This is a genomic window from Amycolatopsis sp. NPDC049688 (genome assembly GCF_040674975.1).
In the GTDB taxonomy this organism is placed as follows: domain Bacteria; phylum Actinomycetota; class Actinomycetes; order Mycobacteriales; family Pseudonocardiaceae; genus Amycolatopsis.
Window position 1 is genome coordinate 1 of record NZ_JBFANY010000028.1, and the last position, 45,929, is coordinate 45,929.

The window sequence follows — 45,929 nt, forward strand, 5'->3', positions numbered from 1 at the left end:
GGTCCCATTCCGAACCCGGAAGCTAAGCCTGACAGCGCCGATGGTACTGCAACCGAAGGGTTGTGGGAGAGTAGGACACCGCCGAACTTACGTTGAGAAAGGCCCCGGTCGAGAACCCCACGGTTCTCCCGGGGCCTTTCCCTATTCCCCGGCCGGCCGGCGCAGCAGGCACGTGTCCATGATCCAGCCGTGCCGTTCCCGCGCCTCCGCCCGGACGCGCCGGATCTCCTCGGCCAGCGAAGACGTCAGCGGGCCCGAACGCAGGATTTCGTGCGGCGTGCCGATGTAGGCGCCCCAGAAGATCTGCAGCCCCTCGTCGACGTAGCGGTCGAACGTCGTGTGGGCGTCCAGCAACACGAACACGTCGTCGGCCCCGTCCGGCCAGCCCGAAGCGAGACGGCGGCCCGTCGTCAGCTGGACCGCCCGGCCGATCTGGTTCATCGTCGTCCGGTGGCGGGCCACCAGGGCCGAGATGCTGCTGATCCCCGGCACCACCTCGTACTCGAACGAGACGTTCCCCCGCGCCAGCACCGCCTCGATCAACGCGATCGTGCTGTCGTACAGCGCCGGGTCGCCCCACACCAGGAACGCCCCCGCCTCGTCCGGGCCCAGCGACGAGACGATCAGCGACTCGTACACCGAGGCCCGCGCGGCGTGCCAGTCCGCCACCGCCGCGCGGTAGTCCGCCGGCGTGCGGTCACGTGGGGGATCCGAGGCCACCACCACGCGGTACTCCCGCGTCACGAACCGGTCCAGGATCTCCTGGCGCAGCCGCACCAGGTCGGCCTTCTCCGACCCCTTGTCGAGGACGAAGAACACGTCGGCGCGGTTGAGGCGGTCGATGGCCTGGACCGTCAGGTGCTCGGGGTCGCCGGCGCCGATGCCGATCGCGTAGATCTTCCGCATCCCGCGAGTCTGGCGGGCCCCGATGGAGAACCCCTACCCCCGATGGGTATAAAGGATGGAGACGAAAGGAGCGGGAAATGGCCGAAACGACCTACACCGTCGAGGGCATGACCTGCGGGCACTGCGCCACGTCGGTCCGCGAGGAGGTCTCCGAGCTCGACGGCGTCCGGAGCGTGGACGTCGACGTCCAGAGCGGACGCGTGACCGTGACCAGCGACACCCCGCTCACCACCGACGCGGTCGCCGCCGCCGTGACCGAGGCCGGCTACCGCCTGGTCGCGTGAGCCCGGCCGACGTGACCACCGCGGCCCGCGTCGAGCTCGCCATCGGCGGGATGACCTGCGCGTCCTGCGCCGCCCGCGTCGAGCGGAAGCTCAACAAGGTCGACGGCGTCACCGCGACGGTCAACTACGCCACGGAGAAGGCGCAGGTCAGCTACCCGGACCGGCTGTCGGTCGACGACCTCAAGGCCGTCGTCGAGGCCGCGGGCTACACCGCGCGGCTCCCCGAGCCGGAAGTGCGGGAGGAGACGCCCCGCAATCGTTTGCTGGTCTCCGCCGCGCTCACCGTTCCGCTGATCGCGCTGGCGATGGTCCCCGCCTGGCAGTTCCCGGGCTGGGCGTGGGTCGCGCTCGCCCTCGCCGCCCCGGTCGTGACCTGGGGAGCCTGGCCCTTCCACCGCGCCGCCGCGGTCAACCTGCGGCACGCGACCGCCACGATGGACACGCTGATCTCACTCGGCGTCGTCGCTTCCGTGGCCTGGTCGCTGTACGCCCTCGTCTTCGGCGGGGGCCACCACGACCTGTACTTCGAGGTCGCCGCCGCCGTCACCACGTTCATCCTGGCCGGCCGGTACTTCGAGACGCGCGCGAAGCGCCGCGCCGGCGCCGCCCTGCGCGCCCTCATGGACCTCGGCGCGAAGGACGTCACCGTGCTCCGCGGCGGCGAAGAGCACCTGGTCCCGGTCGCAGACCTCCACGAAGGAGACCTCTTCCTCGTCCGGCCCGGCGAGAAGATCGCCACGGACGGCGTGATCACCGAAGGGGGCTCCGCGGTCGACACGAGCATGCTCACCGGTGAGCCGGTGCCGGTCGAGGCCGGGCCGGGGGACGCGGTCACCGGCGCCACCGTCAACGTCGGCGGCCGGCTGCTCGTCCGCGCCACCCGCGTCGGCGACGACACCCGGCTCGCGCAGATGGCGCGGCTCGTCGAGGCCGCGCAGAACGGCAAGGCCGAGGTCCAGCGGCTCGCCGACCGCGTCTCGGCGGTGTTCGTCCCGCTGGTCGTCCTCGCGGCGCTGGCCACGCTGATCGGCTGGCTCGCGACGGGTGGCCGCCCGGACCAGGCGTTCGCCGCCGCGGTCGCGGTGCTGATCATCGCCTGCCCCTGCGCGCTCGGCCTCGCGACCCCGACGGCGCTGCTCGTCGGCACCGGCCGCGGCGCCCAGCTCGGCATCCTCATCAAGGGTCCCGAGGTGCTCGAGTCCACCCGCCGCGTCGACACCGTCGTCCTGGACAAGACCGGCACCGTCACCACCGGCCGGATGACCCTGGTCGAGGGTGATGGCGAGGCGCTGCGGCTGGCCGGCGCCGTCGAGGCCGCCTCCGAACACCCCATCGGCCGCGCCATCGCGGAGGCGGCGAAGCAGCGGTTCGGCCCGCTGCCCGCGGTCACGGAGTTCCGCAGCACGCCGGGCGTCGGCGTGACCGGCGTGGTCGGCGGGCGCGCCGTCAGTGTCGGGCGCGCCGAGGGCAGCGCCGGGACGACGGTCGGGGTGACCTGGGACGGCGAGCTCCGCGGGCGGCTGGTCGTCGCCGACACGATCAAGCCGACGTCCGCGCAGGCCGTTGCGGAGCTGCGCGCGCTCGGCCTGACGCCGGTGCTGCTGACCGGCGACAACGCCGGCGCGGCGCGGGCCGTCGCGGCCGAGGCGGGGATCGGCGAGGTCGTCGCCGAGGTGCTGCCGGAGGAGAAGGTCGCCGTCGTCAAGCGGCTGCAGGCCGAGGGCCGCGTGGTGGCGATGGTGGGCGACGGCGTCAACGACGCCGCCGCGCTCGCCCAGGCCGACCTGGGCCTGGCGATGGGCACCGGCACCGACGCGGCGATCGAGGCGAGCGACCTGACCCTGGTCCGCGGCGACCTGCGGGTGGCGGCCGACGCGATCCGGCTCGCCCGGCGGACCCTGTCGACGATCAAGGGCAACCTGTTCTGGGCGTTCGCCTACAACGTGGCGGCGCTGCCGCTCGCCGCGCTGGGCCTGCTCGACCCGATGATCGCGGGCGCGGCGATGGCCTGTTCGTCGGCGTTCGTGGTCAGCAACAGCCTCCGGCTGCGCCGCTTCCGCTGACACCCCGGGAGGGTATAGTCGCGGGCAGGGAGTGCCGACGACGGGGACAGGTGGGCGATGACGGGTTACGGCAACGAGCGGGACGCCTATCTCAAGCGGCTGCGCCGGATCGAGGGGCAGATCCGCGGGCTGCAGCGCATGGTCGAGCAGGACAAGTACTGCATCGACATCCTGACCCAGGTCTCGGCGGCGACGAAGGCATTGCAGTCGTTCTCCCTGGAGCTGCTGGACGAGCACCTGGCGACGTGCGTGGTCCAGGCGGCGGCCGCGGGGGGCGAGGAGGCGGATCTGAAGGTGCGGGAAGCCTCGGACGCGATTGCGCGGCTGGTGCGCTCGTAGCTCGGGGCCGGACGGGGCATCTCGCGTGCTGGGCGGGGCATCACCGGTGATCCGGCGGGCAGCATGCGTGATTGGCGGGGCATCAGGGGTTCGCGGCCTGGTCAGCGCACCAGGACCGCCAGCGTCAGGCCGCCCGCGTTGGTCGTGAAGTGCACGATCACCGACGCCAGCACGCCCCGGCCCACGTGCCGCCACCAGTGCAGGAAAACCCCGGCCGCGGCCGCCGCGGTCATGGCCAGGATCTGCAGCACCGCCGTCGGCGTCGAACCGAACACCTCGTGCACCGCCGCGTTGCGGCCGATCGCCAGTGCCGGGAGCGCGTGCCACAACCCGAACAACGCCGCCGCGGCCAGAATCGGGCGCCAGTGCCACCTCTCGTCCGCCGCCCCGAGGAGGGCCGGGAGGACGCCGCGGAACGCCACCTCTTCGATCAGGACCGTGCCGAACAGGATGCGGCCGCACGTCAGCCACAGCAGCTGGCCGAAGTCGGGGTCGCCCACCCGGCCGTCCTGGTACACCGTGCGCAGGGCCGGGACCGCCAGCGCGACGCCGAACACCACCGCCACCAGCCCCGCTCCGGCCAGGCCCACCAGCGCCGGGCGGCGGACCGTGCGCAAGCCCAGGTCGCGCCACGAACATCCGGCCGCACGGGCCAGCGCCACCAGCACCACCGCCGCCACCAGGCCGCACAGCGGGTACGCCCAGCCCGGCAGCACCCGGTTCGCCAACGTCGTCGACGCCGCCAGCGTCACCACCGCCGCGGCCACGGCCGGCCCGCGCCGGACCGCAGCGGCCTGGGTCAACCGACCGCCAGGTCGTCCGCCGGCGAGCGGCGCTGGACCGGCACTCTCTTCGACATCGGCAGCGTCGCCTCCGGGTCGAACGGGACCGGGCGGTCGTCGAGCGCGATCGCCGCGTCCGCCAGCAGGGCTCGGCAGCCCGTCAGGCTCGCCTGGAGCCTGTCGCGGACCTCGGACAACGCCGTGACCTCGCGCTCGGCCGCCTCGATCAGCGATTCGCCGTGGCGGGTCGCGTCGGTGACCAGCTGCGCCGCCTTCTCCCGCGCCGCGGCCAGCTCGCCTTCGGCCGTCGCGACCAGCTGATCCGCCTTCGCCCGGGCGGCCGCTTCCTGCTCGGCGAGCTCACGCATCGCGTCGGCGCGCCGGACCGTCATCGCGCGCGTGTGGTCCTCTTCCAGCTCGGCCCGGCGGTGCGCCGCGGCTTCGTCCAGCTCACGGCGTCGCTGCTCGGCCGCACGCATGAACTCCTCGTGCTCGGCGCGCTGCCGCGCCTGCTCGGCCTCGGCTTCCGCGACCAGCCGGCGCTCCTTCTCGGTGAGCCGGACGGCCTCCGCCTCGGCCTCGCGGCGGATCCGCTCCGCCGTTTCCGTTGCCTGCGCGGTGATTTCCGCCGCTTCCTCGCGGGTCAGCTCGATCATCCGGCGGGACCGCTCCTGCAGCGCGTCGGCCGGGATCGGCGTCATGCTGATCCGGTCGATCTTCACGCGGAGCTCACGGTTCTCCTCGGCGAGGGCCTGCCCGCGCCGGCTCGCCGCGTCGCGTTCGGCGGTGAGCCGGCGGATCTCGGCCTCGGCCCACTCGACGTATTCGGTGACCTGTGCGCGCTGGAAACCGCGCCACGCCAGGTCGAATCCGGGCTGCGTGCGCGCCACGTCCTCGCCACCGCCGGGGGCCATGCCTCACCTCCGAATTGGATGGTTTCTCCCCGGCCGCGTGATTCCGTTGCGGTACCGGGGAATTTCACGTGTACCCCAGTGTGCCGCAAACCCGCCGCCGCGCGCCCCCCGGGCGGGCGATCATTCGTCGAACGGTTCCCCGCGGCCGGTGGACGTGCTCCGCACGCCGGGCAGTTCGGCCAGTTCCCCGGCCAGGTCGTAAAGATCACCGCGCCCGTCGAGGCGCAGCGTCACGATCGCGATCCGTTGTCCCTCTTCGGAAAGCGGCTCGTGGTCGACGTCGACGTGGTGCACCGACCAGCCGCGCCCGGTGCAGACGGCGAGGGCGGCGCGCAGGACGCCGTGGCCGTCGAGGTAGCTCAGCCGGACCACCGGCGGCTCACGGCGGTGGCGCGCGACGAACCGCTGCAGCGGTGGGAGCCCGCGGGTCACCACGAAGTGCCCGACGGTCGTGCCGGCGGCCAGCACCGGCAGCCCGGCCCCGCACGCCGTGCCGACGGCGGCGGTGAGCCAGATGGTCGCCGCCGTGGTCAGGCCGCGCACCGCGTCGCGGCGGACGAAGATCAGGCCGCCGCCGACGAAGCCGATCCCGGACACGATCTGCGCGGCGATCCGCGACGGGTCGAGCGAAACGTGGTCGAGGCCGAGCAGGTCGGCGAAACCGTACTTCGACACGAGCATGAACACGGCCGAGCCGACGCCGACCAGGGCGTGCGTGCGCAGCCCGGCGGCCTTCATGCCGGCCTCGCGTTCGAGGCCGATGGCGACGCTCAGCACGAGCGCCAGCAGGACCGGCGGCAGCAGTTCCCACTGCGCCGACGTGGACCACAGGGTGGGCAAGGAACCTCCGACTGGCTTCGGGTGGTGGCACGCGAGGAGAACCGGCGACGCCGTCACCAGGGCATACTGAGCCCCTGGCGGTGATCGTGCCAGGGTGAGGTGGAGCTGTGACAGCGACCCGGCCGGTCCCGGCACCGGACTTCGTGGGCTACCCGGAGGTCCGGCGCGGCATCCGCGCGCTGCTCGAGGCGCGGCCCGGCAGCGGCCACCGCCCGGTGCCGGCGTGTCCTGAGTGGACGGTCACCGACCTGCTCGAACACCTCACCGGCATCGCCGAGCGGGTGCTGGCCCGCCACGGCGGCACCCCGCCACCAGCGCCCGACGAGCCGCTCGGCGTCCCCGCCCTGCTCGACCGCTGGGACGACGTCGGCGCGGAGGTCGACCGGCGGCTCGCGGCCGCGGGCGGGGCCAGCGGTGAGATCATGGTCATGGACGCCTACACCCACGAGCTGGACCTGCGCGCGGCCCTCGGGGTGCCGCCGCCGGCGGAGCACGCGGCCTGGGCGCCGAGCTTCGCGCTGCTGGTCCGCGGCTTTTCCGGCTCCCTCGCCGGCCACGGCTTGCGGCCGCTGCTCCTGCGCACGACGGGCGGCTCGACGTGGACGGCGGGCACGGGACGGCCCACGGCATCGGTGACGGCTTCGGCCTATGACCTGTATCGCGCGCTGGCCGGCCGGCGTTCGGTCGGGCAGCTGGCCGGGATGGCGTGGAGCGAGGCGCCGGGGCCGTGGTTGCCGGCGTTCACGTGGGGGCCGTTCGCGCCGCCGGTGCGGCCGGGCGGGTGAGCGCCTGTCCGAGGGCTCGGCGGGGCCGGTTTTGGCTGCTGGGTGGGGTTGCTGAGTAGCGCCGCCGGGGCGGGCTGGGTGGATGAGCGCGGCGGTGGCCTTGGTGGGCCTTGGCCGCTGCGCGGGTCGCTGAGTAGCGCCGCCGGGCGGGCCGGGTGAGTGAGCGCCGTGGTGGCCTTGGCCAGGCTCGGTCGCTGCGCGAGCCGCTGAGTAACCCGCCGAGGCGGGCTGGGTGAGTGAGCGCTGCGGGTGACTTTGGCGGCCTTGGCCGTTGCGCGGGATGCTGAGTAGCGCCGCGGTGCGGGCCGGGTGGATGAGCGCCGCGCCGGCTGCCTTCGAATCAGGCTCAGCCGCCCGGTGGGGTCACCGTCAGCACGGCCGCCAGTGCCAGCACCACCACGCTGAGCACCACCTCCACCGCCACCGCCCCCCTCAGGCGCTGCAGGCTTGCCGTCTTCGTCGCTCCTTCGCCCGCTGTCCCCGTCAACCCCTCGTGCACCGCCCGGCGCGACCGGCTCGCCACCGCCAGCAGCGCCGCGAAGCCCGCGATCTTCAGCAGCACCAGCAGCCCGAACCCGGTGGTCCACAGCGTCGGCAACGACGGCATGATGCGCAGGGCCAGCACCGCCCCGCTGAGCGCGATCGCCCCCACCGAGCCCGCCGCGAGGCGCGAGAAGCGCGCCGCCACCGGGGGCAGGTCCTCGCCGGCCGCCGGGCGGAACAGGGCCAGGGACAGCTGGGTCAAGCCGCCCGCCCAGATCGCGATCGCGCCGAAGTGGACGAGGTCCGCCGTCACCGACACGAACATGATCGGGTCCGTGACCGGGTGGCCCGTGGCCGAGAACGTCAGCAGCACGACGAAGCCGCTCACGATGGCCAGGTTCTCGTAGCGGGACCGCAGCCGGTCCGGAAGGCGCGGCCGCAGCAGACCCGGCAGCAGCACCGTCAGCGCGCCCACCCCCGCCAACCTCAGGAGCAGCAGCTTCCCGTAGGCGACGCGCCAGGTGTCCGCCAGCAGCCCCGTGTCGAACACCGCTTCCAGGTCCCGGCCGGCCGCGTACGGGCCCTGCAGCACGAAAGTGGCCACCGTGGTCACCGCGACCAGCCCCGCACCCCAGTTCAGGAGCCGCCGGGCGCGGGGGTCGGTGCGGGCCGACGGGCGGCACAGCACCACGAACGCCAGGCCGCCGAGCAGCACCACCCCCAGGTAGGCGAGCCAGCGCACCGCCGTCGACAGCGTGCTGACCGCCGCGTCCGTGCCGGTGGCCGCCGACACCGCGCCCGCCGACGTCACCAGCGGCCCGGTGCCGACCACGAACGCGAAGGTGCCGCGCACCGGGTGGGAGTCGGCCGAGACGAACGCGTACTCGACCAGGTAGCTGCCGTCCGGCAGGCCGGGCTTCAGCCGCACCGCGACCTGCTCGGCGGCCTCGCCCGGCTGGAACACCGGCCCGGTGTCCACCTGCCGGCCTTCGAGGTCGACGACCTTGATCGACCCGGGCTGGATCCCGACGTTCTCCGACAGGGTGACCGACACGAGGGACGGCGCCGCACTCAGGCGGGCACCGTCCCCGGGGGCCGACGACACGATCTCGACGTGGGCCGACGCCGGCGTGGCGCTGAACAGCAGCCAGCCGGCGAGGAGCGCCAGCAGCGCCAGCGCCCGCTTCACGACGCGGCGAGCACAGGCTGCCTGGGTACGCCGCAGGAGCAGCCGGTCAGCTTGCGCTCGGCGGCCGAGGCCCGCCGGTGCAGGACGACCGCGACGATCATCGGGATGGTGACGATCGTGTTGTAGAACAGGTGCAGCTCCACGCGGGGCACCAGCAGCTGGATGATGCTCGTCGGCACCTTCTGCCCGGCCAGCCGCCAGCCCGACTGCGCCTGGATGAACAGCAGCAGGTGCTCGATGTGGTGCCAGAACTGGATGCCCAGCGCGAGGTTCCACCACTGCCGCGACCGGCCCGCGAAGCCGTGCCGCAGCACCCACAGGAAGACCAGCATCACCAGGGCGTACCCGTAGTGCAGCCACTCCTGCGAGATCAGCCACGGGAACGGCATGCCGAGCACGCCGCGCGCCTTCGAGGTGGGCCAGCCGAGGCCGTAGATCTGGACGGCCTGGACGATGTGCTCGGCCCAGTGCGCGACCACGATCACCATGAACACGGCCAGCGCGCGGTGGTGGTGGCGGCGGTTGAGCTCGCCGAGGAACCCGCCCGGCCGGGCGACTTCGGACGTCGACATGTACACCCCAGTGTCTCGCGAATCCGGCATTTCGGTGGTGCATCGACGATATCGGCCCGGAGGCGGCCGCCGATTACTCCAGAGTGCTGATTCCGGAACGGGAATTGCGGCACCCGGCGGATTGCGCCGGGGCCGCGGGCCGGAAGGTCCGGAACGGACGGGGTCAGTGCAGCGCGAGGCCGGTCGAGCGCTCCGGCGCCGGCGGGATGTGGAACAGCCGGGTGAACACGTCGAGGTGGGCGGGGTCGCCCTCCAGCCGGACCTTGCCGCCGTCGATGGCGTCCTGCGCGGACAGGCTGCCGGTGAGCAGGTCGAACAGGGCCGGGCCCTGGGGCTCGATCACCAGGTCGGCGTCGGGCAGCGCGCCGGCGGACGCCTTGAGCGCGCCGTCGTCCACCATCGCGTGCACGATCATCTCGCCGCCCAGGTGGTGCAGCTCGTAGTTCAGCCGCACGCCCGCGGCGGCCTCCTCCTGGAAGGTCGCGTACAGCGAGATGATCGCCGTGTCCAGGGTGAACGCGTCGTCCGGCTTCGGGTAGCTCAGCGAGCGCGCGCCCCACAGGCCGAGGTCGAGCACGATCTGGTCGAGCTCGGCACCGTACTCGGTGAGCTCGTAGACGACGCCGGCGTCCAGCTGCGACAGGACGCGGCGGCGGAGGACGCCCGCCTCCTCGAGCTCGTTGAGGCGCGAGGTCAGGATGCTCACCGGGATCCGCGGCAGCGTGCGCTGCAGGTCGTTGAACCGCTTCGGGCCGAGCATGAGGTCACGCACGACGAGCAGCGACCACCGTTCGCCGACGATCTCGAGCGCCCGGGCGAGGCCGCAGAACTGTCCGTAGGTGCGAGCAGAGGTAGGCATACTCGGGTCCTCACTTGTCTCGAAGGCCGGCCCGGGAGCGGTCCGATTCGCGCAGGGCCGCGACTTCGGTTACGGTGCGCCGTGCCGCCACGGGCGTCGCTGTCTACGGTGACGGGTGCCTGCCGCGCGCGGCCAGTGAGCCGCGCACTGCCACGCCATGCGTTTTCCATGTTCAAACGTGGGAAACGCATGTCTTTCCGCGTGCTCGCGGCACTGGCCCCCCGGTCACCAGGAGGAGCAGGATTCTGATTCCTCGTCTCGCTCACCCGACGACCGGCAGGAGAGCGCATGCGCAACGCAGCGGTGGACGCCCGGGTTCCGGCAGGCGAGGGCGAGCCCGCGCCCGCGCCGGCCGCCACCCCGGCTCCCGCCTTCCGGCGGCACCTGCGGGCCGAAGTGCGGGCCGGCAAGGGGGCCTACCTGTTCTCCGAACAGGGTGTCATCGCGATGCGCGGCGCCAAGATCGAGTCGCTGGCCGCGCTGCTGGACGGCACGCACGACCTCGAACGGCTGCTGCGCGGCCGTCCCGGCGGGATGGCGCCGGAGGAGGTCGCCGCCCTGCTCACGCAGCTGGTCGACGCCGGCCTGGTGACGTTGCGCAGCCCGGCCGCGCAACCGCGGCCGGGCGACGAGGGCGTGCTGGCCTACTGGGACGCCTGTGGCGTCGACGCCGACCTCGCGGCCGCGCAGCAGGGCACCGTGCGGCTGACCGCGGTGGGCGACGACGCCGACGGCGTCGACCCGGGCGTGGTCGAGCGGGCGCTGGCCGGCGCCGGGCTCGGCGTGCGCACCGACGGCGGCCCCGCGGACCTGTCGGTCGTGCTGTGCGCCGACTACCTCGACCCGCGGCTGGCCCGGATCGACGCCGAGCACCGGCGGGCCGGGCGGCCGTGGCTGCTGGCGCGCCCGTGGGGCGCCCACGTGTGGATCGGCCCGGTGCTGCAGCCGGGCGGCGCGTGCTGGCACTGCCTGACCCACCGGCTGTGGGGCCACCGGCACGCCGAGGCGTGCGTGCAGGAGGAACTCGGCCACGACGGCCCGGCGCGCCGTCCGGTGGCCGCCCTGCCGCCGCTGACCGCGGCCGCCGCGCACCTCGTCGCGCTGGAGGCGGCCAAGTGGGTGGCCGGCTACCGGTACCAGGGCCAGCAGTGCGTGTGGACGCTCGACACGCTCGACCTGCAGGGCCGGCTGCACGAGCTGCGCCGCCGCCCGCAGTGCCCGCGCTGCGGCGACCCGTGGCAGGTGGCGTGGCGCTCGACCCGCCCGGTCGTGCTGCAGCCGGCGAAGAAGGCGACCACCGGGGGCGGCGGGCACCGCACGGCGACCCCGGCGCAGATGCTCGACCGGCACCGGCACCTGGTCAGCCCGATCACCGGGATCGTCAAGGAGATCCAGCCCGACCCGGCCGCGCCGTGGTTCGCCAACGCCTACCGCTCGGGGCCCAACATCGCCCGGGGCGTCACCGGCATGGCGGCCCTGCGCGCCGGGCTGCGCTGCGAGAACGGCGGCAAGGGCGTCAGCCCGCTCGACGCCGAGGTCAGCGCGCTCTGCGAGGCCGCGGAACGGTTCTCCGGCAACTTCCAGGGCGACGAGCTGCGGATCCACGGCTCCTACGACGAGCTGGGCGAGCAGGCCATGCACCCCAACGAGAGCATGCTCTTCGCCGACCGGCAGTACGCCGAGCGGGTGACCTGGAACTCCGAGCACGCGGACTTCCAGCACGTCGGCGAGCCGTTCGACACCGGCGCCCGGATCGACTGGACGCCGGTGTGGTCGACGGCCGGGCGCCGCCGCCTGCTGCCGACGTCGTACCTGTACTACGGCACGCCGCGGGAGAGCGCGGCCCGCGGGGTGCGCGCCGACTCGAACGGCGCCGCGGCGGGCAGCAGCCTGGAGGACGCGATCCTGCAGGGCGCGCTGGAGCTCGTCGAGCGGGACGCCGTCGCGCTGTGGTGGTACAACCGCACGCCGGTGCCGGGCGTCGACCTCGCGTCCTTCGCCGACCCGTGGCTGGCGGAGATGTCGGCGAACTACGCGGCGATCGGCCGTGAGCTGTGGGTCCTCGACGTGACCTCGGACCTGGGGATCCCGGTGACCGCCGCGCTGTCCCGGCGGACCGACAGCCCGCACGAGGACATCATGCTCGGCTTCGGCGCCCACCTCGACCCGCGGATCGCGGTGCGCCGCGCGGTGACCGAGCTCAACCAGATGCTGCCGATCGTGCAGGCCGCCGGCGCGGGCCTCGACGACCCCGACGCACGCCGCTGGCTCGCCCACGCCACCGTCGCGAACCAGCCGTACCTGCGGCCCGCGGCGGGGCAGCGGATGCGGACCGCCGCGGACTTCCCGTTCGTCAACCGGACCGACGTCCGCGACGACGTCGAGGCGCTGGGCCGGGTGTTCGGCCGCGCCGGGCTGGAACTGCTGGTGCTCGACCAGACCCGGCCCGACGTCGGGATCCCGGTGGTCAAGGTGCTGGTGCCGGGGCTCCGCCCGTTCTGGGCCCGGTTCGCGCCCGGCCGGCTCTTCGACGTCCCGGTCCGGCTGGGCCGGCTCGACGCGCCGACCCCCTACGAGCGGTTGAACCCGTTCCCGATGTTCCTGTGAGGGCGCCCCGCGGGGGCCCGTGTTCGTTGTTTCGCTTGAGGAGTTGGCCTTGCCTGCTGACCGCCCGGAAGGGATCCCGGAGACCGTCCGGCTCTGGTCCCTCACCGAAGACACCTTGCTGGAGGCGGGGGACGACGACGACACGGTCGTCGCGATCACCTGGTGGGGCGAGTACGAACTGGCGGGCGTACCCGGGCCGGTCCGCGAGTCGCTGAGCCGGATGGTGCTCGGCCCGGTGTCGATGGGCAACCTGACGTCCTCCGCCGGCGGCGGCGCGAACGCCTGGGCGGGCGCGCTGCGGAAGGTCCTCAACCGGCTGTCCGGCTCGGTGGTGCACTCGCTGGCGCTCAACGACGGCCGCGGGCCGGTCCTCTCGGCGATCCCGGTGACCCCGTCCCCGGTCTTCCCGACCGATCCGGTGCCGCCCGGGCGGCTGATCAAGCTGTCGCGGTTCTCGGCGATGCGCCCGGAGGACGGCGGCCTGCTGCTCGAGTCGCCCCGCGCCCGGTACCGGGTCGCGCTGCTGCGCCCGCTCGCGGTGACCGTGGCGTCGTCGCTGGCCGGCCCGGTCACCGTCGCGCAGGTCGCCGAGGCCACCGGGCTGGCCGAGCCGCTGGTGGCCGACGTCGCGGCGTTCCTGGTGGCCGCGGGCGTGGTGCTGGTGGCCGACGACTGGGCGGCGTTCGCCGAGGACACCGACGCCGAACTGGCCCTCTGGTCGCCCGACGACCTGATGTTCCACGCCCGCAGCCGGACCTGGCAGAAGGGCGGCCCGCCGGACCCGGAGGCGCACCGGGCGGGCGCCGAACCGCCGGTGGTCAAGCAGCTCACCGCGGGCCCGACCTTCCCGCTGCACCGGCCGGACCCGGCGGCGATCGAGGCGAGCGACCCGACGCTGACCGCGCTGCTCGAACACGACCACACGTGCCCCGAGGTCACCGAGCGCGCGTTGTCGGCCGAGCAGGTCGGCGAGCTGCTCTACCGCGCGGCCCGGGTGCGGTCGATCGGGCCGGCCCACCTGCCCGGCGGCCCCGGCCACGAGGCGTCGCAGCGGCCGTACTTCAGCATCGCCTGCCTGTACGAGCTGGAGATCTACGTCGGGATCAACCGCTGCGCGGGCCTGGCGCGGGGCATCTACCACTACGACCCGCTGTGGCACACGCTGACGCTGATCAACGACGACATGGGGGTCCTGGACGGCATGCTCGACGTGGCGATGATCGGCGCCGGCAGCCACCGCCGCCCCTCGGTGCTGCTGACGATGACCGCGCGGATGTCACGGATCGCCTGGGTGCTCGGCAGCGCCGCGTACGCGACGACGCTGGTGCACGTGGGCGCCCTGCAGCAGGTCCTCTACCTCGCGGCGAAGGCGATGGGGCTGACCGCGCACGCCGTCCCGGTCGACGCCGGCGAGCGCGTCGACCGCTCGCTCAAGCTGGAATGGCCGACGGAGGTGAGCGTCGGCGAGTGCGTCCTGGACTACCCGTTCGCCCGGTAGCCGATGATCGATCCGCACCGTCCTGCCCTGTTACCTTGGTAGCACTGGGGCGCGGGGGGTAAGCGGGAGGGGCCGTGGTTCGGCCGGTGCGCAGGCGGGGTACGGGAGTCCGGCGACGGGCCGGCGGGCCGTCGTCTCCTCCGTTGCGGGAGGAGCGGGCCGGGGTCCGGGCGCTCGTGTTCGGCGCGCAGCCGGTCGCGGTCGCCGCGATCGCGCTGCTCGCGTTCCTGCCCGTGCTGACCGGCCGGACGTCCTGGCCGGACCGGCTGGCCGCGCTGGCCTGCGCCGCCGCCCTCGCGGCCGGCCATCTGATCTGGTTCGCGCCCGGCCGGGCCGGCCGCCGGATCGTGGTGCTGGCCGCGCAGGCCGCGCTGGGTTTCGTGCCGCTGCTGCAGTTCGGCGTGCAGTGGAGCCCGGCGAGCGGGTTCTTCGCCGGCGGGCTGCTGCTGGCGTTCCCGCCGGCCAAGGCGGTACCCGGCGCGCTGCTGGCGTGCGTCGTGGCCGGGCTCGGCTCGGCGTGGCCCGGTCCCTCGGTGCACGTGGGCGTGGCCGGTGCGGTGGTCGCCGGCGTCGCCGCCCTCACCCTGTTCGGGCTCGGCACGTCCGCGGGGCTGGTGGCCGAGCGGGACGTCGAGGTGCGCGAGCTGAAGCGCCAGGCCATCGCCGAAGAGCGCAAGCGGTTCTCCCGGGACCTCCACGACCTGCTCGGGCTGAGCCTCTCGGCGATCACCCTCAAGGGTGAACTTGTCGACCGCCTGGTGCCCACCCGGCCCGAGCAGGCGAAGGAGGAGCTGGCCGAGCTGCTGGTGATGTCGCGGCGGGCGCTGGCCGACGTCCGCACGATCGCCGCGGGCTACCGCGAACTGTCGCTCGAGGAGGAGTGCCGCGCGGCGGCCGACGTGCTGAGCGCGGCCGGGACCCGGGTGACGGTGGCCCGGTCCGGCCTCGAGAACCTGCCGCTGCGGGTGGCCACGGCGCTCGGGACGGTGCTGCGCGAAGGTGTCACGAACGTGGTGCGCCACAGCACGGCCAGCTGGTGCGCGCTTTCGGTGAGCATCGGGGACGGGACGGCGTGGCTGGAGATCGTCAACGACGGCGCGGCCGGCGCGGCCGACGGCGGTCCGGACGCCGGGGCGGGCCTGCGGAACCTCCGCGACCGCATCGACGTCCTGAACGGCACGCTGACGGCCGAAGCGGGGCCGGACGGCACCCACCGGCTGCTGGTCGCGATCCCCTTGGAGCGTGCCGCGTCATAGCCGTCAGCGGTCTCGGTAAGCGTTTTCCCGGGTGGTTTTCCCGGTCGTGCGGCCGGATCGGGGTCCGGTGGGTCAGAGCCACTCGGCTTCGGTGGCGATCCGGATGGCGTGGACCCGGTTGCGGGCGTTCAGCTTCGTCACCACGGAAGCCAGGTAGTTGCGGACCGTGCCGGCCGAGAGGAACAGCTCGGACGCGATGTCGGACACCGTGCGCCCCTTGGCGGCCAGGCCCAGGATTTCGACCTCGCGCGGAGTCAGCGGGCAGTCGTCGGTCTCCCAGGCGGCCAGGGCCAGCTCGCTGTCGATGACGCGGCGGCCGATGGCGACCGAGCGCACGGCGTTCGCCAGCTTGTCCGACGGCGCGTCCTTCAGCAGGAAGCCGTTCACCTTGGCGTCCAGCGCGCGGCGCACCGTGCCCGGGCGGCCGAGGCTGGTCAGGATGAGCGTGTGGCAGTCGGGCAGGCTCTCGTGGATCTCGATCGCCGCCGACAGCCCGTCCTTGCCCGGCAGGTCGATGTCGATGACCGCGACGTCCGGGTGGGACGCCTTGGCGGCGGGCAGGATCTGGTCGCCCGAGGACACCTCGGCCACCACTTCGATGTCGGATTCCAGGTTCAGCAGGGCGACCAGGGCGCCGCGGACCATGTGCATGTCCTCGGCCAGCAACACCTTGATCACGTCGGTACCTCGCACCCCAGTTTGGCGACTCCGAACCGCAATTGTACGCCATTGCCCGGCCCGGCCGGTGTTTCTCGCGATCGGGGCCGCCGCAATAGGGGAATTCGTCCGCCACCTGCCCGATCGCGGGCCGGGCCGGCAATCCGGTGGCCGCTCCCCGCGGCTGGGCCGAATGGCTGCGCATCACCCCGAACAGGTGAGTCCGCCGCCCGCGGATTAACGGACGGCGGATTCGGTGCCCCGCAATTGCACGCTCAGCTCGCCAGCGGGCGGGAGACCGCGGCGTGGCGCAGGTCCGGCAGGGCCAGCAGGACGGGCGGGTCGAAGCCGTGCCGCGGGCGCAGCCGGACGTCGGCCAGGCTCGCCGTCACGCCGCGGTGGATGGTCACCGGCCCGGTCAGGCCGGTGAACGGCCGCAGCCCGTGGTTGTCGAGCGGGGTGGTCCCGTAGGCGTGCGTCAGGACGTACCAGGACCCCAGCGGGACGTCGGCCAGCGCGTACGGCCCCGGACCAGGCAGGATGGCGTACCGCGCCGGCGCGCCTTCGGCGATCCGGGCGGCGAAGAGCCCGACGAACACCGGCCCGACCTCGGCGGCGGCCGAGACGCGCAGCTGACCGCGCACGGTCGCCCCGGACCCCGGCTGGGCCTGCCGGTCGGCGATCCGCGGCGCCATGCCGTGCAGCTGGCGGTAGCCGGACGGCGAAACGCCCACGCTGCCGCTGAACCGCGCGCTGAACGTGCCGACGCTGTTGTACCCGACCTGGTGGCTGATGTCGGCCACCGAAATCACGGTCGTGGCCAGCAGGCGCTTGGCCTCCGCCAGCCGCAGGGCCGACAGGAACCGGCCCGGCGACAGCCCGGTGACCCGCAGGAACACCCGGGTGAAGTGGAACTTGCTGAACATGGCCGCGCGGGCGAGGTCGTCGATCGTGAGCCGCTCGCCCAGGTTGTCTCGCATGGTCACGATGGCACGTGCCACGGCTTGCCGGACGATCTCATCCATGGTGGGCCGTCCCCTCCGGTCGACGGTGCCGCGTCCGGGCCTTCCGGCGAAGGCGTCCGGGTGCGGGAAAAATGATTCCGACCAAAACTGTAGGACCGCGGACGTCTACTTCTTAAGTGCTCTGTGCACCGGTGCGGATGGATTTCACCGGTGGTCGACATGCGTTTTGCACATGCCCGGTTTGGCGCCCCCGAAGCTGGGTATCCAGCCTATGACGGATGCACATGGGGGCGGTGGACGACAGCACCGAGCACCCGTCCGATCGCGCAAGGTGACGAAACCAGCGTGATTCGACCTCGATTCGATGGCTGATTAGGCCGTTCGGCCTCCTTCTCGAAACCGCACGGACCATGTGTAAGCCACGGCGGCCCGGTGACGCGGGCACTGGCTGCGGCCGCATCACTGGGCGACGATTTATGTCACGTGAAGCATTCATCTTCGCCACTGGGAGCACACAATGTCCGCACAGGTTTCCGCCAACGTCCGTGCCCTTTTCGCCGATCTGGGTATCGAGGTCGAGAAGACCGTCACCGACCTGTCGATCGACCGGTTCGAGCAGTGGAGCGACGGCACCGCCGACGTCCGGCCGATCCTGGGCAGCATCTGCCGGCTCGACGTCCTCGAAGCAGCCTGAGCGTCGTTTCCGCTGTTCTCGTGTTTGACGGGCCGGTCACGCCGGGCGCGCACCGCGCGCCGGCGGTGGCCGGCCCGTCGCATGTGGAGCACGGCTATGTCCACAAACGACGTGACAGGAAAATTTCCAACAGCCAGCCGATCATGACGAGAACCCGTTACGGGTCGTAGCCGCGCGATCGCGACATGGTATTTTTTGCCAGGCATTTGCCTACGCCCGTGCATTTCACGGCAGCGAGCTCGGAAGATGCCCGAACGGTGCAACCGATTCGTCAAGCAGAATGGTTGACTTGACTTCTGGGGAATCGTGAGTGCGGAGGCACCCGTGATCAGAGTTCTGGTTGCCGAGGACATGCACATCGTGCGGGGCGCGCTGGTCGCCCTGCTGCGGCTGGAACCCGACATCGAAGTGGTCGCGGAGGTCGCGTCCGGCCTGGAGATCCTGCCCGCGGCCCGCGCCAACCAGGCGCAGGTGGCGGTCATCGACATCGACCTGCCGGGCAAGGACGGCCTCACCGCCGCCGGTGAGCTGCACGAACAGCTGCCCGGCTGCCGGACCCTCATCCTGACCAGCCTGGGCCGGCCGGGGACGCTGCGGCGGGCGCTGGACGCCAAGGTCAGCGGGTTCCTGCTGAAGGACGCCCCGCCCGACAAGCTGGCCAACGCCGTCCGCGGAGTCCTCGCCGGGCGCCGGATGGTGGACGGCGACCTGGCGCTGGCCGCGTGGGACTCCGTCGACTGCCCGCTCACCGGCCGTGAGCTGGACGTGCTCCGGATGACCTCGCAGGGCTACGGGACGGTGGAGGTCGCCGCGCGGCTCTACCTGTCCGCCGGCACGGTCCGGAACTACCTGACGACGGTGGTCGCGAAGCTCAACGCCCGCAACCGGGTCGACGCCATCCGCATCGCCGAAGAGTCCGGCTGGCTCTGAGTCCAAACAGGTATAGACCAGTAAGGCCCGATGGGCCGGGCTCGCAAACTGGTATGTGCCAGTGAGAATCAGACCGGGACGACGGCCCGCAGCCGGAACCGGCCGTCCGGCTCGACCCCGGCGGTCAGTTCGCCACCGAGGTCGGCGACCCGGTGCGAAAGGTTGCCGATCCCGCTGCCCGGCGAGGAATCGCGCGGCGCCACGCGCGGCGCGGGCACCACCGGTTCCGCCGCCGCTTCCACCGCTTCCGCCGGATCCCCGGGGCCGCCGGGGTTCCCGCCGTCCCGGCCGCCCCCGACGCCGTCGTTGACGATGTCGAGGCTGATTCCGCCGTCCGTGCGGTACATCGCGATCTCGCAGCTCTCGACCCTGCTGTGCCGCAGCACGTTCGTGACGCCTTCGCGCAGCACCACGGCCAGCACCGTGCGCACCGGCGTGGGCAGCTCGTCCTCCAGCATCTCCATGCGCACCCGGACGTCGGCGGACGTCAGGACCGACTTCGCGGTGCGTGACTCGCTGGCCAGCGACAGTTCGCGGTAGCCGCTGGCCACCGAGCGCACGTCGGAGAGGGCCTGCCGCGTCAGGCCGAGGACCTCGGCGAGCTCGTCGGCGGCGCGGGAGCGGTCCAGCGGCAGGATCCGGGCCGTCAGCTCGCTCTTGAGCGCGATCGCCGACAGGCTCATGCCGAGCAGGTCGTGCAGGTCGCGGGCGAACCGCAGCCGCTCCTCGGCCAGCGCCATCTCGGCCAGCCGCCGCCGCGTGTTGTCGAGCTCGGTGACCAGCCGGACCAGCCACAACAGCCCGAACACGGCCAGCCCGGTCATCACCGTCGCGGCGGTGTAGAACACCGTCGAGGTGATGTCCGCGCCCGAGATCCGCTGGATCTCCGCGTAGGCGGCGATGTTGAGCGCGAAGAACACCCAGCCCGCGACCGGCGGCAGGACCAGCAGCGAGCTGCCGATCAGCAGCCCGGGCAGGCTGACCCAGTTCGGGCCCAGCGGGAGCAGCGGCAGGTAGATGAGGCACGCCTGCACGAACACCATGCCGTAGCTCTGCGCCGTGCGCAGGTTGGTGGCCGGCCGGTTGAAGTAGGAGAACTGCAGCGCCAGCAACGCCACGATCGAGCCGACGACCAGGATCACCTGCCACGCCTGGGTGGTCAGCTCGAGCACGTGCAGCGTGGCCCCGCAGGCCATCAGGGACATGACGACCGGCAGCAGCCGCCGGATCCGCTTGGACTCGGTCTCCGCCTGCCGCTCGGCTTCGTGCGCGCCCCCGGTGGCCGGCCGGTCCGGGACCGGGAGTTCGACCCGCAGCCGGAACCGGCCGTCGGCGCCGGTCTTGGCGGTCGCCGTGCCGCCGAGCGCGGCGACCTCGCCGGGCAGGGTCGCCAGCGTGGTCGCCGGGTCGTCGGCCGTCACGCCGTCGTTGGTGATTTCCAGGGTGACCCTGCCGTCGTGGTGCCGGACGTCGATCTCGCAGTGCTCGACGTCGCTGTAGCGCAGGACGTTGGTGACGCCTTCGCGCAGCACCTTCGCCAGCAGCGTGCGCGCCTGGACCGGCAGGTCGCCCTGGTCGAGGTGGACCCGGACGGCGATCTCGGACGCCGACAGCAGCGTTTCTGCCGTCCGTGACTCCTTCTCCAGCGACAGCTCGCGGTAGCCGTGCGAGACCGCGCGGACGTCGGACAGGGTGCGCTGGGCGGTCGCGGTGATCTCGCCGAGCTCGGCCTTGGCCGCCTCCACGGACTTCCGCATCAGCCGCTGCGCGAGCTCGCCCTTGAGCGCGATCGCGGACAGGCTCAGGCCGAGCAGGTCGTGCAGGTCGCGGGCGAAGGCGAGCCGCTGCTCGGCGACCGCGCGCTGGGCGAGTTCGGTGCGGGCCCGGTGCAGTTCGTGGACCATCCGGGCCAGCCGGGCCAGCAGGTAGTAGAGGATGCTGTAGAAGCAGGCCGAAAACGCGATGTAGATCGTGTCCAGCGGCGACGCGCCGAACGTGTGGTAGACCCACACCTCGCTCAGCGCCACCACGCCCAGCGTCGGCCACGCGTACCGCGGCGGCAGCACCAGCAGGGCCGCGCCGCCGACGAAGTCCGGCATGTCCGCCCACAGGATGCCGAAGGTCGGCAGCGGGACGTAGGCCAGCACGACCACCACCGCGAGCAGCACCCGGCTGGTGACCGAATCGAGCCGCGCGGACGGGCGGCTGAACCACAGCAGCTGGATCCCGAGCAGCCCGGCGACGGCGGTGACGGCGTACAGCGCGTGGAGGCCGTCGACCGAAGCCGGCAGGAGGCCCACGACGCCGATCACGCTGAACCCGGCGATGACCACGACGATGATGGCCGAGGCCAGGTAGGTGGCCAGCCGGGGGCGCCGGTCCGCCGCGGTGGTGCCGCGGGGTTCGGCGGTCGCTGAGCGCCCGGAGGGCGGCTCGAGTGCGGCGACCGGAGACATCAGTGCGGACCCTCCGGGATCTGCGCGGCGGCCGGGCCGCCCGGGTCCCGGCGCTGTGTGTGCGTGCTGACGGCTGATCATAACTCAAGTGAGCACACCGGAAACGGTGCGAAAACGCGCGATCGGACGGTGCGGTGCGGCCTGGCCGCGTCCGATCGGGTCAGTGCGGGTCCGGTGTGGGCGGGAGCCCGCGGGTGTTCGCGAGCAGGCCGAGGAAGTCCAGGCGCGGCACCGCGACCGAGCCGGTGTGCAGCACGGAACCGGCCACCAGCCGGAAGAAGCTGAGCCCGGACTCGTCGTCGTCCCAGGAGTCGCCGCCCGCGGCGCCGGGCACGTGCCGGGTCGCCGGGAACTCGTCGGTGAACGCGGTGCCGGCGGCCGAGTACGCGGCGACGTTCCAGCCGAGGTGCCGCCAGTACTGCGCGAGCTTGGCGTAGGGCGCGCGGGAGACGAGCACCAGCCGCAGGCCCGGGTCGTGCAGCGCGGCGGTGACCTCCGCGGTCGGGACGACGTCCGCGGGTCCGCTGTGGTCGGCCATCGGGTGGTGCACGGCGAGCCGCGGATGCCCGAGGAACAGGTCGGTCAGCGAGACCCGGCCGCGCGGGCCTTCGAAGAGGTACCTCGCCCCGGCGACGACACGGGGGCTGTCGAGTTCCGGCACGGTCAGCTCCGTCATCACTGGCCCTCCCTGGCTGTGGTCCACTGCGGATTGTGGGCCGCCCCCGGCCGGCAGGCCCAGCGTTCGGTCCGGGTTCGGCAAGATGGGAGACGCGCGGGGCCCGCCGTGCCGCACCGGACGGGCGACCCTAGGCTCGACCCATGGCACGCTATTTCGACCTGCACCCGGAGAACCCCCAGAAGCGGGCCCTCGGCCAGGTCGTCGAGATCCTCCGGAACGACGGGCTGATCGCGTACCCGACCGACTCGTGCTTCGCGCTCGGGTGCCGTCCGGGCAACCGTGACGGGCTCGACCGCATCCGCGCCATCCGCAAGCTCGACCACCGGCACCACTTCACGCTGGTCTGCCAGGACTTCGCCCAGCTGGGCCAGTTCGTCCACATCGACAACGCGGTGTTCCGCGCGATCAAGGCGGCGACCCCGGGCAGTTACACGTTCATCCTGCCCGCCACCAAGGAGGTGCCGCGGCGGCTGATGCACGAGAAGAAGAAGACGGTCGGCGTGCGCATCCCCGACCACCGCGTGACCCAGGCGCTGCTGGCGGAGCTGGGCGAACCGCTGCTGTCGAGCACGTTGCTGCTGCCGGGCGAGGGCGAGCCGATGACGCAGGGCTGGGAGATCAAGGAAGAGCTGGACAACGTGCTGGAGGCGGTGCTCGACTCGGGCGACTGCGGGGTGGAACCGACGACGGTCGTGGACTTCTCGTCGGGCGAGGCGGAAATCCTGCGCGTCGGGGCGGGGGATCCGGCGCCGTTCGAGTAGGCGTCAGCGCTCCAGCAACTCCAGCCATTCGGCGGTGTGCCCGCCGCTGAACGCCAGCGACAGGTCCTCCGCGAACCGGCGGCCGGTCACCAGCAGGCAGAAGTCCTCGGCCGGGCCGGTGATGCGGTCGCGGGCGTCCTCGGGCCCGAACGACCAGAGCTCGCCCGACGGCGCCCGCAGCTCGAAGCGGAACTGGCCCGGCGGGGTCTCCTGGTGCCGGTGGTAGACGCGGTCGCGGGTGCGGATGCCGTAGTACGCGACGTGGCCGATCGAGTCGTCGCGGCGCAGGCGGACGCCGACCGCGTCCGCGATGTCCTGGCCGCAGGCGAACAGCTCGGTCAGCACCGCCGCGGCGAGGACCGACGGGCGCAGCGGGCCGTCGCTCCACGGCAGCTCCGGGACCGGTGGGGCCGAGGCGAGCAGGGCGGTCGCCTTGCGCTGCTCGATCAGCCAGCTCACGATCGCCTCGTCGAGGGAGTCGTAGGAGATCTGCGGGGTGACGCCGAACGCCGCCGGGTGCTCGACGCTGAGCCGGACCAGCCGCGCGGTCGACGTCAGCCGGGCGAAGTAGCCGGTGAGGTCCGGGCCGGGGCCGGACCCGTGCCGCTCGGCCAGCTCGGCCAGCGCCTCGGTCTCGGTCTGCAGGTCCGTGAACACGTCGGCCATCGGCGCCCAACCTCCTGGTCCGGGCAACCGGGACTGCCCGGAACCAGCCTGGCAGGGCGCCTCGCGGCGGCTCCACTCCGCGGTTGCGGGGTGGTCGGCTATGTTCGGCCACGGACGTGGCGAGGGTGGCTGAAGGGAGCCCGGACGTGAAGTACCTGCTGGCGATGTACCTGAACCCCGACGTGATGGCGAAGCTGTCGGAGGAGGACATGAACGGCATCATGACCGGGCACCAGGAGTTCATCCGCACCATCCGGGAATCCGGCGAGATGATCAGCACCCAGGCGCTCGGCGCGGTCGCCGACAGCAGCGTCGTGCGCGTGCGCGGCGGGCTGCCCGCCGTCACCGACGGGCCGTTCCTGGAGTCCAAGGAGTTCCTGGCCGGCTACTACCTCGTGGAGTGCGCGAGCAAGGAGCGCGCCGTCGAGCTCGCGGGGATGATCCCGGACGCCGCCGTCGAAGGGCTCGGCATCGAGGTCCGCGAGGTGGTCTTCTTCGCCGACGCCGAATCCGAAGTCACCATGGCGTGACCGGCGTCGCCGAGGTGCTGCGGCCGCTCGTGCCGCAGGTGCTGGGCGTGCTGGTCCGCCGGTACGGCCAGTTCGACGCGTGCGAGGACGCCGTCCAGGAGGCGCTGCTCGCGGCGAGCGAGCAGTGGCCGGCCGAAGGCGTCCCGGACAACCCGCGCAGCTGGCTGATCACGGTCGCGACCCGGCGGCTCACCGACCACTGGCGCAGCGAGAGCGCCCGGCGGCGGCGTGAGGAGTCGGTCGCCGTGCGGGAGCCGGTGACCGTCGTCGCCGGCCCCGGCGAGGAGCAGCCCGCCACCGAGGACGACACGCTGTCACTGCTGTTCCTGTGCTGCCACCCGGCCGTTTCGCCGCCTTCGCAGGTCGCGCTGACCCTGCGTGCGGTGGGCGGCCTGACCACGGCGCAGATCGCGAGCGCCTTCCTGGTCCCCGAGGCGACCATGACGCGGCGCATCACCCGCGCGAAGGAGCGCATCGCCGCGGCGGGGTCGACCTTCAGCGAGCCGTCGCCGTCCGACTTCCCGGCGCGGCTGCAGGTGGTGCTCCAGGTGCTGTACCTGATCTTCAACGAGGGGTACACGGCGACGTCGGGGGAGAACCTGCTGCGCGTCGAGCTGGCCACCGAGGCGATCCGGCTGACCAGGGCGGTGCACGCGCTGATCCCCGGCGAAGGCGAGGTCGCGGGCCTGCTGGCGCTGATGCTCCTGACCGACGCCCGCCGGGCGGCCCGCACCGGCCCCGACGGCGAGCTGGTGCCGCTGCCGGAGCAGGACCGCGCCCGCTGGGACGCGGCGATGATCGCCGAAGGCGTCACGCTGGTGCGCGCGACGCTGGGCCGCGGCCCGGTGGGGCCGTACCAGGTCCAGGCGGCGATCGCGGCGCTGCACGACGAGGCACCCGGCACGGACGAGACCGACTGGCCGCAGATCGTCGAGCTGTACGGCGTGCTGGGCGAGCTCATGCCGGGCCCGGTGGTGACGATGAACCTGGCCGTGGCGCTCGCCCAGGTGGCGGGCCCCGACGCCGGGCTCGCGGTGCTGGACGGCATCGACGCCAAGCTGGACGTCGCCCGGCGGGTGGACGCGGTCCGGGCGCACCTGCTGGAACGCGCGGGCCGCCCGGCGGACGCGCGCGAGCACTACCTGAAGGCGGCGAAGCGCACGGAGAGCGGCCCGGAGCGGCGGTACCTCGAAGCGCGGGCGGCGCGGGTCGACGCGGAGCTGCCGCCGTCCTGACGGAGGTCCGGCATCCCCCGCTCACGCAAACTGGCGCACCCAGACGGTCGACACGCGTGTCTGGAGGGTCGGCTCGCGTGTCTGGAGGGTCGACACGCGTGTCTGGAGGGTCGACACGCCGATCCTGGTTGCCGCGGAGCCGTGTCGACCGTCCGATCACGTGAGTTGACTGCCCGATCACGTGAGTTGAGCGTGCGATCACGTGAGTCGACCGCTCGGGTGCCGGGCCTGCCGGACGAGCAGGCCCGGCTGTGGGTCAGTGGACCGCGATGCCGCTCGCCGGCTCCGGGGCCGCCGGGACGTGGAACAGCTGCGCGAACACCTCCAGGTCCGCCGCCTCGCCTTCGATCGACAGCTTGCCCGAACGGACCGCCGCCGCCGCGGTGAGCTGGCCGCTCATCAGGTCCAGCAGGGCCGCGCTGTGGCCGGTCCGGATGACCAGGTCGGCTCCGGGGAAGCCGCCCTCGCCGACCTTGACCGCGCCGTCCTCGACGAGGGCGTGCACCGTCATGCGGTCGTCGTAGCGGATCTCGAAGGTGATCTGCACGCCTTCGGCGGTCTCCGGGCGGAAGGTCGTGTACAGGGACAGGATCGCCGCGTCCAGAGTGACCACGTCGTCGGCGGCCGGCTGGCTCAGCGAGCGGGCGCCCCAGAGGCCGAGGTCGAGCACGACGTGGTCGAGCTCGCTGCCGTACTGGGTCAGCTCGTAGACCAGGCCCGCGTCGAGCTCGGCGCGGACGCGGCGGCGGATCACGCCGGTCGCCTCCAGGTCGTTGAGCCGGGCGGACAGGATGGACGGCGGGATCTTCGGCAGGCCGGCCTGCAACTCGTCGTACCGCTTGGCGCCGAGCACCAGGTCACGGATGATCAGCAGCGACCAGCGCTCGCCGATGAGCTCGAGCGCGCGGGCGACGCCGCAGAACTGGCCGTAGGCACGGGTGTGCGGAGTGGGCATCGAACGTTCCTCACTTCTTCTCGGGCGATGCGACGCACCCGGCGGGAGCCGGGGACGTGTCGGGGCGGCTCACCGGTGGTCGCCCTCGGAAATCAGCTCTCGGTGCAGGGACTGCAGGTCGTCACAGGGTTCGACGCCCAGCTCGCCGGCCAGCCGGGTGCGGAGCCTGCGGTAGACGGCCATCGCGTCGGACCGCCGCCCGCTGCGGCCCAGCGCCCGCATCAGCTGCCCGTGCAGGGCTTCGTCCAGCGGGCTGCCGGTGGTCAGCGACCGCAGCTCGCCGATCAGCTCGCGGTGCCGCCCGCTGACGATCTCCGCTTCGATCCGCAGGTGCAGCACGCTGCGCCGCAGTTCGAGCAGCTCGGTGCGGTACGCCGACAGCACCGGTCCACAGTGGATGTTCGCCAGCGGCGGCCCGGACCACAGGTCGAGCGCCGCGCGGCAGGCGTCGGCGGCACCGGCGTGGTCGCCGGCGGCCTGGCGCTCGTAGCCGGTCTGCTGCAGCCGCACGAACCGGTGGATGTCCACTTGGGACGGATCGATGTTGAAGGTGTAGCCGGACTGCTTGGTGACCAGCAGTTTTTCCGCGTCCTCCGCGAGCTCGTTCTGCTGGATGCAGCGGCGGAGGTGGTAGACGTAGGTGTGCAAAGTGGTCCGGACGGTGCGGGGCGGGTTGTCCGACCACAGCTCCCGGATCAGGGTGTCGATGTGTACCATCTTGCCCGGACGCATCACGAGCACGGCGAGCAACGCCAGCACCTTCGGTGCGCTCGGGGCGTAGTCGACGCCGTCGCGCAGCACTTCCAGCGGCCCCAGCACGCTGAAGTGGACGCCGCCGTCGGCCGGCTCGTCGGTTCGCTGCTGTTCGGAGTACATGGCTGGCCTCCAGCATCGTCAAGGCGTCCTCGCGCTCCCCAGGTCATGCCGCGCGGGTCGGTGGACGGCCGAACTCCGGGCTTCTATCCGAATGTGACAGAGCGCCGACCCGGCGGCCAGTGAACCGCCCACCGGACCCGGCGTGCGTTCGGCCTGCCCGCGCATGCGTTCCGCAGGTTCCGGGGGTGCGCGGCGCACCCGCCGCCATCTGGAGGAACCCGACGCTCGCCGGGCCGGAGCCTCCCCGGATCGGACCAAACGCGCGTCCCGCGGGACCGCTGCCGATCATGGCCGTGGGCGTCCGGCACGCCGCACCCGGGCGTTCCGCACGTCCGGGTCCGGGCAGAGCGCCCGCCCGCGACCGGGTGTCCCGCAAACGAGTGAACCCGATCACGGACGGCCTCCATCGCTCGTCAATCGATCTCCGAGATACGGCGTCTTCCCTGGCACGAGGAGAAGGAGAACCACCACCAGGGGATTAGAGGTTGGACTGATGATGTTGCGCTCTGTTGCAGCTGTCGGACACGGCAGCGAGTTCGACGCTCAAGCCCGCGAGCCGGCGCTCGAGAGAGTGGACAAGTCGGTCCGCCCCGCGGTGCTGCAGGCCATTTCGTCGATCCGGGAGCGGTACTTCGAACCGATCACGCTCGCCGACCTGGCGTCCGAAGTGTTCGTCAGCCGGTTCCACTTCTCCCGGATGTTCGCCGACGCCACCGGGGTGACGCCCGGCCGGTTCCTCACCGCCGTGCGCCTGTTCGAGGCGAAGCGGCTGCTGCTGACGACGTCGCTGAACGTCTCCGACATCGTGTGCAGCGTCGGCTACAGCAGTGTCGGCACGTTCACCAGCCGGTTCTCGCGGGCGGTCGGGATGACGCCGACGCAGTACCGGGAACCGCAGGTCGCCGAGCTGCTCGTGGCGATCTCCCCGACGCTGCGGCGGCTGCCGCCGCTGCGGACGCTGCGCGCGGCCGGCCGCAACTGCGCCTCGCTGCAGGCGGGCACCGGTGAGCTGGCCATCCAGCTGGACCTGCCCGGCGGCGCGGCTCCCGCGGACACGCTGGTCGGGCTGTTCGCCGACCCGGTGCCGCAGTGCGGCCCGGTCGCCTTCACCGGCATGGCGAACATGAACTCGGGCGAGCTGACCATCCACGGCGCCCCGGCAGGCCAGTGGACCGCGATCGCGGTCGCGCAGCACCAGCCGGGCGCCGCGGGGCCGCGGTTTTCGATCGCCTATTCCACCGTGCACGTGGCACCGCACGGCCGGTCGGCCACCCGGATCGCGCTGCGCGCGCCGGCCCCGACCGACGCCCCGATCGCGATCACGCTCGCGTCGAAGCAGTCGCCGTTCACCCAGCGCATGCTCGCCGCGGCCCGGCCGCACCTGCGCGCCGTCGCCTGACCCGCCCTCCGAACAAGGGACCAAGACCACGATGTCCACGGTAATCGGAGTTCTGCGCAAGCGTTTTCTCGCACCATCGCTCGCGTCCGTCGGTTTCGCCGAACGCGGGTTCCCGGTCACCCACACCGACGCGACGGCCCGGCTGGAGGCGGTGCCGCAGGCGGTCATCTGCGGGTTCGAGTGGGCGGTCGAAGGCGCGTCGCTGTGGGAGGTCGAGCGCCGGCTCGCGCTGATCGAGCCGGAGCAGCGCGGGTTCGCCTACGAGGGCGCGACGATGGGCTACACCGTCCTCGACGCGATGCCCGGCGGCGGCCGCGACCGCACGCGTGCCCTCCTGGAGGGGCCGGCGCGCCCGTACATCTTCCTGACCTACATCGGGATCGGCTTCGCGATGGCGCGGCTGCCGCGGCCACTGTGGAAGAACATCCTGCCGGAGCTGACCGGGGTGGCCTACCACCCGACGATGAGCTGGCTCGCCGTCGACGGCTACGGGTTCGACCGGGCCTACTTCGACACCGAAAAGTGGGTCGGCAAGCAGGCCGAGCCGGTGCCCTACCCCTGGGAAGGCCGGCCCGAGTACTTCGCCCGCGCCTTCGATCAGGGCGTCGGCCGGGCGCTCTGGTTCATCCACGGCGGGAACCCGGCCGCCGCGGCCGCCGCGGCGGGGCGGTTCGCCGAACACCGCCGGGCGGACCTGTGGAGCGGCATCGGGCTCGCCTCGACGTTCGCCGGCGGCGCCGACCAGCGCGGCCTGGCGATCCTGCGGCGCGCGGCGGGCGAGTACTACGACCAGCTCGCCCTGGGCGTGGTCTTCGCGGTCAAGGCCCGCACCTACGCCGCCTACGTGCCTGCGCACACGCATCTCGCGGCCGAGGTGCTCACCGGCCTGTCCGTGCAGCAGCTGCGGAACATCTCCGACCGGACCGAGGCCGCCGGCGGCGACGACGGATCACTGCCGCTGTACGAGGTCTGGCGGGAGCGGATCCGGGCGGAATTCCGGCCCGGCGCCCGCCGCCTGGCGAGCTGAACCGGCAGGTCCGCGGCCCGGCGGCAAACGTGGAGTAGAGCTGCCGGTGCGGAATCTGTGACCGTGGAACCATTCGGCCAAGGAATATGCGACCCGTAAGGGGGAAGTGCGTTGGGCGACGGTTGGCGTGCGTTGAGGCGCCGCATCCTGACACCGGACGTCTCCGAGACGTCGCTGGACAAGCGTGGTTTCCACAAGAAGAGCCCGCAGGCTCAGCAATTGCTGGAAACGGTGGGGGAGAAGTTCCTGCTCGGCTACGCACACGCCGTGGAAGCGCGGACCCCCGCCCAGTGCGAGGAATGGCTGGGTCGCATTCCGGAACAGTTCCGCGGATTCGCCTACGAAGGCGCGGGAATGGGCTACGCGATGCTCGACGGCCTGCCGTTCGGCGGCCGGCGGCACATCGACGACTTCGTGGCCGGCCCCGGCGGGACGAGCCAGCACTACATCATCCTGGTCGGCGTCGGCTGGGCGATGGCGCGGCTGCCGCGGTTCGCCTGGCCCAAGGCGGACCGGTTCGACCCGCTGCTGCGCTGGCTGGTGCTCGACGGCTACGGCTTCCACCAGGCGTACTTCAAGACCGGGAAGTACGTGCGGCAGCAGTACCAGGAGCCGGGCTTCCCGTGGCCGGACAAGCGGTACAGCGGCTACTCGCTGCGGGCCATGGACCAGGGCATCGGCCGCGCGCTGTGGTTCATCTGCGGCACCGACGTCGACCTGGTGACGAAGACGATCGCCGGGTTCGCGCCGTCCCGCCACGGTGACCTGTACGCGGGTGTCGGACTCGCGTCGACGTACGCGTGCGGGGTCGACGAGGCCGAGCTGGTCGAGCTCGCCGAGCGCGCGGGCCAACACCGCGGGCAGCTCGCCCAGGGCAGCGCCTTCGCGGCCGACGCCCGGGTGCGCGGCGGCGTGCTGATCCCCCAGACCGAGGTCGCCACGCGGGCGATCTGCGGGCTGCCCGCCGCGCGCGCGGCGGCGATCACCCAGGAAGTGCGCCCGGCGGAGGTCGTCGACGGCGAGGTCCCGGCATTCGAAGCCTGGCGGCAGCGGATCGCCGGCGAAGTGCTGACCCATGGAGGAGTGAACCAATGACCGCGACCACACGCTGGCTGCGTCGGCAGCTCGCGGGCATCGTGGCGATCGCGCTGGTGCTGACGTTGTTCTTCGTCGCGCGCCTGCCGAGCGTCTCGGCCGCCGAGCAGGACCAGCTGGCAGGCAAGTTCCAGTTCACCCCGATGACGATCGCGCTGCCGGCGGCGGCGAAGTCGCAGTACGTCCGGACGCTGAACAAGCAGTACGAGCACATCTCGGCCTGGATGTCCTCGACCGGCGCCGCGATCGCGATGAACGACCTCGACGGTGACGGCCTGGCCAACGACCTGTGCCTGGTCGACCCGCGCAGCGACCAGGTCGTCGTCACGCCGACGCCGGGCAAGGGCCAGGAGCGCTACGCCCCGTTCGCCCTCGACCCGGCGCCGCTGCCGACGTGGCAGTACATGGCCCCGATGGGCTGCATCCCCGGTGACTTCAACGAAGACGGCCGGATGGACGTCCTGGTCTACTACTGGGGCCGCACCCCGGTGGTGTTCCTGCAGAAGGCCGGCGCCACCAAGCTCGCCCCCGCGGCCTACCAGCCGGTCGAGCTCGTGCCGGGCGACAAGCGCGGCGCCGACGGCAAGTACAACGGCCCGCTGTGGAACAGCAACGCGGCCACCATCGGCGACTTCGACGGCGACGGGCACGTGGACGTCTTCGTCGGCAACTACTTCCCGGACAGCAAGGTCCTGGACCCGAACGCCGACGGCGGCATCACGATGAACCAGTCGATGTCGCACGCGAAGAACGGCGGCGGCAAGTACCTCTACCGCCTCACCGGCGCCACCGCGGGCACGAACCCGACCGCGTCGTTCACCGACGCCTCGGACGCGATCCCGGCCGACGACCGCTCCGGCTGGACGCTGGGTGCCAGCGCCACCGACATCGACGCCGACGGCCTGCCCGAGCTCTACATCGCCAACGACTTCGGGCACGACCACCTGCTCTACAACAAGTCGACGCCGGGGCACGTGGCCTTCGGTGAGGTCACCGGGGTCCGCGGGGTCACCGAACCGAAGTCGAAGGTGCTCGGCAACGACTCGTTCAAGGGCATGGGCGTCGACTTCGGCGACTTCAACCACGACGGGCTCTACGACATCTTCGTCAGCAACATCACGACGTCGTGGGGTGTCGAGGAGTCGAACCTCCAGTTCGTCAACACCGCCAAGGACCTCACGGACCTGCGCAACCAGCTGAAGGACGGCGTGGCCCCGTTCCACGACGAGAGCGGCGACACGCGCACGGCGTGGTCGGGCTGGGGCTGGGACCCCAAGATCGAGGACTTCAACAACAGCGGTGACGTCCAGATCGCCCAGGCGACCGGGTTCATCAAGGGCCAGGTCAACCGCTGGCCGCAGCTGCAGGAACTGGCCGTGGCCAACGACGGCATGACGTCCAACCCGTTCTGGTGGCCGAACGCCCGGCCCGGCGACGACCTCGCCGGCGACCAGACGCTGCACTTCTTCGTGAAGCGCTCGGACGGCACCTACGTCGACCTCGCGCCGAAGCTCGGCCTGGCCGTCCCGGTGCCCACCCGCGGCATCGGCGTCGGCGACGCGGACGGGGACGGCCTGCCCGAGTTCGCCGTCGCGCGGCAGTGGGAGCAGCCGATCTTCTACCACAACGACAGCCCGAAGACCGGCAAGTTCCTGCAGCTGAAGCTGAGCACCGACGCCCCCGTGGCACCGGGCCCGCTGCCCTCGGCCGGGTCGCCCGCGATCGGCGCCGAGGTCACGGTGACCACCGCGGACGGCAAGAAGTACGTCGGCCGCGTCGACGGCAGCAGCGGGCACTCCGGCCGCCGCAGCTTCGACGTCCAGATCGGGCTGGGCGAGAACGTCTCCGGCCCGCTGGCGGTGCACCTGCAGTGGCGGGACCGCACCGGGCAGCTGCGCTCGCAGGACCTGAAGCTCGCACCGGGCTGCCACATGTACCAGCTCGGTACCCAGGCGAAGGAAGAGATGTGACGTCATGGCGACGCCCATAACGACCAAAGTGGACACTGCCCCGCCGAAGCGGACCAACAAGGTCATCACGGCCCTGCGCCGCTTCGCCATCTCGATCACGATCTTCAACATCCTCGGCTACACCGTGCTCGGCTTCGAGCAGCCGTGGCTGTACCCGTTCGTCGCCGTGGCGGTCGCGTACACCACGGAGATCCTGCTGGAGGTCATCAACGCCCGGGTCACCCACCGCGAGGTGCGGTTCCGCGGCAACGGGTTCCGTGGCCTGGTGGAGTTCCTGTTCCCGGCGCACATCAGCGGCCTGGCGCTGAACATGCTGACCTACGTCAACGACCACATCTGGGCGATGATCTTCGGCGTGGTCGTCGCGGTCGGCGCGAAATGGGTGCTGCAGGCGCCGGTGTACGGCCGGCTGCGGCACTACATGAACCCGTCGAACTTCGGCATCACGATCATGCTGCTGGTGTTCCCGTGGGTCAACATGACGCCGCCGTACCACTTCTCGGAGAAGGTCGACACCTGGATCGGCTGGCTGATCGTGGCGGTCATCCTGGTCTCGGGCACGGTGCTCAACTCGCTGCTGACCGGCCGGATGTGGCTGATCTTCGGCTGGCTGTCGTTCTTCGTCGTCCAGGCGTTCCTGCGCGGTGCGCTCTTCGGCACGTCCATCCCGGGCGCGCTGGCGATGGGCACCGGGATCGCGTTCGTGCTCTACACGAACTACATGGTGACCGACCCGGGCACGTCGCCGTCGAAGCCGGTTTCGCAGTTCGCCTTCGGGGCCGGGATCGCGATGATGTACGGGTTCTTCACGGCCGCGCACATCGCCTACGGGCTGTTCTTCGCCACCGCTTCGGTGTGCCTGATCCGCGGGATGTACCTGTGGGGCCTGCACTTCTCGAACAAGGCGCGGATCAAGTTCGAGGCCGAGCAGGCGGCGCAGAAGGTGCAGCTCGCCGCGGCGCCGCCGGCGCCGGCCGGCGACGAAAAGCCCCTGGCGGCGTGACCGCTCCGCGTTCAACAGTCTGGTGAGGAGATAGGCCGGTGGCAAGCGAAGAAGAGGTCCAGGTGCTGACCCTGGAGGCGTACGCCGACACGATCGTGCCGGGGGAGAAGCGGTACCCGGAGGACCGGGCCGTGGCGGGTGCCGCACCGGGGCCCGGCGCGGTGGCGGCGGGTGCGCTCGAACTGCTCAACTACGATGCCACCGGCATCACCGCCGGCCTGCCCTACCTGGTGCAGTCGCTGAACGACCACGCGAAGTCCTACGCGGGGGAGGTCGAGCTGGCGCTCGATACCGACCTCCCGCCGTTCGTCGCGTTGCCGTACGAGCACCGGCGGGCCCTGGTGACCCGGCTGACCAAGCCGGGGCACCCGGAGAAGGAGGGCTGGGTCAGCCTGGCCCTGTTCTGCAACATGGCCTTCGACACCGCCCCGCACCGGCACACCAAGGAGGCGCTGGAGAACGGGCACCCCGGGCTGATCGCGCTCGGCTACCGGCTCCCGGACGCCGACGGGCTGTGGCGGTTCCCGAAGTTCTCCTACGGCCGCAAGCTGGCCGACCTCCATCCCGACACCACACCTTCGGGGAGCCCGGCATGAGTGCCATCGAGAAGACCGACGTCGTCATCGTCGGCAGCGGCTTCGGCGGTTCGATCCCGGCGTACCACCTCGCCGCGGGCGGCGCCAAGGTGGTCGTGCTCGAACGCGGGCCGTGGCTGGCCGCGGAGGACTTCGAACACGACTACCTGCTGGGCTCGTCCTACACCCGGGTGTTCGACTTCGTCGCCGGCGAGGGCATGAGCGTGCTCGGCGGCAACTGCGTCGGCGGCGGCAGCGTGGTGTACTTCGCCGCGATGCCGCGGGCGCCGAAGTTCGTCTTCGACCGCCACGGCAGCATCGGCCGCCGGATGTGGCCGGCGGAGATCAGCCGGGACTCCCTCGAGCCGTGGTACGACCGGGTGGACGAGTCGATCCCGGTGTCCAAACAGGACTGGAACGACGTCTCGTACGCGGGTGGGCTGTGGGCCGCGGCCTGCAACCACTCGGGCCGCACGGCGAACCCGGCCCCGGTGGCCGTCGACAACGACCGGTGCACCAACTGCAACTTCCAGATGGCGGGCTGCCGCTTCGACGCGAAGCGGTCGATGCTGACCAACTACCTCCCGGCCGCGCTGGCGCACGGCGCGCAGATCCGGCCGCTGCACGAGGTGGAACGGCTGGAGCGCACCGAGGACGGCGGCTACCGCGTCCACTTCGACCTGATCGACGAAGAGGACTACCGCATCCACACCGGCTCCGGCGTCATCGAGGCGAAGATCGTGATCATCGCCGCCGGTGCCGGCGCGACGCCGGTGATCCTGCAGCGCTCCGAGGCGGCGCTGGGCACGATGCCGCACGGCGTCGGCCGGTACTTCTCCGGCAACGGCGAGCGGCTGAACACCGCCATCATCGACGAGGACCGGGTGCGCGAGGTGCTCGGACTGTCCCGTGAGGACGGTGCCGTCTACGCGGCCAACCACATCGGCAAGGGCCCGACGGTGGCCAACTGGGACAAGCTCGACGGCTCGCTGCCGGAGTACGAGCGGTACTCGCTGGAGCAGCTGTACTTCCCGCCCGGGCTCGGCACGATCCTCGCCCAGGCCCCCGGCGGCGAGGAGCCGCGGTGGTTCGGCGCGGAGAAGAAGCAGATCCTCGAGCAGTGGTCGAACTGGCTGACGATCTTCCTGATGACCGAGGACGACAACGAGGGCGTGTTCGGCACCCCGCCGCCGACCGGCAACGCCTACCGCATCTCCCAGCAGATGCTCGGCCGCGGGCCGCTGCGCTACGAGCCGACGGCGAACACCCTGCGCGGCTGGGCGCTGGCGGACGCGGACTGCAAGGCCATCATCGAGAAGGACGGCCTGGCGAAGGTCGCGCCGTGGACCAACGACGTCGTCGGCGCGTACACCGTGCACCCGCTGGCGTCCTGCCGGATCGGGGACGACCCGGCGACCTCGGCCCTGCACCCCAGCCACGAGCTGCGCGACCACGCGGGCATCTTCGTCACCGACAGCGCGTCGGTGCCGGGGGCGCTGACGGTGAACCCGGCCATGACGATCGCCGCGCTGGCCGAGCGGGCCGTGCCCGGCATCGTCCGGGCGCTGCAGGAGCGCGGGGTCGACGTCAAGTACGGCGCCCCGGCCCCCGACGGGTCCATCACCGGCCGCCGCGCGGTGTCCAAACTGGACCTCGTGGCCGGCAGCTGAACCACCAGGCAAGTGCAGAACTCCGGCCGTCGCGGCACGTGACGACCGGAAGGCAGATCGGGCGCCGGGACTTCGCAGCCCCGGGACAACCGACCCCGAGTCCGGGTATGGCCGTCGCTCCGGCGGCCCCGATCCGCCGTCCCCCGGTGGCCGCGGTGGCGGTACCCCCGCCCCGCGGCCACCGCGGGCCCAGACCAGAACATCCGAGGTTCGAGAGGACGGCACAGGTGACTGACACGACGGGCGTGATCGCCGACTTGACCGCCGAGGCCGCCGTGGTCGACGAGCTCGTGGCCGGCCTCACCGAGGCGCAATGGGAGACGCCGACCCCGGCGCCGGGCTGGCGGGTCCGGGAGCAGATCGCGCACCTCACGTTCATCCTCCGCATCGCCGGGCTGGCCGCGGCCCAGCCGGAGACCTTCGTCGCGATGACGAAGTCGCTCACCGGCGGGCTCGACGTGGCCGTGAACGCGGCGCTGAAGGAGTTCGAGCACGACCCGGCCGAGGTGCTGCTGACGAAGTGGCGCGCCGATCGCGACCAGGCCATCAAGGCGCTCGCCGCGGTTCCGGGCGACCAGCTCGTGCCGTGGCTGGTGCGGCCGCTGCCGCCGTACGTCCTCGCCTGCGCCGGGATGATGGAGCTGTTCGGGCACGGCCAGGACATCGCCGACGCGCTCGGCGTGCGCCCGGAGCGCACCGACCGGCTGGCCCACCTCGTCGGCTTCGCCGTGCGCGTCCGGGACTTCGGCTACGAAGCACACGGGCTGACGCCGCCGGAGACCGAGTTCCGGTTCGAGATCACCGGCCCGTCCGGGGCGGTCTGGACCTTCGGGCCGGAGGACTCGCCGGAGCGGATCACCGGCAGCGCCGAGGACTTCTGCCTGCTGGTCACCCGGCGGCGGCACCGCGACGACCTCGACCTGCGGGCCGAGGGCGCGCTGGCCGACGCGTGGCTCGACATCGCGCAGGCCTACCGCGGACCGGCCGGCGAGGGCCGGCAGCCGGGGCAGTTCGCCGACTGACCGGCTTCTGTCCATTGTGGAACGTGAGTTGTCGCTGCGTGCGGACAAGGTGTCCGCGGGCATGGAGAAAGAAGACTTGACCGGCAGGCGCAGCCATGCTGGAACCGGATCGGGTTACTGAGGCCGCGATATCCGGGGCTCCGCCCCGGGCCGGGGGCCCCGCCACCCGGAACCCCCGAAAGACATATGAGCCAGTGGGAGTGCGTTGGCATGAGCGGTGAGCGGATTTCGATCGTGGGTATCGGCCTCCGGTATCCGGACGCAAGTTCCCCGGAGGAGCTCTGGGAGAACGTGCTGGCCGGTCGCCGGGCCTTCCGGCGCCTGCCCGACGAGCGGATGAACCGGGCGGACTACTACTCGGCCGACCCGAAGGCGCCGGACCGGTTCTACGCCCAGAACGCGGCGGTGCTGCGCGACTACGAGTTCGACCGCGTCGCCCACAAGGTCGCCGGCAGCACCTTCCGGGCCACCGACACGACGCACTGGCTGGCCCTCGAAGTGGCCCAGCAGGCGCTCGCCGACGCCGGGTACCCCGAGGGCGACGGCGCGCCGAAGACGGCCACCGGCGTGGTCATCGGCAACAGCCTGACCGGCGAGTTCTCCCGCGCCAACGTCCTGCGGCTGCGCTGGCCCTACGTCCGGCGCACGGTCGCCGCGGCGCTGGCCGAGCGCGGCTGGGCCGACGACGAGACCGCGGCCTTCCTGCGCGACCTCGAGGTCCAGTACAAGGAGCCGTTCCCGGAGATCAACGAGGACACCCTCGCCGGCGGCCTCGCGAACACCATCGCCGGGCGGGTCTGCAACTACTTCGACTTCGCCGGTGGCGGCTACACCGTGGACGGCGCCTGCTCGTCCTCGCTGCTGTCGGTGGTCAGCGCCGCGAACGCGCTGGCCCAGGGCGACCTCGACGTCGCCATCGCCGGCGGTGTCGACCTGTCGATCGACCCGTTCGAGGTGATCGGCTTCGCGAAGACCGGGGCGCTGGCCAAACGCGAGATGAAGGTCTACGACGCCGACTCGAACGGCTTCTGGCCGGGCGAAGGCTCGGGCATGCTCGTCCTGATGCGCGAGGCCGACGCGATCGAGCAGGGCAAGCGGATCTACGCCACCGTCGCCGGCTGGGGCATCTCCTCCGACGGCAAGGGCGGCATCACGCGGCCGGAAGCCGCCGGTCACCAGCTCGCCCTGAAGCGCGCCTACACCCGCGCGGGCTACGGCGTCGAGACCGTGTCCTACTTCGAGGGCCACGGCACCGGCACCGCGCTCGGCGACGCCACCGAGATCGAAGCGCTGTCGACCGCGCGCCGGGAGGCGGACCCGCTGGCCAAGCCGGCCGCGCTGTCCACGATCAAGGGCAACATCGGGCACACGAAGGCCGCGGCCGGCGTCGCCGGGCTGATCAAGGCCACGCTGTCGGTCTACCACCAGGTCATCCCGCCGGCCACCGGGCACTTCGTCCCGCACGAGTCGTTGACCGGCGACTCCGCCCGGATGTACGTGCCGCGCGAGGCCACGCTGTGGCCGTCGGACCAGCCGGTGCGCGCCGGCGTGTCCGCGATGGGCTTCGGCGGGATCAACTCGCACGTCACGGTGGCCGAGGCGCCCAACGCGGCGCGCCGCGCGGACCTCGACGAGCGCTCCCGCACCCTCGTCGCCGGCCGCCAGGACGCCGAGCTGCTGCTGCTCGACGCCGACGACGTCGCCACCCTGCGCGGCCGGATCGTCGCGCTGCTGGAGCTGGTGCCCAAGCTGTCCTTCGCCGAGCTGACCGACCTGGCCGGCTCGCTGGCCGGGGAGCTGGCGGGCAGGGCGGTCCGGGCCGCGGTCGTCGCGGCGAACCCCGAGCAGGCCGAGCGGAAGCTGACCCGGCTGCTCGAACTGCTCGAAGACGGCCCCTCCGTCTTCGACGCCGCCGACGGCATCTTCGCCAGCTCGCGGCCGTCCGCGCCGAAGATCGGGTTCCTGTTCCCCGGCCAGGGTTCCGGCCGCGGCGGGGACAGCGCGCTGCGCCGCCGGTTCGCCGCGGCCGCCGAGATCCACGACGCCGCGGGCTTGCCGGTCACCGGCGACCAGGTCGCCACCGAGGTGGCCCAGCCGCGGATCGTCACCGGCTCGCTGGCCGGGCTGCGCGTGCTGCGCGCGTTCGGCATCGAAGCCGACGCGGCCACCGGGCACAGCCTCGGCGAACTGACCGCCCTGCACTGGGCGGGCGCGGTCGGCGAGCGGGACGTGCTGAAGCTGGCGAAGATCCGCGGCAAGGTGATGGCGACCGAGGTCGGCCCCGGCACCGGCGCGATGGCCAGCATCGCGGCCTCGCCCGGCCGGACCGAAGAGCTCGGGCTGGGCTCGGACGTCGTCATCGCCGGCTACAACGCGCCGCAGCAGACGGTGATCTCCGGGCCGGCCGCGTCGGTCGACCGGGTGGTCGACCGGGCGAAGGCCCAGGGGGTCAGTGCGGGCCGGATCAAGGTGTCGCACGCGTTCCACTCCCCGGAGGTCGAGCCGGCGGCGACCGCGATGATCGAGCGCCTCGGCGAGTTCGCCTTCGCGCGGCTCGAGCGCCCGGTCGTCTCCACCGTGACCGGTGACGTGCTGCACGCCGCGGAGAACCTGCCGGAGCTGCTGCGCGACCAGATCGTGCTGCCGGTCCGGTTCCGCGAAGCGGCGGCGAAGGTCGCCGAGCGCAGCGACCTGGTGATCGAGGTCGGCCCCGGCCGGGTGCTCACCGGGTTGTTCGAGGAGATCGCGCCGGGCACGCCGGTGCTCGCGCTGGACACGGACAACGCGTCCCTGTCCGGGGTGCTGCGGGTGCTGGGCGCGGCGTTCGCGCTGGGCGCGCCGGTCACCGCGGAGCGGCTGTTCGCCGGCCGCGTGGTCCGCGAGCTGCCCGCCGACGGCGTGTTCCGGTTCCTGGCCAGCCCGTGTGAGGCCGCGCCGGCGATCGACGCCGACCTCGCCGCCGAGCTGGCCGCCGAGCGGGCCCAGGCCACCGAAGCCGAGGCCGACGCGACGGCCGACAGCGGCAGCACCCTCGACCTGCTCCGCAAGCTCGCCGCCGAGCGCGTCGAGCTGCCGCTGGAGTCCGTCACGGCCGACACCCACCCGCTCGACGACCTGCACCTGTCGTCGATCACCGTGGGCCAGCTGGTCAACGACGTCACCCGCGCACTGGGCCGGCCGGCCCTGGAGGGCATGCCGAACTTCGCCACGGTCTGCCTCGGCGAGCTCGCCGAGATGATCGACGAGCTGGCGCAGACGGCGAAGCCGGACGACAACGCCGGCAAGGGCGAGGCGCCCGGGATCGGGCCGTGGGTCCGCCCGTTCGCGGTCGAGTACCTGCCCGCGGCACGCCCGGCCGCGGACCTCACCAAGGGCACCGGTTCGGCGGAGTGGCAGGTCTTCGCCACGCCGCGGAACCCGCTCGCCGAGCCGCTGCGGACGGCGCTCGCCCACAGCGGCGTCGGCGACGGCGTGCTGCTGTGCCTGCCCGCCGACTGCGACTCGAGCCACGTCGGGCTGTTCCTCGACGCGGCCCGGACGCTGCTGAACGCGCCCAACGGCACGCGGTTCGTCGTCGTGCACCACGGGTACGGCGCTTCCGGCCTGGCGAAGACGCTGCGGCTGGAGGACCCGTCGGCGAAGACCACGATCGTCGACCTGGCCGACCCGACCCCGGCGGCGCCCGAGGCGATCGAGGCGGCGGTGACCGCGGTGGTCGCCGAGGTCGCCGCGACCACGGACTTCACCGAAGCCCGCTACGACAGCGAAGGCGGCCGCACGGTGCCGCGCCTGGTCGGGCTCCCGGCCGCGCCGGCCGGTCCCATCCCGGAGACCCTGGACCGCACCGACGTCCTGCTGGTCACCGGCGGCGGCAAGGGCATCACCGCGGAAAGCGCGCTGGCGCTGGCGAAGGACTCCGGGGCGAAGCTCGCCCTCCTCGGCCGCAGCGACCCCGAGCAGGACGCCGAACTGGCCGAGAACCTCGACCGGATGGAAGCGGCCGGCGTCCGGTACCGCTACGAGCGGGCCGACGTCACCAACGCCGCGCAGGTCGCCGAGGCGGTGGCCCGGATGGAGGCCGACCTCGGCCCGGTCACCGCGGTGATGCACGGCGCGGGCCGCAACGAGCCGGCCGCGTTGTTCAGCCTGACCGAGGACACCTTCCGCAAGACGCTCGCGCCGAAGATCGGCGGCCTGAACGCCGTGCTCGACGCGGTCGACAAGAACCGGATCAAGCTGCTGGTCACCTTCGGCAGCATCATCGGCCGGGCCGGCCTGCGCGGTGAGGCGCACTACTCCACCGCGAACGACTGGCTGACCGAGGCGACCCTGCGCTTCGGCCGCGAGTACCCGCAGGCGCGGGCGATCGCGCTGGAGTGGTCGGTCTGGTCCGGGGCCGGCATGGGCGAGAAGCTCGGCGTGGTCACCGCCCTGCAGCGCGACGGCATCACGCCGATCCCGCTCGACGACGGCATCGCCATCCTGCGCCGCCTGCTGTCGGACCCGGCCACCCCGCCGGTGCTGGTGATCTGCGGCCGGATGAACGGCCTGCCCACGCTGCCGATCCAGCGGCGCGAGCTGCCGCTGACCCGGTTCATCGACCGGGCGGTCGTGCACTACCCCGGCGTCGAGCTGATCACCGAAGCCGAGCTGTCCGCGGGCAGCGACCCGTACCTGGCCGACCACCTGCTCGACGGCCAGCTGCTCTTCCCGGCCGTGCTGGGCATGGAGGCGATGACCCAGGCCGCGACGGCCACGCTCGGCCGCGGCGGGACGCCGGTGCTCGAGAACGTCGAGTTCCTGCGGCCGATCATCGTCTCGCCGGGCCGGTCGACGACGATCCGGCTGGCCACGCTGGCCCGGGACGCCGACACCGTCGACGTCGTCCTCCGCAGCGACGAGACCGGCTTCAGCGCCGACCACTTCCGCGCCCGGCTGAACTTCGCCCGCCCGGCGGAGCTCGGCGAAGCGGTGCGGCGGGACGTCCCGCTGCCGCCGGTCCCGGTGGAGCCGATCAGCGAGCTCTACGGCTCGGTCCTGTTCCAGGGCAAGCGGTTCCAGCGTGTCGTCGGCTACCGGCGGGCCAGTGCCCGGCACGCCGTCGCCGAGATCGCGACCACCGCGAACGTCAACTGGTTCGCGCCGTTCCTGCCGCAGGAGCAGCTGCTCGCCGACCCGGGGACCCGCGACGCGATGATGCACGCGATCCAGTGCTGCATCCCCGACGCGACCCTGCTGCCGCAGAGCATCGAGAAGCTGTACCTGGCCGAGCCGGGTGCCCAGCACGACGAATACGTCCTGCTCGACGCCCGCGAACGGTTCCAGGACGACGACAGCTACGTCTACGACCTCGACGTCCGCAACCCGGACGGCACCCTGGTCGAACGCTGGGAAGGCCTGATGCTGCGGGCGGTCCGCAAGCGCGACGGCGCGGGCCCGTGGGTCCCGTCGATGCTCGGGTCCTATGTGGAGCGTGCGTGCGAGCGCCTGCTCGGCGGGACGCGGTCCGTGGTCGTCGAGCCCGACCCGGTGGGCAGCCCGGCCGAAGGGATCGCCGAGCGGCGGGCCCAGACGGCGCTGGCCGCGAGCCGGAGCCTCGACCGGCAGCTCGAGATCCGCTACCGCCCCGACGGCAAGCCGGAAACGGACGGCGTCGAGGTGACCGCGTCCCACACGGCGCAGCTGACCATGGCCGTCACCGGGACCGGGCAGCTCACCTGCGACATCGAGACCGCGATCGAGCGGACCGACGAGGACTGGGCCGGGCTGCTGGGCGAAGAGCTCGTCGCCGTCGGCCGGCTGCTGGCCGCCGACACCGGTGAGCCGCTCGCGGTGGCCAACACCCGGGTGTGGAGCGCGCTGGAATGCGTGCGCAAGACCGGCCTGATGACCCAGGCCCTGACCGTCCGCCGGGTCGAGCCCGACGGCTGGGCGCTGCTCGCCTGCGGCGGGGCCCTGATCGCGACCTGGTCGACCACGGTCAACGACCGGCCGGACCCCGTGGTCTTCGCCGTGCTCCAGGCAGAGGGGAACTGAGATGACCGACTACTACGAGCTCCGCCACACGGTCGGCTTCGAAGAGACCAACATGGTGGGCAACGTCTACTACGTCAACTACGTGCGGTGGCAGGGGCGCTGCCGCGAGATGTTCCTCCTGGAGAAGGCTCCGGCGGTCCTGGAGGACATCCGCGGCGACCTCAAGCTCTACACGCTCCGCGTGGAGTGCGAGTACTTCGCCGAGATCACCGGGTTCGACGAGCTGTCCATCCGGATGCGCCTGGAGGAGCTGACCCAGACGCAGCTGCAGTTCACGTTCGACTACGTGCACCTGCACCCGGACGGCGAGCGGCTGGTGGCGCGCGGGCGGCAGCGGATCGCGTGCATGCGCGGCCCGAACAACGCGACCTCGCCGGCCCGGGTGCCCGAGGCCCTGCTGGAGGCGCTGAGGCCGTACACGGTGGCTTCGGTGCTCAACGGCAAGGGAGCGTGAAGTGGCCCAGGCAGGAGGCAACTCCGTCGAACGGCGGCCGCTGCAGCGGCTGCCGAAGTCACCGGGACGGCGGGACCTGTCGCCGCAACCGGCGCTGCGGCAGGTGATGTCCCGCTTCGCGACGGGCGTCACGGTCCTCACCGTCGGCGGCGAAGGCGCCCACGCCATGACGGCGAACGCGTTCACGTCGGTGTCGCTGGACCCGCCGCTCGTGCTCTGCTGCGTGTCGAAGGCGGCCCGGATGCACGCGTCGATCGTCGCCGCCGGCTCGTTCGCGGTGAACATCCTCGCGTCGGACCAGCAGGGCCTGTCGAAGTACTTCGCCGACTGGCGGCGGCCGGACGGGATGGCCCAGTTCGACAACGTCGCCTGCACGCTCGGCACGCAGACCGGGGCACCGCTGCTGACCGGCGCGCTGGCCTGGCTCGAGTGCGAGGTGGCGCAGGTCGTCCAGGGCGGTGACCACTCGATCTTCCTCGGCCGGGTGGTCGCGGCCAGCTCGGGGACCGGCGAGCACGCGCTCGTCTTCTACGGCGGTGGCTACCACAACGTGGACGCCCGCGCCCGCGCGGCGTGAAGACACCGCACAAGGATGCCGGTCCCGGACGAGCCGGGACCGCGTTGATGGAGGAGGTCTGCCCGTGACCGCCAGTGAGGCAGGGCGCCCGGAGGCCGGTGCGGCACCGGTGCGGCTCGTTCCCGAAGCGCCGGCCGAGGTGATCACCCACCCGATGCCGCGGCTCGGCCGGGGCATCGTGTGGTCGGACATCGTCGCCGAGATCGAGCGCGACCGCGAAGAGCGATTGAGGGATGCCGCGTGAGCGGTCCCTCCGACAGCGGCGCCCAGCGCGCGGACGAGACGGACGTGGTGCCCGTCCCGCCCGGAATCCGCGCCGGGCGCCGCCGGCTCGGCCGTGGCGCGGAAACCGGCGACGCCCAGGTGATCGCGCTCGCCACGGCCGACGCCGCGCCCGCGCCGCGGCCCGGCATGCCGTTGCTGCGGCAGCGGCGGCGGGAGCTGCGCGGGCACATCGTCGACGGGAAGCTCGACGCGGTGCGGCGCCAGCATTCGCTGGGCAAGCTCACCGCCCGGGAACGGCTCGCGCTCCTGCTGGACGAGGACTCGTTCCTGGAGCTCGAGCCGTACCGCCGTCACCAGGCCACCGGGCCCGGGCTGGCCGCCAACCGGCCGCACACCGACGGCGTCGTCACCGGCTCCGGCACCATCGACGGCCGCCGCGTGTTCGTCTACGCCCAGGACTTCACCCTCTTCGGCGGGTCGCTGGGGGAGGCGCACGCGGCGAAGATCCAGAAGGTGCTCGACCTCGCCGTGGCGAACGGCGCCCCGGTGATCGCCCTGAACGACAGCGGCGGCGCGCGGATCCAGGAAGGCGTGCTCGCCCTCGACGGCTACGGCGGCATCTTCCGCCGCCAGGTCGAAGCGTCCGGCGTCATCCCGCAGATCAGCGTGATCCTCGGGCCGTGCGCCGGCGGTGCCGCCTACTCGCCGGCGCTGGCCGACTTCACCTTCATGGTGCGCGACACGGCGCGGATGTACCTGACCGGACCCGACGTCGTCGAGGCCGTGACCGGACGGCGCGTCAGCCACGAGGAACTCGGCGGGGCCGACGTGCACGGGGCGCATTCCGGCGTCGCCACCGTCGTGCACGACGACGAGCAGGAGTGCCTCGCCGACGTGCGCCACCTGATTTCCCTGCTGCCGTCGAACTACCTCGAGCAGCCGCCGGTGACCGCCCCGACCGGGGCGGCGGAGGACTACCGGCCGAAACTGGCGGAAATCGTGCCGTCGGAACCGAACCAGCCCTACGACATGCGGGACGTCTTCGCGGAGATCGCCGACGACGAAGAGTTCTTCGAGCTGCACGCGGGCTGGGCCCGGAACGTGCTGTGCGCGCTCGCCCGCGTCGACGGCCGGGTCGTCGGGCTCGTCGGGAACCAGCCGGTGGTGTTCGCGGGGGTGCTCGACGGGCCGGCGTCGCAGAAGGCCGCCCGGTTCGTGCGGTTCTGCGACGCCTTCGGGATTCCGCTCGTCAGCCTGGTCGACGTGCCCGGGTTCCTGCCCGGGGTCGAGCAGGAGCGGGGCGGGATCATCCGGCAGGGCGCGCAGCTGCTGCACGCCTACTGTGAGGCGACCGTTCCCCGGATCCAGGTGATCGTGCGGAAGGCTTACGGGGGCGCGTACATCGTGATGGACTCCCGGTCCATCGGGTGCGATCTGTCGCTGGCCTGGCCGACGAACGAGATCGCCGTGATGGGGGCCGAGGGTGCGGTGAACGTGCTGCACCGGCGGGAGCTGGCGGCTTCGGCGGATCCGGCGGCGTTGCGTGCCCGGCTCGTTGCGGAGTACACGGAGGAGTACCTCAACCCTCAGTACGCCGCTGAGCGTGGTCTGGTCGACGACATCATCGATCCGGCCGATACGCGGGCGGCGATTGCGCGCGGGCTGGCGATGCTGCGGGAGAAGCGGAAGCCCGGGCCGGCTCGTAAACACGGCAACCTGCCGATTTGACGGGGGCTGTGGTGAGTGAGGAACTGGTTCTGGTTGTCCGGGGTGGGGCGGACGAGGTGAGCCTGGCGGCGCTGGTTGCTGTGCTTGCCGGGCTTGCCGGTCGTTCTTCGGGGCCTTCACTGCCGGAGCGGTCGGGTTGGGCTGGGGAGGCCTGGGGGAATGGGCCCGGGGCTTGGCGGCGGTCGGCTCTGCCGCGGTGATCCGACCCTCTGGGTGCGCTGTCCGACCCTGTGGGTACGCGAGCTGACTGTCTGGGTACGCAAGCTGACTGTTTTGGGCTCCCACCACCCCGAAGCCTGATTGTGACTACGGCCGGGGGGGGGTTGTGTAAGGGGGGGAGCGGGGCAATGGAAAAAAAAGCCCGCCG

At 72.4% G+C, this 45,929-nt stretch carries 40 protein-coding genes and 1 rRNA gene; 27 read left to right on the forward strand and 14 right to left on the reverse strand.

Features of this window, described 5'->3' with window-relative positions; all coding sequences use genetic code 11:
• A 5S ribosomal RNA gene (gene rrf, locus AB0J55_RS44365) occupies nucleotides 1-87 on the forward strand; the annotation flags it as partial.
• A 54-nt stretch (nucleotides 88-141) separates the two neighbouring features.
• Here the strand turns inward: rrf and cobF are convergent.
• Nucleotides 142-906: a precorrin-6A synthase (deacetylating) gene (gene cobF / locus AB0J55_RS44370; RefSeq protein ID WP_364263770.1), complete on the reverse strand. Its 765-nt coding sequence runs from the start codon at nucleotides 904-906 to the stop codon at nucleotides 142-144.
• Nucleotides 907-983: 77 nt separating this feature from the next.
• On the opposite strand from cobF, the gene AB0J55_RS44375 reads away from it, so the two are divergent.
• Genes AB0J55_RS44375 through AB0J55_RS44385 form a run of 3 tightly spaced genes read left to right on the forward strand, consistent with a single transcriptional unit; the run spans nucleotide 984 to nucleotide 3,592 of the window.
• A complete protein-coding gene (locus AB0J55_RS44375) occupies nucleotides 984-1,190 on the forward strand; it encodes a heavy-metal-associated domain-containing protein (RefSeq protein WP_364263773.1) in 207 nt (68 codons plus the stop codon).
• Nucleotides 1,187-3,253 (forward strand): heavy metal translocating P-type ATPase, encoded by a 2,067-nt coding sequence (locus AB0J55_RS44380; RefSeq protein ID WP_364263776.1) that lies wholly within the window; start codon nucleotides 1,187-1,189, stop codon nucleotides 3,251-3,253. The genes AB0J55_RS44375 and AB0J55_RS44380 overlap by 4 nt, the downstream gene beginning before the upstream one ends.
• Before the next feature lie 57 nt (nucleotides 3,254-3,310).
• Nucleotides 3,311-3,592 carry a metal-sensitive transcriptional regulator gene (locus tag AB0J55_RS44385; protein WP_003089374.1) on the forward strand — a complete coding sequence of 94 codons (282 nt, stop codon included), beginning with the start codon at nucleotides 3,311-3,313 and terminating at the stop codon, nucleotides 3,590-3,592.
• Nucleotides 3,593-3,693: 101 nt separating this feature from the next.
• Here the strand turns inward: AB0J55_RS44385 and AB0J55_RS44390 are convergent, their stop codons facing one another.
• The 3 genes from AB0J55_RS44390 to AB0J55_RS44400 all read right to left on the reverse strand — a co-directional run bounded on the left by AB0J55_RS44390 (nucleotide 3,694) and on the right by AB0J55_RS44400 (nucleotide 6,128).
• The gene (locus AB0J55_RS44390; protein ID WP_364263779.1) at nucleotides 3,694-4,395 is read right to left on the reverse strand and encodes a CPBP family intramembrane glutamic endopeptidase; all 702 of its coding nucleotides are present in this window, start codon (nucleotides 4,393-4,395) and stop codon (nucleotides 3,694-3,696) included.
• Nucleotides 4,392-5,288, reverse strand: coding sequence for a M protein (locus tag AB0J55_RS44395; RefSeq protein ID WP_364263782.1), 897 nt, complete (start codon nucleotides 5,286-5,288; stop codon nucleotides 4,392-4,394). Before AB0J55_RS44395 ends, AB0J55_RS44390 begins: the two co-directional genes overlap by 4 nt.
• Before the next feature lie 120 nt (nucleotides 5,289-5,408).
• Nucleotides 5,409-6,128, reverse strand: a complete 720-nt coding sequence (locus AB0J55_RS44400) for an MgtC/SapB family protein (protein ID WP_364263785.1) — start codon at nucleotides 6,126-6,128, stop codon at nucleotides 5,409-5,411.
• A 107-nt stretch (nucleotides 6,129-6,235) separates the two neighbouring features.
• Between AB0J55_RS44400 and AB0J55_RS44405 the strand changes: the two genes are divergently transcribed.
• A complete protein-coding gene (locus tag AB0J55_RS44405) occupies nucleotides 6,236-6,913 on the forward strand; it encodes a maleylpyruvate isomerase family mycothiol-dependent enzyme (protein WP_364263788.1) in 678 nt (225 codons plus the stop codon).
• 346 nt (nucleotides 6,914-7,259) lie between these two features.
• Here AB0J55_RS44405 and AB0J55_RS44410 read toward each other — a convergent pair whose 3' ends face one another.
• From AB0J55_RS44410 to AB0J55_RS44420, 3 genes are all read right to left on the reverse strand, one after another.
• The gene (locus AB0J55_RS44410; protein WP_364263791.1) at nucleotides 7,260-8,585 is read right to left on the reverse strand and encodes a copper resistance protein CopC; all 1,326 of its coding nucleotides are present in this window, start codon (nucleotides 8,583-8,585) and stop codon (nucleotides 7,260-7,262) included.
• The gene (locus tag AB0J55_RS44415) at nucleotides 8,582-9,157 is read right to left on the reverse strand and encodes a hypothetical protein (protein ID WP_364263794.1); all 576 of its coding nucleotides are present in this window, start codon (nucleotides 9,155-9,157) and stop codon (nucleotides 8,582-8,584) included. Before AB0J55_RS44415 ends, AB0J55_RS44410 begins: the two co-directional genes overlap by 4 nt.
• Nucleotides 9,158-9,320: 163 nt before the next feature.
• Entirely contained in the window at nucleotides 9,321-10,016 is a 696-nt protein-coding gene (locus AB0J55_RS44420) for a winged helix-turn-helix transcriptional regulator (RefSeq protein WP_003082626.1), read from the reverse strand.
• Nucleotides 10,017-10,304: 288 nt separating this feature from the next.
• Between AB0J55_RS44420 and AB0J55_RS44425 the strand changes: the two genes are divergently transcribed.
• The 3 genes from AB0J55_RS44425 (at nucleotide 10,305) to AB0J55_RS44435 (ending at nucleotide 15,377) form a co-directional block, all read left to right on the forward strand.
• Nucleotides 10,305-12,623, forward strand: a complete 2,319-nt coding sequence (locus AB0J55_RS44425) for a TOMM precursor leader peptide-binding protein (RefSeq protein WP_364263797.1) — start codon at nucleotides 10,305-10,307, stop codon at nucleotides 12,621-12,623.
• A 49-nt stretch (nucleotides 12,624-12,672) separates the two neighbouring features.
• Nucleotides 12,673-14,121, forward strand: coding sequence for a SagB/ThcOx family dehydrogenase (locus AB0J55_RS44430; RefSeq protein ID WP_364263800.1), 1,449 nt, complete (start codon nucleotides 12,673-12,675; stop codon nucleotides 14,119-14,121).
• A gap of 143 nt (nucleotides 14,122-14,264) precedes the next feature.
• Nucleotides 14,265-15,377 (forward strand): histidine kinase, encoded by a 1,113-nt coding sequence (locus tag AB0J55_RS44435; protein WP_364263803.1) that lies wholly within the window; start codon nucleotides 14,265-14,267, stop codon nucleotides 15,375-15,377.
• Nucleotides 15,378-15,449: 72 nt separating this feature from the next.
• Here the strand turns inward: AB0J55_RS44435 and AB0J55_RS44440 are convergent, their stop codons facing one another.
• Nucleotides 15,450-16,055 (reverse strand): response regulator transcription factor, encoded by a 606-nt coding sequence (locus AB0J55_RS44440; protein WP_354827433.1) that lies wholly within the window; start codon nucleotides 16,053-16,055, stop codon nucleotides 15,450-15,452.
• 254 nt (nucleotides 16,056-16,309) lie between these two features.
• Nucleotides 16,310-17,059, reverse strand: a complete 750-nt coding sequence (locus tag AB0J55_RS44445; RefSeq protein ID WP_364263806.1) for an AraC family transcriptional regulator — start codon at nucleotides 17,057-17,059, stop codon at nucleotides 16,310-16,312.
• A gap of 457 nt (nucleotides 17,060-17,516) precedes the next feature.
• On the opposite strand from AB0J55_RS44445, the gene AB0J55_RS44450 reads away from it, so the two are divergent.
• Together AB0J55_RS44450 and AB0J55_RS44455 are read left to right on the forward strand one after the other, a co-directional pair.
• Nucleotides 17,517-17,693, forward strand: coding sequence for a hypothetical protein (locus tag AB0J55_RS44450; RefSeq protein ID WP_199199291.1), 177 nt, complete (start codon nucleotides 17,517-17,519; stop codon nucleotides 17,691-17,693).
• A 324-nt stretch (nucleotides 17,694-18,017) separates the two neighbouring features.
• The gene (locus AB0J55_RS44455) at nucleotides 18,018-18,623 is read left to right on the forward strand and encodes a response regulator transcription factor (RefSeq protein ID WP_364263809.1); all 606 of its coding nucleotides are present in this window, start codon (nucleotides 18,018-18,020) and stop codon (nucleotides 18,621-18,623) included.
• A gap of 68 nt (nucleotides 18,624-18,691) precedes the next feature.
• Here AB0J55_RS44455 and AB0J55_RS44460 read toward each other — a convergent pair whose 3' ends face one another.
• Together AB0J55_RS44460 and AB0J55_RS44465 are read right to left on the reverse strand one after the other, a co-directional pair.
• Nucleotides 18,692-21,079, reverse strand: a complete 2,388-nt coding sequence (locus tag AB0J55_RS44460) for a histidine kinase (RefSeq protein ID WP_364263812.1) — start codon at nucleotides 21,077-21,079, stop codon at nucleotides 18,692-18,694.
• Between the two features lie 160 nt (nucleotides 21,080-21,239).
• Complete coding sequence (locus tag AB0J55_RS44465; protein WP_364263815.1) at nucleotides 21,240-21,755, reverse strand: DUF899 family protein; 516 nt, start codon at nucleotides 21,753-21,755, stop codon at nucleotides 21,240-21,242.
• A 143-nt stretch (nucleotides 21,756-21,898) separates the two neighbouring features.
• Between AB0J55_RS44465 and AB0J55_RS44470 the strand changes: the two genes are divergently transcribed.
• Nucleotides 21,899-22,519 (forward strand): L-threonylcarbamoyladenylate synthase, encoded by a 621-nt coding sequence (locus AB0J55_RS44470; RefSeq protein WP_364263818.1) that lies wholly within the window; start codon nucleotides 21,899-21,901, stop codon nucleotides 22,517-22,519.
• 3 nt (nucleotides 22,520-22,522) lie between these two features.
• Here AB0J55_RS44470 and AB0J55_RS44475 read toward each other — a convergent pair whose 3' ends face one another.
• Nucleotides 22,523-23,185 (reverse strand): maleylpyruvate isomerase family mycothiol-dependent enzyme, encoded by a 663-nt coding sequence (locus tag AB0J55_RS44475; RefSeq protein WP_364263821.1) that lies wholly within the window; start codon nucleotides 23,183-23,185, stop codon nucleotides 22,523-22,525.
• A 146-nt stretch (nucleotides 23,186-23,331) separates the two neighbouring features.
• On the opposite strand from AB0J55_RS44475, the gene AB0J55_RS44480 reads away from it, so the two are divergent.
• Together AB0J55_RS44480 and AB0J55_RS44485 are read left to right on the forward strand one after the other, a co-directional pair.
• Nucleotides 23,332-23,715, forward strand: a complete 384-nt coding sequence (locus AB0J55_RS44480; RefSeq protein ID WP_364263824.1) for a YciI family protein — start codon at nucleotides 23,332-23,334, stop codon at nucleotides 23,713-23,715.
• Nucleotides 23,712-24,950: a DUF6596 domain-containing protein gene (locus tag AB0J55_RS44485; protein ID WP_364263827.1), complete on the forward strand. Its 1,239-nt coding sequence runs from the start codon at nucleotides 23,712-23,714 to the stop codon at nucleotides 24,948-24,950. The genes AB0J55_RS44480 and AB0J55_RS44485 overlap by 4 nt, the downstream gene beginning before the upstream one ends.
• 256 nt (nucleotides 24,951-25,206) lie before the next feature.
• On the opposite strand, the gene AB0J55_RS44490 is transcribed toward AB0J55_RS44485, so the two are convergent.
• Complete coding sequence (locus AB0J55_RS44490) at nucleotides 25,207-25,905, reverse strand: winged helix-turn-helix transcriptional regulator (protein ID WP_364263830.1); 699 nt, start codon at nucleotides 25,903-25,905, stop codon at nucleotides 25,207-25,209.
• 69 nt (nucleotides 25,906-25,974) lie between these two features.
• Nucleotides 25,975-26,781 (reverse strand): AfsR/SARP family transcriptional regulator, encoded by an 807-nt coding sequence (locus AB0J55_RS44495; RefSeq protein ID WP_364263833.1) that lies wholly within the window; start codon nucleotides 26,779-26,781, stop codon nucleotides 25,975-25,977.
• 493 nt (nucleotides 26,782-27,274) lie between these two features.
• Here AB0J55_RS44495 and AB0J55_RS44500 point away from each other — a divergent pair, with 493 nt between their 5' ends.
• From AB0J55_RS44500 to AB0J55_RS44565, 14 genes are all read left to right on the forward strand, one after another.
• Entirely contained in the window at nucleotides 27,275-28,180 is a 906-nt protein-coding gene (locus tag AB0J55_RS44500) for an AraC family transcriptional regulator (RefSeq protein WP_364263836.1), read from the forward strand.
• Nucleotides 28,181-28,211: 31 nt separating this feature from the next.
• Nucleotides 28,212-29,207, forward strand: a complete 996-nt coding sequence (locus tag AB0J55_RS44505) for a DUF1702 family protein (RefSeq protein WP_364263839.1) — start codon at nucleotides 28,212-28,214, stop codon at nucleotides 29,205-29,207.
• 132 nt (nucleotides 29,208-29,339) lie between these two features.
• Nucleotides 29,340-30,302: a DUF1702 family protein gene (locus AB0J55_RS44510; protein ID WP_364263842.1), complete on the forward strand. Its 963-nt coding sequence runs from the start codon at nucleotides 29,340-29,342 to the stop codon at nucleotides 30,300-30,302.
• Entirely contained in the window at nucleotides 30,299-32,272 is a 1,974-nt protein-coding gene (locus tag AB0J55_RS44515; RefSeq protein ID WP_364263845.1) for a CRTAC1 family protein, read from the forward strand. The genes AB0J55_RS44510 and AB0J55_RS44515 overlap by 4 nt, the downstream gene beginning before the upstream one ends.
• A 4-nt stretch (nucleotides 32,273-32,276) precedes the next feature.
• On the forward strand, nucleotides 32,277-33,275 hold the full coding sequence (locus tag AB0J55_RS44520) for an enediyne biosynthesis protein (RefSeq protein ID WP_364263848.1): 999 nt from the start codon (nucleotides 32,277-32,279) through the stop codon (nucleotides 33,273-33,275).
• Nucleotides 33,276-33,313: 38 nt separating this feature from the next.
• Nucleotides 33,314-33,871 carry a DUF5987 family protein gene (locus AB0J55_RS44525; protein WP_364263851.1) on the forward strand — a complete coding sequence of 186 codons (558 nt, stop codon included), beginning with the start codon at nucleotides 33,314-33,316 and terminating at the stop codon, nucleotides 33,869-33,871.
• Entirely contained in the window at nucleotides 33,868-35,520 is a 1,653-nt protein-coding gene (locus AB0J55_RS44530) for a GMC family oxidoreductase (RefSeq protein WP_364263854.1), read from the forward strand. The genes AB0J55_RS44525 and AB0J55_RS44530 overlap by 4 nt, the downstream gene beginning before the upstream one ends.
• 227 nt (nucleotides 35,521-35,747) lie before the next feature.
• On the forward strand, nucleotides 35,748-36,542 hold the full coding sequence (locus tag AB0J55_RS44535; protein ID WP_364263857.1) for a TIGR03084 family metal-binding protein: 795 nt from the start codon (nucleotides 35,748-35,750) through the stop codon (nucleotides 36,540-36,542).
• Nucleotides 36,543-36,752: 210 nt separating this feature from the next.
• Nucleotides 36,753-42,578: a type I polyketide synthase gene (locus tag AB0J55_RS44540; RefSeq protein WP_364263860.1), complete on the forward strand. Its 5,826-nt coding sequence runs from the start codon at nucleotides 36,753-36,755 to the stop codon at nucleotides 42,576-42,578.
• A gap of 1 nt (nucleotide 42,579) precedes the next feature.
• Nucleotides 42,580-43,032, forward strand: a complete 453-nt coding sequence (locus tag AB0J55_RS44545) for an acyl-CoA thioesterase (protein ID WP_364263863.1) — start codon at nucleotides 42,580-42,582, stop codon at nucleotides 43,030-43,032.
• A gap of 1 nt (nucleotide 43,033) precedes the next feature.
• Nucleotides 43,034-43,609 carry a flavin reductase family protein gene (locus tag AB0J55_RS44550; RefSeq protein ID WP_364263866.1) on the forward strand — a complete coding sequence of 192 codons (576 nt, stop codon included), beginning with the start codon at nucleotides 43,034-43,036 and terminating at the stop codon, nucleotides 43,607-43,609.
• 64 nt (nucleotides 43,610-43,673) lie between these two features.
• The gene (locus tag AB0J55_RS44555; protein ID WP_364263869.1) at nucleotides 43,674-43,853 is read left to right on the forward strand and encodes a DUF6222 family protein; all 180 of its coding nucleotides are present in this window, start codon (nucleotides 43,674-43,676) and stop codon (nucleotides 43,851-43,853) included.
• Nucleotides 43,850-45,562: an acyl-CoA carboxylase subunit beta gene (locus AB0J55_RS44560; RefSeq protein WP_364263872.1), complete on the forward strand. Its 1,713-nt coding sequence runs from the start codon at nucleotides 43,850-43,852 to the stop codon at nucleotides 45,560-45,562. Before AB0J55_RS44555 ends, AB0J55_RS44560 begins: the two co-directional genes overlap by 4 nt.
• 11 nt (nucleotides 45,563-45,573) lie before the next feature.
• Nucleotides 45,574-45,762: an acyl-CoA carboxylase epsilon subunit gene (locus AB0J55_RS44565; protein ID WP_364263875.1), complete on the forward strand. Its 189-nt coding sequence runs from the start codon at nucleotides 45,574-45,576 to the stop codon at nucleotides 45,760-45,762.
• The last annotated feature ends 167 nt before the right edge of the window (nucleotides 45,763-45,929 follow it).

What these genes read in the sequence shown, in the direction of transcription:
- cobF (WP_364263770.1), bottom strand. Translation starts at nt 906, where the DNA reads ATGCGGAAGATCTACGCGATCGGCATCGGCGCCGGCGACCCCGAGCAC.
- AB0J55_RS44375 (WP_364263773.1), top strand. Translation starts at nt 984, where the DNA reads ATGGCCGAAACGACCTACACCGTCGAGGGCATGACCTGCGGGCACTGC.
- AB0J55_RS44385 (WP_003089374.1), top strand. Translation starts at nt 3,311, where the DNA reads ATGACGGGTTACGGCAACGAGCGGGACGCCTATCTCAAGCGGCTGCGC.
- AB0J55_RS44395 (WP_364263782.1), bottom strand. Translation starts at nt 5,288, where the DNA reads ATGGCCCCCGGCGGTGGCGAGGACGTGGCGCGCACGCAGCCCGGATTC.
- AB0J55_RS44415 (WP_364263794.1), bottom strand. Translation starts at nt 9,157, where the DNA reads ATGTCGACGTCCGAAGTCGCCCGGCCGGGCGGGTTCCTCGGCGAGCTC.
- AB0J55_RS44420 (WP_003082626.1), bottom strand. Translation starts at nt 10,016, where the DNA reads ATGCCTACCTCTGCTCGCACCTACGGACAGTTCTGCGGCCTCGCCCGG.
- AB0J55_RS44425 (WP_364263797.1), top strand. Translation starts at nt 10,305, where the DNA reads ATGCGCAACGCAGCGGTGGACGCCCGGGTTCCGGCAGGCGAGGGCGAG.
- AB0J55_RS44445 (WP_364263806.1), bottom strand. Translation starts at nt 17,059, where the DNA reads ATGGATGAGATCGTCCGGCAAGCCGTGGCACGTGCCATCGTGACCATG.
- AB0J55_RS44450 (WP_199199291.1), top strand. Translation starts at nt 17,517, where the DNA reads ATGTCCGCACAGGTTTCCGCCAACGTCCGTGCCCTTTTCGCCGATCTG.
- AB0J55_RS44460 (WP_364263812.1), bottom strand. Translation starts at nt 21,079, where the DNA reads ATGTCTCCGGTCGCCGCACTCGAGCCGCCCTCCGGGCGCTCAGCGACC.
- AB0J55_RS44465 (WP_364263815.1), bottom strand. Translation starts at nt 21,755, where the DNA reads ATGACGGAGCTGACCGTGCCGGAACTCGACAGCCCCCGTGTCGTCGCC.
- AB0J55_RS44470 (WP_364263818.1), top strand. Translation starts at nt 21,899, where the DNA reads ATGGCACGCTATTTCGACCTGCACCCGGAGAACCCCCAGAAGCGGGCC.
- AB0J55_RS44475 (WP_364263821.1), bottom strand. Translation starts at nt 23,185, where the DNA reads ATGGCCGACGTGTTCACGGACCTGCAGACCGAGACCGAGGCGCTGGCC.
- AB0J55_RS44490 (WP_364263830.1), bottom strand. Translation starts at nt 25,905, where the DNA reads ATGCCCACTCCGCACACCCGTGCCTACGGCCAGTTCTGCGGCGTCGCC.
- AB0J55_RS44495 (WP_364263833.1), bottom strand. Translation starts at nt 26,781, where the DNA reads ATGTACTCCGAACAGCAGCGAACCGACGAGCCGGCCGACGGCGGCGTC.
- AB0J55_RS44500 (WP_364263836.1), top strand. Translation starts at nt 27,275, where the DNA reads ATGATGTTGCGCTCTGTTGCAGCTGTCGGACACGGCAGCGAGTTCGAC.
- AB0J55_RS44505 (WP_364263839.1), top strand. Translation starts at nt 28,212, where the DNA reads ATGTCCACGGTAATCGGAGTTCTGCGCAAGCGTTTTCTCGCACCATCG.
- AB0J55_RS44515 (WP_364263845.1), top strand. Translation starts at nt 30,299, where the DNA reads ATGACCGCGACCACACGCTGGCTGCGTCGGCAGCTCGCGGGCATCGTG.
- AB0J55_RS44520 (WP_364263848.1), top strand. Translation starts at nt 32,277, where the DNA reads ATGGCGACGCCCATAACGACCAAAGTGGACACTGCCCCGCCGAAGCGG.
- AB0J55_RS44530 (WP_364263854.1), top strand. Translation starts at nt 33,868, where the DNA reads ATGAGTGCCATCGAGAAGACCGACGTCGTCATCGTCGGCAGCGGCTTC.
- AB0J55_RS44540 (WP_364263860.1), top strand. Translation starts at nt 36,753, where the DNA reads ATGAGCGGTGAGCGGATTTCGATCGTGGGTATCGGCCTCCGGTATCCG.
- AB0J55_RS44545 (WP_364263863.1), top strand. Translation starts at nt 42,580, where the DNA reads ATGACCGACTACTACGAGCTCCGCCACACGGTCGGCTTCGAAGAGACC.